The following is a 56,605-nucleotide window of genomic DNA, read 5'->3' on the forward strand; positions in this document are numbered from 1 at the left end:
GAGGCGCTGGCCGCCGAGATCGACCGCGGCCTGCGGTTCATGAACGCCTGCGGCGTCACCGACACCTCGCTGCAGTACACCGAGATCTTCGCCAGCCACGAGGCACTGCTGCTCGACTACGAGCGCGCGATGCTGCGGCTGGACCAGGCGGACGCGGCGAACCCGAAGCTGTACAACCTGTCCTCGCACTTCCTGTGGATCGGCGAGCGCACCCGGCAGCTGGACGGCGCGCACATCGCGTTCGCCGAGCTGCTGGCGAACCCGATCGGGCTCAAGATCGGCCCGACGACCACGCCCGAGCAGGCGCTGGAGTACGTCGAGCGGCTCGACCCGCGCAGCGAGCCGGGCCGGCTCACGCTGATCTCCCGGATGGGCAACGGCAAGGTCCGCGAGGTGCTGCCGGCGATCGTGGAGAAGGTCGAATCCTCCGGGCACAAGGTCATCTGGCAGTGCGACCCGATGCACGGGAACACGCACGAGTCGTCCACCGGCTACAAGACCCGGCACTTCGACCGCATCGTCGACGAGGTGCAGGGCTTCTTCGAGGTGCACCGCAAGCTCGGCACCTACCCCGGCGGCATCCACGTCGAACTGACCGGCGAGGACGTCACCGAATGCCTCGGCGGGGCGCAGGAAATCTCCGACGTCGACCTCTCCGGCCGCTACGAGACCGCGTGCGACCCCCGGCTCAACACCCAGCAGTCGCTGGAGCTGGCCTTCCTGGTCGCGGAGATGCTGCGCGGCTGACCTTCCGCCTCGTGAGCGCCGGTCCGGCACCGTCGCTCACGAGGCGTCCAGCAGTTCCGCCGCCGCTTTGGCCACCGCGTCGCGCAGCGACCCGAGGTCGGCGACCGCGTCCGCGTTCGCCTGCAGTCCGATGTGGACACTGTCGAGGCAAGGCACCACCGCGATGCCCACCGCCTGGTGCGGGGCCAGCGGCACGAACGGGTACACCTGCGCCAGCGGCGCACCGGCGAGCGCGTGCCGGGCGGACGGCACTGGAACGGTCGTCACCACCAGGTCGAACAGCAGCGGCGCGGCCAGCCCGGCGGTCCGCGTTCCCAGCCAGTGCAGCGCCGCGGGCATCCGTTCGGCCAGCAGCGGAATGGCCCCGGCTCCGCGCGAAGGGCCGGCGGCTTTGTTGCGCTCCATCGAGGCGCGCACCTCGGCCAGCCGCCGCACCGGATCGTCCATTCCGACCGGCAGATCGCACAAATAGCCGGAAAGCTTGTTCCCGCCCAGCTGCTCAGCAGCCCGCCCGCGCACGCTCACGGGAATCAGCGCGCGCACCGAGCGTCCTTCCGCGCGAATGCCGCGATTGACGAGCCATTCGCGCAACGCGCCGGACAGCACCGCGAGCACCACGTCGTTCGTGGTCCCGCCGTGCGTCCGCCGGATCCGGCGAAGATCGGCCGCGGCCAGCCGGGCGAAACCGAGGCGCCGTTCGGCGGTGGCGGGTGCGGCCAGCGGCAGGCACGGCGGACGGGCCGCCCGGACCACCGACGACGCGATTCCCGCTGCCTCCCACGTGTCCCGCACCGCGCTCATCGGCGAACGAGGCCGCGGGATCGCCGGCTCGGGCTCCGGGACCGGCGATCCGTCGAGCAGTCCGACCGTGACGGCGTACGCGCCCGCGCCGTCGGTGAGCGCGTGGTGCAGTTTTAGCAATACCGCGAAGGCTCCGTCCGGAAAACCTGTCACCACAGTGAGTTCCCACAACGGACGGTGCGGGTCAAGCGGTTCGGCGATCCACCTCGCCGCGAACTCCGGCAGCGGGTCCGGGTCGTACAGCGTGGTCAGCCGGTGGTGCCGAATGTGTTTTACTGCACGGAAATCGGGGTCGTCCACCCAGGCGGCGGAGCCCGGCGGGAACAGTCCGGCGCGGATTTTCCGGCGCAGCGGCGGAATATTCGCCGCCCGCCGCGCGAGCAGTGCGGTCAGCCGGTCCGGATCGACCGGCTCCTCCGGCGCGAAAAGCAGGGCCGCGCCGAAGTGCATCGGCGCGGTTTCCCTTGCGAGGCAAAGAAAAGCGACATCGAGCGAGCTGAGCGGGACAGGCGTCATGGTCCACCTTCCAACGTCCGTCGTCGAGTGCGAAGGCTGAGGGCGAATGTCACGACACTACTCGCGTGTGACCGGCGGACGGCCGTTATGTTTCGCTGGCGCTAATTTCCGGCTTTTTTCACTCGCCTGGGGCACGGCGCGGCTGCCGCCGCGGCAGACCGGGCGCGGCGGCTTCGTCCATCCCGGCGGTTTCGGTCACCTCGGCGGCGATCTGGCGCATCGCGACACCGTTGCCCGGCCGCTTCGGCAGTCCCGGCCACAGCTCCCCGGCGTCGAGCGCCGCGGCGCGCAGCCGTCCGCCGTCGAGTTTGGTGTGCGTTTCCGGGATCTCGCGGTCGAGCCACTGCACGATCACCTTCAGCGGACCGGCGCTGGGCAGCGGCCACACGAAAACCGGGTGCTCGTAGTGGAATTCCGACCCGCTGCCGTCCTCGACGCGCAGCACCGGCTCGTGCGGTTCGCCCGCGCTGGGCACCGAAACGGTTTCGGAGCTGGCCCGGCCGCCGTCCGGGAACAGCACGCCGACCAGCAGCGAGTTGTAGTCCGGGATGCGCCGGTGGCCGATCAGCGGCGCGCCGTCCATGCGGTCGCGCGAGTACACCGCGATCCGCAGCGTCATCGCCTCCGGCCACACCTCGACCGCGCGCAACGCCACGATGGTGCGCTCGGACCGGCCCAGCGGCGTCGCCCACGGCAGCAGCGCGGGCACGATGTGGTCGGCGGGCGGGCCGGTCCACGGACGGCCCTCGTAGCCGAACAGCTCCCGTTCCCGGACCGGGAACAGGGGGCGTTCGCGAGGGCCGTCCGTGAAGAAGCTCATCAGTCCTCGCGAGGGGCGAGACCGCCGTCGGATTCGGGCTTCTTGGCGCCCATGGCGTCCATCAGCTGGCGGGCGAGGCCGAGGCCCGTGCCGCCGAGGGAGAGCGCCTTGGTGAACATGTCCGACATCCCGTCCGCGCCGTTCAGGACCACCATGTGGTCGACATTGCTGAAGGCCTGAGCACCGGCTTCGACGATCTCCGGCCACCGCTCAGCCAGCTGTTGTGCTACCACAGCCTCCTGGTTCTCCGCCAGTGCGGCCGCGCGCGCCTTGATCGACTCGGCCTCGGCGAGCCCCTTCGCTTTCGCCGCTTCGGCTTCGGCCAGACCCTTGGCTTTCGCCGATTCGGCGTCCGCGAGGCCCTTTGCCCTGGCCGCCGCCGCTTCGGCTTCACCCGTGGCCTTCGTCGCACTCGCGCTGGCTTCCGCCCGGGCCTTCGTGGCTTGCGCCTCGGCGTCCGCCGCCGTTTTCACCCGGGTGGCGTCCGCGCCCGCCCGCAGTTCGGTTTCCTTCGCTTGGGCCTGCGCGCGGGCGATCTGCGCGTCGCGTTCCGCGTCGGCGGTGGTGCGCGTTTCGTACGCCTTCGCGTCAGCCGGCTTGCGGACCTGCGACTGCAGCCGCTGCTCGGACAGCGCCGCCTCCAGTTCGGCGGCCCTGGTCTCCTGGACCACGACCTCCTGGCGCGCGGTCGCCTCGGCCAGCGGGCCGGACTGGCTCGCCTTCGCCTTGGCCTGGTCCACCTCGGCCTGGTACCCGGCCTGCTGGATCTGGCTTTCCCGGATCGCGCCCGCCTTGCGCGCGGCGGCGACCTGCTCGGCCTCGGTGGCCTCCTGGTCGCGCTGCGCCTCGGCGATCCGCGCGGCGGCGGCGATCGCGGCCGCGTGCGGTTTGCCGAGGTTGACGATGTAGCCGGACTCGTCGTCGATCTCCTGGATCTGCAGCGAGTCCACGATCAGCCCGAGCTTGATCATCTCGGTCGCCGACGACTGGCGGACCTCGCCGGTCAGCGCGTCGCGGTTGTGGATCATCTCCTCGATGGTCAGCCCGCCCACGATCGAGCGCAGATGCCCGGAGAACAGCTCGTGGATGGTGTCGTTCATGCCCTTCTGCTGGTCGAGGAACCGGCGGGCGGCGTTGGCGATCGAGGCGAAGTCGTCGCCGACCTTGTAGATCACGACCGCGCGCACGGTGACCGGGAGGCCCTGTTTCGTCACGCAGGAGACCTGCAGGTTCACGCCCCGGGTGTCCAGCGACAGCCTGCGCGCGGTCTGGAAGCCGGGCAGCACGTTCACGCCCCGGCCGGTGACGATCTTGAACCCGAGGCTGTCGGCGGTTTCGGTGCGTTCGACGCGGACGCCCCAGCCGGAGATGATGAGCGCTTCGTTCGGCTCCGCGACCTTGTAGAGGATCCGCAGGAGCCCGAACAGCAGGATCACGGCCACGACCGCGATCACCGCGATGACCCAGATTTGCATAGCCCTCGCCGCACTTTCCGTAGTCAGCTGGACGGCGCTCGCCGCGTCGTCAGCACTGCGACGCGGTCAAGCTCGCAACGGTTGCCACCTTTCCACGTAGACCGTGCGCGGCGGCTCGAAATCGACCACCAGAACGGGTGTGCCCACGGCGAAACTGGCCTCCGGCTCGGCCGGATAGGCGTAGAAGGCCTCGGTGCCGCCGCGGACGCTGAGCAGCACCTCGCCGATCAGCCCCGGCCCGACGGTGCCGGTCACCCGGCCGCGGCTGCCGATCATCCGCCGAACCCGCGGATCTTGACCTTCGTCCCCTTGGGCACGAACGTCCCCGGGGCCGGGTCCTGCTGCAGGACGAAGTCGAAGCCGCCGTGCCCGTGCCCGTCGCCGCCCTTGCGGTCGACCTCGAGCCCGGCCTGTTTGAGGGCGTCCGCGGCCTGGTCGAACGGGCGGTACCGGACGTCCGGGACCTGCACCGCGTTGGAGACGTAGACCTTGACCTTCTTGCTGCCCGGCGAGCCCGCCGCCGGGTCGGTGCGGGTGACCGCGCCCGCCGGCACGCTCTGCGAGAACTCCTCGCCGCCGTCCTGCGGTTCGAACCCGGACTGCTTGAGGATCTGGAACGCCTCGTCCTTGGAGCGCCCGGAGACGTCCGGGACCGGCGGAAGCGGCTCCGGGCCCTTGGACAGCACCAGCGTGACCTGGCCGCCCACGTCCACCGGGGTGCCCGCGGCCGGGCTCACGCTCACGACGGTGCCCTGCGGCGCGGTGTCGCTGTACTCCGGCGTGCCCTGGACGACGGTGAGCTTCTGCTCCTGGATCGCCTTCGTGGCCGTGTCGAGCGCGGTGCCGACGCGGATGTCCGGCACCTTCGGCTTGCCCTTCGAGACCACCACGGACACGGTGGCGTCCTGGGCGAGCGTGGTGCCAGGGGCCGGGTCGACCTTGATCACCTTGTTGGCGTCGACGGTGTTGTCGAACTCCTGGCTGTAGCGCGGGTTCAGCTTCGCCGCGCGCAACTGGTCGCCCGCCTCGGCCTGGCTCAGCCCGGCGAGCTTCGGCACGGTGGTGGTCGTCGGCTTGGAGTCGCTGAGGATGAACGCGAACGCGCCGATCAGCCCGCCGAGCACCAGCACCCCGGCGACCGCCAGCGCGATCAGCTTGCGCTTGTCGCGCGGTTTCCGCGGTTCGTCCGGGGCGGGCGGGGGCACGGCCGCGGCGGGCGGCGGACCGGCCGGGGGAGGGGCGGCGGGCGCGGCGCGGGTCAGCGCGCGCGTGCCGCGAGGCCCGGAGACCGGCATGGTCTGCTGAACCGCCGGGATGTTCGGGAGCGTGCGTTCGACGTCGGACACCCGGTCGCCGTCCGGCGGCGGGGGCACCGGCACCGCGACCGGCTGCAGCCCCAGCTCCGCGCGCGCGGCCTGCAGCTGCGCCAGGAACTCCCCGGCGTCGGCCGGGCGCTGCTCCGGGTCGCGGCGGGTGGCGCGCAGGATCAGGTCGTCGAGCACCGGCGGCAGGTCCGGCCGCAGTTCGCCCGGGCGCGGCACGTCGTCGTTCACGTGCCGGTAGGCGACCGAGATCGCGGTGTCGCCGGTGTAGGGGAGGCGGCCGGTGAGCATCTCGTACAGCAGGATGCCCGCCGCGTAGACGTCGCTGCGGGCCGTGGTGTCCCCGGTGGCGACCTGTTCGGGGGCCAGGTAGCCGACGGTGCCCAGGATGACGCTCGAGCTGGTGGTGCCCGCGCTGGCCACCGCGCGGACCAGGCCGAAGTCGCCGACCTTGACCACGCCGCCGGCCAGCTGCCCGCTGCGGCCGATCAGCACGTTCTCGGGTTTGACGTCGCGGTGCACCAGCCCGGCGGCGTGCGCGGCGGCCAGCGCGGCCAGCACCGGCTCCGCCACGCTCAGCGCGAGCGAGACGTCCAGCTGGCCCTGCTCGTCCAGCAGGTCGCGCAGCGTGCCGCCGTTGACCAGCTCCATCACCAGGAAGGCGAGGCCGGTGTCCCCGCCAGCCGGGGCGTCGAAGCCCTGGTCGTGCACGGCCACCACGTTCGGGTGGTGCAGCTGGGCGGCCGAACGCGCTTCGCGCACGAACCGGTCGACGAACGACCGGTCGTCGGCGAACCGCGGATCCATGATCTTGATCGCCACCGCCCGGTCGAGGCGGGTGTCGAGGCCCCGGTAGACGGCCGACATCCCGCCCCTGGCCAGCAGCTGGTCAACGCGGTACCGGCGTTCGAGCAGGGTGCCGACGAGGCTGGGCTGGGTGCGCGTCACGGTGGGCAATCGTACGGAAGGGCGCGCGTGCCGGGGCGGGTCACCCGTGCGTAGCAGTGGGCCGGACGGGGCAATGTGGCAGAGTGTCACGTGTGAGTGGGATTCCTGTCGCCGACGACATCCTCGACGCCGCGGTCGCGGTCAAGCCGTTGCCGGAGGTCGCGGCCGCTTTGGGGGTGTCGGCCAACAAGGTGCGCCAGATGCTGCGGGACGGCGAGCTGATCGCTGTCCGGCGCAAGGGCGAACTCTGCGTGCCCGGCGATTTCTTCGTGAAGGACGGCGTCGTCAAGGGGCTGGCCGGCACCATCACCGTGCTCGCCGACTCCGGGTTCAGCCGCACCGAGATGCTGCGCTGGCTCTTCACCGCCGACGACACGCTCCCGGGCAGCACCCCGGTCAACGCGCTGCGCACCAGCCACGGCACCGAGGTCAAGCGGCGCGCGCAAGCGATGGCGTTCTAGCCGTTCCCGCACTGCTCCGGACGGGCTGACAACAATTGCCGTTCCGGACAGAAACCGCGTTTTTCGTTGACGCGGTCAATTGGTCCAGTCCATCGTCGGAAACCGTCCTGAAAATCCTGCTCGGCCGCATGCTGGAGAGGAGCATCGGGCATGGGAGGACGGGTTTCCGGAAGACGCTGTGCTGTCGGACGCTGGGCTGTCGCGCCGGTTCTGCTGGTACTGGGCGGTTCCGTTGTGCTGGCACCACCCGCGGTCGCCGCGAGCGCGCCTTTCGCGGCGACACCGCAAGCGCGGGAAGTGACGCTCCCGACGGGGGACCGGCTGACGGTTTTCCCGGGGCCGAACGGCGGTACGAATTACGCCTTTTCGTCGCCGCCGCGCACCGCATTCCAGTCGTATCAAGCCGACGGCGGCGACCGTTATGTCATTCCGGGCGATGCCGTTCCGTTTCTCGGGAAGCTGGACAAATCGCTGTTCGACGTCACGCTGCTGGCCCGGACGCAGTCCGGGAAAACGCCTTTGGAGCTGACTTTCCCGGCTGGCTCCGCTCCGTCGTCCCTGCCCGGCATCACGCTCACCTCCTCCGCCGGGAACACCGCGACCGGGTACCTCGCGTCGGCCGCCGATTTCACCGCTGACCTGCACCGGCGCCTCGCCGCCGACGCGGCCGCCGGACGTCCGGCCGGCAGCAGCGCGCTGCCCGCGACGATCCGGCTGGCCGGTGCGCCCCGCGAACAGCAGCCGCGCTATCCGATGAAGATCCTCGAACTCCGCCTCGCCGATCTGCAGGACCGGCCGGTCAGCGGCATCCTGTCCCTGATCAACACCGACTCGGCGGCCAAGCTGGTGCGGCACGTCGAGGTCGAGGGCGTCACCCGGATCGCGGTTCCCGAGGGGCATTACGCCGCGTCCGCGACCTTCTCCGACGTCGACAGCACCGGCAGCGTGACCGCCACGCGGACTTCGTGGGTCGAGGGGTTCGTCGTCGGGGACGCGCCGGGCGTGCAGACCTTGACCGTCGAAGAGAAGTACGCGACCGCCGAGGTCAAGGTGGCCGCGCCGAAGTCGACCACGCAGGACTCGATCACCACCAACTACTTCCGCGAGGACTCGACCGGCCGCGGCTTCGCGATCGGCATCGCGGGCAGCACGACCAGGCAGTACGTGCGGCCGGTGCCGAAACCGGCTCAGGGCGTGCTGCACTACGTCGTGCAATGGGGCGGCAAAGCGCCCAGGCCCGAGGACCGGTACCGCGTCGATCTTTCGTTCGCCAGCGAGGGCATCGCCGAGAACCAGTCGTTCGCCGCCAAGGACAACGAATTCGCGACGGTCCGGGACCGGATGCACGCCGATCCCTCGGACCGGATGCCGGTCGCGATCGACAGCGGTCCGGTGGACCCGGTGATCGCGCGGCACGGCCTCGGCGCGAACGGCTTCTTCATCCCGGCCCCGGGCGTCCTGACGGTCTACCTCGGCACCACGCACACCACGGAATGGGTGCAGTACGAGCAAAAAGGCTCGTCGTATCAGCTCATGACCGCCGACCCGCGCACTTACCGGCCGGGCAGCACCACGACCGTCGACTGGTCCCGGGGCCCGTTGACCGCCGGTCTCGGGCAGTGGCAGCGGGCACGGGCGTGCGAGGCCTGCTACTCCGGCGGCACGGTTTCGGTCGCCATCCCGGAATTGCGGGACAGCGTGCCGGACCACACCGCGGTCCCGCTTTTCTACGCGCCGAAGCTGCATTTCTCCTTGTACCGCAACGATCAGCAGGTGTTCGACCAGGACGGCGCCTACGGCGCGGCGGTTGAGGCTCCGAAGACGCCGGCGACTTTCCGCGGTGTGCTGGACGTCGACCGGACTGCGATACCCGGCGTCAGCCAGGCCGGAAAGCTGCGCACTGAGCTGACGCTGAAGTACGACCCGGCGGCGCACGATCCCGCGCTGCCGTCGCCGCATCAGTGCCAGGCCAGCGATCCCACGCAGCCCTGCCGGATCCTCGGTGCGCTGACCGTCGACTACCGGCTGGATTCCGATCTCACCACGACGTCGTCCTCGCCGGTTCAGGTGCTTGAGCTGCACGTCGGCCACGCGGCCTACAGCGGCGCCGGATCGCACGCGCCGATCACCTCGGCGACGGTTTCGGTGTCCGCCGACAACGGAGCCACCTGGCAGCCGGCTCAGGTTTTCGGGCTGTCCGGCGACTACGTGGCGATCTGGCGTAATCCGCTGCCCGGGACTTCGCCGTCGCTGAAGGTGACTGCCCGGGATTCGGCGGGCAACGCGATCACGCAGACGATCAGCAACGCCTACACCGTCGGGAAGGAGGGCGAGCGATGAGGCGCATCGGTTTCCTGACTGTGCTGATTGTCCTTGCCGCGCTCGTCCCATCGGTGGCGTCCGCCGCACCGCGGGACATCTGCGGACCCGCCGCACCGGGATTCGCCCGTTGCTACGCCAAAGTGGACAGTCGTGCTGCCTTGCGCGCCAACGGCTACAGCCCGGCTGACCTGCGCTCCGCTTACCGTCTGCCGGACACCGGCGGCGCGAGCGAGACGATCGCCATCGTCGACGCTGGCGACGCTCCGACCGCCGAAGCGGATCTTGCGGTATATCGACAAAACTACGGCCTCCCGCCGTGCACCACAGCGAACGGCTGTTTCCGCAAAGTCAACCAGCGCGGCGAATCCGCTCCGCTCCCACCGCGCCACGGCGACTGGCCGGTAGAGATCGCGCTGGACTTGGACATGGCTTCCGCCTCCTGCGCGCAGTGCAAAATTCTGCTGGTGGAGGGCGACGACGCGTCCTTCGAAGCGCTCGGCGCGTCAGTGGACACGGCAGTGAAACTCGGTGCGACGATCGTGTCGAACAGCTACGGCGCGCGGGAAAGCCATTGGTCTCCTGATTTCGCCGCGCACTACCAGCATCCCGGCGTGGCGATCGTCGCGTCGAGCGGTGACGAGGGGTTCGCTGTACCCAACGCGCCCGCGGTGTATTCGAGCGTAATCGCGGTCGGCGGCACGTCACTGTCCAAAGCGGACAACGCACGGGGCTGGACGGAATCGGTGTGGCAGGGCGCGACGAGCGGATGTTCGGCCTGGGTGGCGAAACCGGCGTGGCAGAAGGATCCGAACTGTCCCGGCCGGACTGTCGCCGACGTCTCCGCCGTCGCTGATCCCGCCACCGGACCCGCTGTCTACGAAACGACGGTCCTGTCCGGCTGGACGGTAGTCGGCGGCACCAGCGCGTCAGCTCCGTTCATCGCCGGAGTCATCGCCTTGGCCGGGCATCACGATCAGTATCCGGACGCTTCGCGACTGTACGGCGGGCAACTCAACGATGTCGTCGGCGGTAACAACGTCCAGTTCGAGGAATGCGGAGATTACCTGTGCACCGGCGTCCCGGGTTACGACGGCCCGACCGGCAACGGAACTCCTGACGGACTGGCTGCTTTCTGACCGTCCACAACGGATGTACGAGCGCCGCGACCACCTGCGTCCCCGCCGCCGCGGCCAATCCAGCGGCGGGGGACCAGGCGGCCACCGGCCCGGCCACCGCGTTCCCTAGCGCTATTCCAGCGATCTTGATGCTCGCTGCGGTGGTGAACACCTGCGCCCGCATTTCCGGCGGAGCTTCCCGATGCCGGACCGCGAACAACGACGCCAGCTGCGGCCCTTCGCCAATCCCGGTGAGCGCCACCGCGATCACCAGCAGGACCGCGTTCGGCGCGACCGCCGCTCCGGCGAACCCGATTCCGATGGCGACAGTGCTCAATTGCACGGCGCGATCCGGCGAATACGACCGTCGCGAGAGGACAGTGTTCGCCAGCAACGACGCGACGGACAACCCGACGAGCAGCAACGTCCCGTACCCCGCGCTGCCGAGCCGTTGCTCGCCGATCAGCGGGTAGCACACAAACGCCATCCCGATCCCGACGCACGACAATGTCGAGGTCGCGGTGGACTGGCGCAACGCGGGATTCCGGATAAGAACCGTTGCGGCCGCAGAGAATCGCGACCGTTTCCCCTTCCCCGGCAGCTGCCACGCGAACGGCGCTGCGATCAGCGCCAGCACCGCGGCGACAATCATCGCGACCGGTGCTCCCGCAGTCGTGGCAAGCACTCCCGCGAGCCCAGGCCCGACAAGCGCCGCCGCGGTGAACGTCATCGCGTCGAGCGTGCTCGCCCTGCCTAGCTTCTGCGCGGGCACCAACGCGGGGACTTGCGCCGTCCACCCGCCCCCGATCGCCGGTGCCAGCAAGCCGGTCACCACGGCAATCCCGAGAACCAGCGCGAACGGCACCGCCCCGAAGAGCGCAGTGATCGCGGTCAACCCCACCGCGTACCCGATCAGTCCCGCCGCGAGGATCCGGCCAGGCCTGCGCGACCGGTCCAGGACCGCGCCCAGCGCCGGCCCGCCGACCGCCGCCGCGACCGTGAGCCCGGCCAGCAGCGTCGACCCCGCGACCGCGCCCGAGACGCCCACGCCGAGCAGCAGCACTGCCGGACCGGACAGCTCGTCACCGGTGCGCGCGGCGGTCGCCCCGGCGAGGTAGGCCGCGAATCTGTAACGGCTTATCACTGTCGAGATGTTACGGTGGCGTATGCCTGGAACGCAGCCGGATTTCGCGGGCCGCTCCGCCCGTGCCGCCGTCCGTCGCGCGGTAGCGCTGCTCGATGTGTTGCTGGAAGCGGATCCCTCGCCGGATTCGGTAGCCGCGGTGTTGGTCGAGCACGGAGAACCACAGGTCCGGCTTTCCGGGCGAGAGGTGGCCGAGCTGCGCGCCGCCGCGCTGGAATTGCGAGAGGTCTTCGCCGCGCCCGACGCCGCTTCGGCCGCTGAAGTGTTGAACGCGCTGTTCGCCGCCTATGCCGGCCCGCCGCGCCTGACCGCGCACGACGACGACTTCGGCTGGCACCTGCACGTCGACTCGGCGGACGACGGTCCGTGGGGTGCCTGGCTGATCACGTCCTCCGCGCTGGCTTTGGCCACCCTGCTCGCCGACCGGCAGAGCGCTCCGGGCGGTCTGTGCGCGTCGCCGTCGTGCGGGAAACCGTTCGCGCATCTCGGCGGGGGCAGTCCGCGCCGATACTGCTCTTCTCGTTGCGCCACAAGGGAACGTGTCGCCGCCCACCGCGCCCGGTCAACCTGAGCATCGTCAGCGCTGAACCAGCCGCGTTATCGAGAGCGTCCCGGCCCGGAAGTAAGTGTGCACCGCACCAGCGCAGGCAACGCAACCGCGAGCCTCCGCCCCTTGCCGACGACCGCACGCCGGTTCAGCACGGCGTAGTCCATCGTCTCGATCTCGTCCAGAATGCCCTCGTACAACGTGATCGCCGTCCGCATACACGGCCGGGATTCCGGTCGCAGCAAGGAAATCCCCGCTTCCGCGCGCCGATACACCGCGCGCGTGCGCGAAACCGCCACCGCGAGCGCGGCCCGGATCCGCGGGTCCGATCGGCCCTGCCGACGCGCTTCGACCAGCATCTCGCGGTTCACCCCGAACGCCGCCAGTTCCTCCGTCGGCAGATACAACCGCCCACGGTCGAGATCCTCGCCGACGTCGCGCAAGAAATTGGTCAGCTGGAACGCTTCCCCCAACGCCGCCGCGCTCGGCGAAGCCTCTTCGACGGGCACGACAGTCCCGAGCACCGGCAGCATCTGCAGCCCGATCACGCACGCCGAACCGTAGATGTACTCGCCGAGTTCGGCGTACGTCGCGTACTCCGTAACCGTCAGATCCATCCGCATGGAATGCAGGAACGCGTCCACGAGATCGCGGCCGATGTCGTAGCGGCGCACCGTATCCGCGAGCGCCGCCAGCACCGGATCGGCCGGGACGCTCCCGTCGTAGACCTCGTCGACGAGCCCGGCGACCTTGTCCAGCGCGACCGCCGGATCGGTGCCGGGCTCGGGGTTGTCGACCAGGTCGTCGGCCATTCGCGCGAAGCCGTACAGCGCGTGCGCCGCTGGCCTCGCCCGAGCCGGAAGCAGCCGCGTGGCAAGGAAAAACGTGCGGCCGTGGCGGGCGTTGATACGACGGCACCGCAGGTACGCAGCGCGCAGCGCGGGCTCGGCGACACCGGCCGCGTCGAGCTCGCTCACCGGCCGGTGATCCTTTCCGCGGCGAGCCGTCCGGAAATCAGCACCGGCGGGATGCCGACGCCGGGCGTCGTCCCGCACCCGGCGAGCACCACGTTTTCCGCCGCTCGCACCAGGTTGGCCGGACGGAACGGGCCGGTCTGCGAGAAGGTGTGCGCGAGCGAGAACGGCGTTCCGGCGGCCAATCCGCGCGCCGCCCAGTCCGCCGGAGTCAGCTGTTCGTCCACAATGTACTCCTCGCGGAACCCGGTGAGGCCGCGCGATTCCAGCGTCCGCACCAGTTCTTCGCGATAAGCCGGGCCGACGCGCGCCCAGTCGATCGGCCCGGTGTTCAGGTTCGGGGCCGGAGCGAGCACGGAGACGATCTCGCCGCCGTCGCCGGCGAGCGCCGGTTCGGTCGCGGTCGGGCGGGTGACCAGCAGCGACGGGTCGCTCATCAGCTTGCCCTCGCGGACGATCTCGGCGAACGTGCGTTCCCACGCCTGGCCGAAGAAGATCGTGTGGTGGTCCAGCTCCGGCCACGAACGGTCCGCGTGCCCGTGCAGCACGAAGGCGGACGGCGAGTACTTCAACGGCAGCACACGCCGAGGCCGCGCACCGATCAGCCGGTACGCCGCCGAAAGCTCTGTCGCGAGCACCACGGCGTCACACTCAATACGCTCGCCCGAGCGCGTGCGTACGGCGCGTACGCGAGACGACACTCGTTCAAGCCACGCAGCTTCCGTACCGAACCGCAGCTCCGCACCCGCGCGCGTCGCAGCGTCGGACATCGCACGAGCGATAGCGCCCATGCCGCCGCGCGGGTAGTAGACGCCGCCGACAGTGTCCATGTACGCGATGACGCCGTACGCACCAAGCGCACGCGTGGGGTCGAGACCCGCGTACAGCGCCTGAAACGAGAAGAGCCGCCGTACACGCTCGTCGCGCAAGAAGCTGGAGACGCGCGGCCCTAAGCGGCCGAAGCCGCCCAACGCGGCGAGCTTCACCAGTTCCGGCCGGACAAGATCCAGCGGCGAATCGAAGTTCGCGCCGATGAAGTGGTCTTTCTGCGCCGCGTACAGGCCAGTGAGCCACCGCCGCAGCCGCCGGTAACCGTCCGCCTCGGCCGGACCGGCGAACGACCGGATCTCGGCTTCCATCGCGTCGCCGTCGGTGTGCACCGCCAGCGTGCTGCCATCGGCGAAACGAGCCCGGTACGCCGGATCGAGCCTGGTCAGCGGCACGGTTTCAGCCAGCGATTCGCCGACCGCGTGCAGTGCCTCGTCCACCAGCTCCGGCATGGTCAGCACGCTGGCCCCGGTGTCGACCGCGTTCGCGCCGAAATCCTGCTGACCGGCCCGTCCGCCAGGGATCTTCTGCTGCTCCAGCAGCGTCACCCGCCGTCCGGCACCGAGCAGGTGCAGCGTCGCCGACAGCCCGGCCAGGCCCGCGCCGACGACCACCACGTGGTCGGCGTGCCCGTTGACCGTGCGCATCAGAACTTCCGCTGGGTAGCCAGCCGGATCAGCCCGGCGAGCGCCGACGGGGCGGGCTCGGCCAGGTGCGCGCGCTCCAGCGCGGCGTTCGCGGAGGCGGTCAGCTCGTCGATCCGGCGTTCCACCGCGGCGACCGCGCCGACCGAGGTCAGCGCCTCGCGCACCTGGTCCACGGTGCCGCTGGTCAGATCGGCGGCCCCGATCGCGTCGGCGATCACCTTGGCGGCGGCGTGGTCGCCCTGCTCAGCGGCCAGCTGCAGGCCCAGCGCCACGAGCAGGGTGCGCTTGCCCTCGCGCAGGTCGTCCCCGGCGGGTTTGCCGGTCACCGACGGGTCGCCGAACACGCCGAGCAGGTCGTCGCGCAGCTGGAACGCCACGCCGACGTCGCCGCCGAATTCCAGCAGGGTCGCGATCAGCTGCTCGTCCGCCCCGGCGAGCGCGGCGCCGAGGTGCAGCGGCCGTTGGACGGTGTACGCGGCGGTCTTGAGCCGGTCGATCCGCAGCGCGGCCTCGGGCGAAGCGTCGCCCACCGCTTGCGTGCGGACGTCCAGGTACTGCCCGGCGAGCACCTCGGTGCGCATCGCGCGCCACGCCGGCCGGGCCGCCGCGATCGTGGCCGCGGGCAGCGGGGCCTCGGCGAACATGTCGTCGGCCCAGGCCAGCGCCAGATCGCCCACCAGCACCGCGCTGGCCAGCCCGAACACCGAAGGCGAACCGAGCCAGCCGCGGTCGGCGTGCAGTTTCTCGGCGGCCACGTGCACGGTCGGCTTGCCGCGGCGCGAATCGGAAGAGTCGATGAGGTCGTCGTGGATCAGCGCGCACGCCTGGATCAGCTCCAGGCTCGCCACCGCCTGCAGCGCGCCCTCGGCGAGCGGACCGGACGCCGCGCCGCCCGCGCCGCGCCAGCCCCACCAGGCGAACGTCGGCCGGATGCGCTTGCCGCCGCCCAGCACGAACTCGGACAGCGCCTCGATCCCGGCCGCGACGCTCGGCTCGGTGCGCAGGATCTCGCTCCCCGCCCGGCCGAGGAAATCGGCCAGCGCACGCTCCACGTGCACGGGGAGATCGGCGTCGAATCCGGGCGCGTCCATGCCCTCATCCTCCGGGACGCGGGCGGGGCGGGTCACGCCGGGCGCCCCCGGATGTGGCGCACCAGACGCGTTCAGCCGCTCCGGAACGCGTCAGGCCGCGCGCTCGCCGCGAAGTATTCCGCCGCCTCGGCCGGTCCGCGCGGCCGGTAACCGGGCTCGAGGCAGCCCGCGTACCAGTCCTTCGCGAGATGCCACAGCGCGTCGAGGCCCAGCAGCTCGCCCGGACTGTCCACACAGGACTCACTGCAGTACAACCGCTGTTTTCCGCGGTTGCCCGCCAGCTGGCCGGGGGAGGACGGGAAGTACGCGACCTGCGCGCCGTCCGGCGGCCGGTCCCGCCGCACCACCAGCGCGGACGGCTCGCCGCAGCCGGGGCAGCGCGTCGCGACCAGCACCTCGGGCTCGCCGGGAACGAGGTGCGGGATCGCGAACGAATCCCAGGCGCAGCCGCCCCACCACAGGGTGTGCTCGCCCATCACCGCGAACCCGAGCGGAACCGCCGCGAACGGCGCGGCCAGCGCCACGTGCTCGCATTCGTCGAGCCACAGCCATCTCGGGTCGGCCATCCGGTGCAGCGCCTGTTTCGCCACCGCGAGCGACCCGTGCGCGGCGTCGGCCAGTTCGGGCGCGGTGGGTGGGCGACCGCGGGCGGCGAACGCGCGGTAAACAGCCACGCGCACGTCTTCGTCCCAGGCCAGGTCGTCTTCGCTGCTCATGGGCTCGCCTCCCCGGAGGGTTCGCTCACTGAGGGTACGCGGGGTGGCCAAGTCCACCTCGCGGCTCTGCCGCGCGTCGAGGCGAGCCACTACCATTTCCCTCCATGACGTCGGTGATCGAAAGGCTGCGGGGGGACGGGCCCGCGTTCTCCGTCGAGTTCTTCCCGCCCCGCGACGAGGCCGACGAGGCCGTCCTGTGGAAGGCGATCCGCGAACTGGAGCCGCTGGACCCGGCGTACATGTCGATCACCTACGGCGCGGGCGGTTCGAGCCGCGACGGCACCATCCGCAGCATCGCCCGGGTCGCCACCGAAACGACGCTCTGCCCGATGGCCCACCTGACGGCGGTCGACCACTCGGTGTCCGAGCTGCGGAACGTGATCGGCTGGTACGCGGCGGTCGGCGTGCGCAACATCCTCGCGCTGCGCGGCGACCCGCCCGGCGACGTCTACGGCGACTGGGTGCCGCACCCTGAGGGCCTGACCTACGCCGAGGAACTGGTCGAACTGGTCCGCTCGCTCGGCGACTTCTGCGTCGGCGTCTCGGCGTTCCCGTACGGCCACCCGCGTTCGGCGGACCTGGAATCGGACACGAAGCACCTGGTCCGCAAGTTCCGCGCGGGAGCCGATTTCGCGATCGCGCAGCTGTTCTTCGAGGCCGAGGACTTCCTGCGGCTGCGCGACCGGGTCGCCGCCGCCGGCTGCGACGCGCTCGTGCTGCCCGGCATCATGCCGCTGACCACCCTGCGGACGCTGCACACCACGATCAAACTGTCCGGGGCCCCGGCGTCGCAGCGGCTGCTCGACCGGCTCGAACCGCTGTCGGACGACCCCAAGTCCTTCCGCGCGGCCGGGATCGACTGGGTCACCGAACTGTGCGAGAAACTGATCGCCGAAGGCGTGCCCGACCTGCACTTCTACACCTTCAACCGGTCCAAGGCGACCCGCGAGGTCGTCACCCGGCTCGGACTGGTGCCCGCCCGCGCGTAACTCTGTGGGCTCCGGCCAGGTCCGGCCGGTAGCGTGCCGGACATGGCTTCCACCGAACAGAGCGTTCCGGAGATCTGCGACCGGTACGTCGACGATTACGTGGCCGTGGACCCGGTCGCGGCCACCATGCTCGGCGTCGCGGGCTACGACGACCAGCTGACCGACTATTCGCCCGCGGGCCACGACGCCCGTGCGGACCTGGCGCGGCGCGCGCTGGCCGCGGTGACCGCCGCGGAACCGGCGGACGCGGGGGAGCGGGTCGCGAAGGCCGTGTTCGCCGAGCGGATCGGCCTCGAGCTGGAGATCCACGACGCGGGTCTCGACGCGGCTTCGCTCAACGTGATCGAGAGCCCGGTGCAGGGCCTGCGCATGGTCTTCGACCTGATGCCGACCGACACCCCGGACGACTGGGCGAACGTCGCGGCCCGGCTGCCGAAGGTGCCCGAGGCACTGGCCGGGCTCCGCGCGTCGCTGCTGGCCTCGGCCGGCAAGGGCCAGGTTTCGGCGCTGCGGCAGGTTTCGAAGGTCGCCGAGCAGTGCGACACGTGGGCCGGGCTCAAGGACGGCCCCGGGTTCTTCGCCAGCATGGTCGCCGACGCGGGTGTCGAGTCGTTGAAGTCCGACTTGGCCGCGGGCGCCCGAGCCGCGGACGAGGCGTTCGCGGAGTTCGCCGGATTCCTGCGCGCCGAACTGGCCCCGAAAGCCCCGGTCAAGGACGCCGTCGGCGAGGACGTGTACCGGCTGTGGTCGCGCTACTTCATCGGCGCGGAGCTGGACCTGCGCGAGGCCTACGAGTGGGGCTGGCACGAATTCTCCCGCCTGGAAACGGAAATGCGGGCGGTCGCCAACCGCATCAAGCCCGGGTCGACGCCCGCGGAAGCCGCCGCGGTGCTCGACGCCGACCCGCGCTACCGCGTGCAAGGCCGTCCGCAGTTCGAGGCGTGGATGCAGCAGCTGTCCGACGACGCGCTGAAGTCGTTGCGCGGCAAGCACTTCGACATCCCGGACCGGCTGATGGCGCTGGAGTGCAAGATCGCCCCGCCCGGCGGCGGCGTCGGCGCGTACTACACCGGACCGAGCGAGGACTTCAGCCGTCCCGGCCGGATGTGGTGGTCGCTTCCCGCGGACCGCAACGAGTTCACGACCTGGCGCGAGGTTTCGACGGTCTACCACGAGGGCGTCCCCGGCCATCACCTTCAGATCGCGACGGCGGTCAACCAGGCCGACACGCTCACGAAGTACCAGCGGCTGATGACGTTCATCTCGGCGCACGGCGAAGGCTGGGCGCTGTACGCGGAACGCCTCATGGAGGAACTGGGCTACCTCTCCGACGACGGCAACCTGCTCGGCATGCTGTCCGAGCAGCTGTTCCGCGCCGCCCGCGTCGTGGTCGACCTCGGCATGCACCTGGAGCTGGAAATCCCGGCGGGCACCGGATTCCACGAGGGCTCGCGCTGGACGCCGGACCTCGGCCTGGAGTTCATGCTGACCCGCACGATCACCGACCAGGCGCACATCCGCGACGAGATCGACCGCTACCTCGGCTGGCCCGGCCAGGCCCCGTCGTACAAACTGGGCGAACGCCTGTGGCTGGCGGCCCGCGACGACGCACGGGCGCGGCAGGGGTCGGCGTTCGACATCAAGCAGTTCCACACCAAGGCCCTGCAGATGGGCGGCATGGGACTGGACACGCTGCGCGAACAGCTGGCGCAGCTGGACTGAGACTGCTTCCCCGGGCCGGCGGTATTTCGCTGGCCCGGGAGTCTCGCTTCCTTATGGTTACCGCTCAGACCATCACAACGGCTCGGCTGGACCTGCTGCCGCTGTCCGTCTCGCACGCGGAGGAGATGGCCGTCGTGCTGTCCGATCCGGCGCTGCACACCTACATCGGCGGTGCTCCGGACTCTGTGGCGGCTCTCCGCGCGCGGTACCGGCGAATGACCGCGGGCTCGCCTGATCCGGCAGTTTCCTGGCTGAACTGGGTGATCCGGCTTCGCGATTCCGGCTTGGCGGGCACTGTCCAGGCGACGGTTCGCGACGCGGCAGCCGAAATCGCCTGGGTGGTGGGAACTCCGTGGCAGGGCCGCGGCATCGCCACCGAGGCCGCCCGGGGACTGGTCGGCTGGCTCGTCGGACAGCCGGTGGACACGATCATCGCCCACATCCACCCGGAAAACCGGGCTTCCGCCGCGGTCGCCGCCGCGGCCGGGCTCACCGCCACCGACGAGCGCCACGACGGCGAGATCCGCTGGCGCCGCACGCGATGAACGCAACAAACCCGTTGGCCGTCCCTTCGCCGGCTGGTTAAGCTCCCGCCCGTGCAGTGGCTCCTCGTCGTCATCCCACCACCAGCCTCCTGAGCGGGGCAGTTTTCGCCGCGTGCGCCCGAACTGGGCCCGCGGCAACCGGATGACGTCCTGAACCGGCCGAAGCACGCTGCCCCGCGTCGTCGATCTCCGATTCCTTCGACGCAGGAGCCTTCTTCCGAATGTCTGTTTACGTACCTTCGCGCGCCCGCTCGACGGCCGCCCTCGTCGCCGCTGGCGTGCTCTGGGGAACCGGCGGCCTCTCCGGTTCGCTTCTCGGCCAGCAAGCCGGCCTGCACCCCTTGGCTGTCGCCACCTACCGCCTGCTTATCGGCGGCACCGCGAGCGCGGCCTACGTCGCCCTCACCGGAGGACTTCGCCTCCCTGCCAAGCAAACCTGGCACCGTCTCCTCCTCGTCGGCGCTCTCTTCGCCCTCTTCCAAGCCAGCTACTTCGCCGCCGTCGCGCTCAGCTCAGTCAGCGTCGCGACGATGACCACCATCGGTGCCGCACCCGTTGTGCTCACTGCGTTTTCCGCGGTGCGGAACCGCCGCGCGCCCCGCTTGTGGACGCTGGTGTCCGTCGGCGGCTCCGTCGCGGGACTGGTGCTGTTGCGCTGGTCGCCAGAGACCGCCACGTCGCCCGCTCGCCTGGCCGGCGGCCTCGGCTTCGCCCTGCTCGCGGCGACCGGATTCGCCGTCCTGACGCTCGTCACGGCGAAGTCAGCCGACGGCCTCGAACCGTTGGCTACCACAGCATTCGGCTGCCTGATCGGCGGTTTGCTGCTGACGCCAGCCGCACTGTGGCTCGGCATGGGCCTGCCCGCAAGCGCCGACGTGCTATTGCTGGCCGTGTACTTCGGCGTTGTCCCGACAGCCGTCGCGTACGCCGCGTACTTCCGCGGCCTCGGCGGTGCCCACCCGGTGCTGGGCGCGCTGTCTGCGTTGCTGGAGCCGCTTACCGGAACCGTTCTTTCAGTCGCTTTCCTGCACGAACAGCTGAGCGCGTTCGCGTGGGCTGGCGCAGTGCTGCTCGTCGCGGCGCTCGCGGTCGGCTACTGGCGGCCGGAGCCTCGGTGACGACGCCCCGCGCCGGAGGGTCGTCGGCGACCAGTCCAGGTCCTACTGCGCGTCGAGCGGCAGCGACCGCCCCAAGATCGCGAACGGCCGCGGGTCGCCGGTGAATTGGTAGTCGCGCAGAACGTCGACGAACCCCATGCGCCGGTACAGTTTCCACGCTCGGCTCGTCCCCTCCGGCGTGGAGAGCAGGACGTTCGCGCTGGGGACGTCCTCGAGCAGCCGGCGCAGCAGGTCTTCGCCGATCTGCTTGCCCTGGTTCTCCGGGCGCACGTGGATCTCGGTGAGCTCGAAGTAGTCCGACAGCCAGCGCTCGGCTTCCTCCGCCCCGGCGCGGCGGATGAGGCCGTGCCGGACCTGCTCGTGCCACCACTGCCCGGCGCGGCCCTTGTAGCCGTACGCGACGCCGAGCAGGACGCCGTTGTCGTCGAGGGCGGCCATGCAGCGCCAGCCCTCGCGCAACGCGTGCGTGAGCCACATCGGCGCGCGCTGCTCGGCCGTGCCCTCGGGGTAGCGCATGGCGTTCACGTAGATCGCCAGCGCTTCCGGCAGCCGGGCCCGGAATTCGTCGGCGGAGAGCTGCACGTAGCGGGAACAGCCTGAGGAGGGCATCGCGGTCACAGTCGACCATCCTCCCCTTCTCCCGCGAGATCGCCAGGGGTGCCCCCGGTGAGCGTGACGAGCGCGTCAAACGTCGTCGGGAAGATCGATTTCGGATGCCCCGCCGCGGCCCACACTTCGGAGTACCCGCGCAACGCCGTGTCCACGAGCGTAACGAGCTTCGCCGGATGCCCGACCGGAGCGACGCCCCCGATCGGCTGCCCGGTGTGCTCCCGGACGAAGGCCGCGTCCGCCTTGCCGACCTCCGCGACCCCGGCGAGTTCCGCCAGCCGGGACTCCTTCGCCCGATGCGCCCCCGAAGTGAGCGCAAGCAGCGCGACCTCCGCCCCGTCAGCCGTGCGGGCCCGGAAGACCAGGCTGTTCGCGATAGCGCCGACCGGTACGCCGAGCGCCTCCGCGGCCTGCGCGGCAGTGCGCACTTCGGCGGGCAGCACCCGCACTCCGGCAGCGGCGGCGTGCTGCCCGGCCTCGCCCAGCGCGGCGGTGACCTTGGCGACAGCGGGATGGTCGTGGGTGCTCACCCGGTTATGAGACCACGTCGGTGCGGCCGTGTCCCGCACCACGTGCCCGGATTCCGCCGGCGGGGTTGAGCGGACCGGCCGGCGCGGCTACTCTGGAATTAGATCGAACAGACGTTCGATACCCGGTGGGAGCGCACCGGCCGGTCCCGGGGTGGGGGAAGCACCTCGGGCCCCGGCCGGGCCCACCCGAGCAGGAGGAGGGTCGCCATGTCCGTCTCGGTCGTGTCCCCCGCGGACCGTGCTGCCGAGGGACGCCCAGACCGGCCTGGCGCGGTTGGCGAGCAGCTGACGTTCGGTGCGGTGGCACAGCCCGGCCGAGCCGAGCGCGGTTCCGCCGCGCGGGCTGCTTCCGCGGAGGTCTCGGCACCGGTGGATCCTGAGGACGGTGCTGGTCAGCCGTCGGCTTCTTCTGCTGCTTCGGTTGCGTCGTCTGTTTCGGGCTCTGCGCAGTCCGCTGTTGCGGAGCCTGTCCTCGACCTGTGGCCTGCGTCGGAGAGCGGTGCTGTGCCGGATCCTGCTCGGTCTCCAGCGCCGTCGACCGACCCCGCGCTGCCGTTCGCGCCGGAGCACAGCCCCACCGCAGCGGCCAGCCCCGAACCCGAGCGCGCCCCAGCAGATTCCCCCAGGCCAACCGTGCACCACGTCCCCGACCACACCCCAGCCCTGCCCGGCTCCCCGCCTCCCCGGCAGGTCGTCCACCGCAGCCGGGCCGCCGTCCGGCCGTCGGCGGAACCGTCTGCCCGCCGCTCCGGCGCGCAGGGCCAGCCGCAACTCCCGCTGTCCCTGCGCCCGCCGACCCCGCCCGAGGCGGTCACCCTCCTAGCCCAGGCCAACCGCGGGCTCGAGCACGCGGAAAACGAACGAGACCCCGCCGAACGCTTCATCGGCGCCTACCTCGCCGCCCTGCGCGGCGCGGGAGCGGTGCTCGCCGTCCGAGGACGGCCGCGCCGGGGCCGGGGCCGTCCCGCCAGCGGCTGGGTGCTGCTCGACGCCGTCGCTCCCGAACTGCGCGAGTGGTCGGCCTTCTTCGCCGACCACTCCGAAACCCGGGCCGCCGCCGAAGCCGGCATCACCGGCCGCGTCACCGCCGAACTGGCCGCGGGCCTGCTGCAGGCCACCGCCCAGTTCCTCGAATTGGTCCGCCGGGTCGTGCACGGCCTGCCGATGTCCGGGGAAGCTCATGTCGCGTGAACTCGGCACGGCCGACCACGGCCGGTTGCTCGAGGCGTTCTCCGCGGAGGCGCAGCTGCTGGGGGAGGTGGCGCACTCGGCGTCGCCGGATTCGCCGGTGCCCACCGCCCCGGGCTGGACGTTGAACGAGCTGCTCAAGCACGTCGGCGGCGTGTACTGGCAGGCGCTCGGCTGGATCCGCGAAGGCCGCCGCCCCGAATCGTGGCACGAGCCCCCGCCGGGCCAGCCGATGGTCGATTTCTACTCCGCCGCCCGCGCCGAACTCGAGGTCGAACTGGCCGGCCACGATCCGGTCACCCGGGCCGCCACCTGGTGGTCCGCCGACCCGACCCACGGTTTCTGGCGCCGCCGCATGCTCCACGAAACCCTTGTGCACCGGGTGGACGCCGAAAACGCCGCCGGAACCGGCGATTCGACAATCCCGGACGACCTGGCCGCGGACGGCGTCGACGAGATCCTCACCCTCTACTTCGGACACAAGCTCACCACCATGGGCATCTCGGGAACGCGGAACGGCACCGTGGGTTTCCACGCCGGCGGCCACAGCTGGATCGCGAGAGCGGGCCCCGGCGAGACGGAAGCCTGGCGCTGCTCTCCCCGGGAAGCCGACGCCGCGGACGCGATCGTCACCGGCCCGTCCGCGAACGTGTACCTCTGGCTCTGGGGAAGAATCCCGGTGACCATGGTCCACACCGACGGGGACCACGAGATGTCCGCCCAAACCTGGGCTCTGCTGCGACTGGCCACCCGGTAACCGCCGAGAACCGAAAGCGGGGAAGCTTCCCGGTTCTTCCGGCCGTCTCCTTCCGGCCACCGCAGCGATCCGGCCGTGCCGGCAAGCGCGATACCCCCGCGCTTGCCGGCACAATTCTTTGCCCCGGAACCAGTCGGCGCGACTGCGCGATCCGCCGTTTTTGTCGGTCCTCCCGGCTACCGTGGCGGCATGGCAACACGTCTGGTCAACCTGGTGATCGCCGCCGAACAACCGGCACGCCTGGCCCGATTCTGGGCCGGCCTCCTCGGCTGGCCGATCGCCGCAGAGTCCCCCGGACGAGACCACCGTCCAACCCCCAGCCGGCGACGGCTGCGACCTCACCCTGGTCTTCGCCCCGGCCGCGCGCCCGAAAACCGGCAAAAACCGTCTCCACCTGGATCTCTCCAGCACCTCCGCCGAGAACCAGCGCGAAACAGTCGCCCGAGCCGTTTCCCTTGGCGCGCGCCCCATCGACATCGGCCAGCGCGACGTCCCGTGGATCGTTCTGGCCGACCCCGAAGACAACGAGTTCTGCGTACTCGAACCCCGCCAGGAATACGCCGGTTCCGGGGCCGTCGCGGCGATCGTCGTCGACGCGAAGGACCCCGCGCGGCTAGCCCGCTTCTGGTCCCCGCTCACGGCTTGGCCGATCACCGCCGAAGAACCCGCCATCACCACCCTGCGCAACCCCACCGGCCGCGGCCCCACCCTCGAGTTCCTGCGCGCGAAAACCCCGAAGCACGGCAAAAACCGCCTCCACCTGGACCTAGCCCCCGCCCGGCACGACGACCACGCCGCCGAAACCCGCCGCCTCCAAGCCGCCGGCGCCCACCTGGCCGATACCGACCAGCCCCACGTCCTCCGGACCGATTTCACCGACCCGGAAGACAACGAATTCCGCCTGCTCGCCCCGCGCTGACCCGCGCCACGTTTCCCGCAGATCACACACTTCCGGGCACCCTCTGACACATCCGAAACACCACAGGACGCCCCCGGTTACGTGCGTCGGCGACGGTAAGCCCCATGGACATCTCCCGCAGCATCCTCAAGAACTCCGTCGCCGACGAGCCAGCACGCCTCCCGCACTTCCGCTCCGAGCCAAACCCCCAGCACATCGACAAAAACCTCCCGCCGATCCGCGCCTGGCGAGTCCGCGTGCGCTCCGACGACCACCCCGGAACGCTGGCCCGCTTCGCGATCCGGCTAGCCGACCTCGAATGCCGCGTCCTCGGCCTCACCAGACACCCGGCCCCCGACGGCGTCTTAGACGAATTCGTGGTGCGCCCCGCCGCCGGCCTGCCCCAGCACCTCCTGATAGACGCCCTCCGCGACGAAGGCGGCGATTGCCTCGGGATGACCGAAATCGCCATCCCTCAACTCCGCACTCCCGCAGCCCTCGCCCCGACTGCCCTCGCCCCGACTGCCCTCGCCCCGACTGCCCTCACCCAGACCGCCACCGCGCCTACTGCCCTCGCCCCGACTGCCGCCGCGCCGACTGCCGCCGCGCCGACTGCCGCCGCGCCGACTGCCGCCGCGCCGACTGCCGCCGCGCCGACTGCCGCCGCGCCTACCGCCGCCGCGCCTACCGCCGCCGCTGAGTCGATCGCCGAAGCCGCCGCCCGGGAACTCCTCGCCCCGATCACGGACCCACCACCCGCCGACCCGACGACCGCCGTCGGGGCCGATGCCCAGAAACTCCCTGCCCCAGCACCCACCGCATTCCCCGCACCAACTTCGCTCCCCGGACCAACCGCGCACCCCGTACCACCTGAGCTCCCTGTCGCGGGCGAGTTCTGCATCGGGGCCGAAATTCGGGAGCTGCGCGCCTCAGCAGCAACAGCCTCCACCGCCGAGGACAAGACGGATGCTGAACGGACCACACGAGAACTGCACGTTCCGGAGCCAGCCGCAGGGAAGTTGGCTGGCGTTCGGGAATTCCGCAAACACAACCTTAGCTCGTTCACCTCTCCCAGCGAGACAATCGACGCCGCTCAAGAATCTTCTGTCCCAGCAACTGCGGCGGCTCAGGAGTCAGCAACAGTCACTGATGCTGCAGCGCGAGAGACGACTGCGGAAACCACCGTTCGCGGACTTCGCGACTCGGCCGTAACAGCACTCGTCGCCGCGAGGCGGGCGATCGCCGATCCTGGCTCTCGCGCTCCGATGCTGCGGATGGTCCTGTCTGCTGACCTCGTGACGCTCGTCCCGACCAGCGAGGCGAATCCAGGACGCACCGAAGGCGGGCACCGAGCGGTCTTTCCCTTCGGCGACGGGCAGGCGTTCGTCGCCCGGCGGCGGTGGGTGGCGTTCGCCGAAGCCGAACTCGCTCAGGCCGCCGCGTTCCTGGAGTTGCTCGCCGCAGCGGAGGAGAATCTGGCCGGTCCGGTAGTGCTCGACCGTCCGGACGGAGCCGCGGTCGTTCTCCGGCTCGGCACTCCCCGGGACATCGACGCGATCGGCGCGGTGCATCTTCGCTGTTCGGCGAAGACGTTGTTCAATCGCTACCACACCAGGCTGCGGACGGTTCCCCGGAAATGGCTGCACCGCTTGCTCATGCCGCCGCGCGGAACCAGCGTGCTCGCAGTGTGCGGCCGGGACGTCATCGGGTTCGGACAGCTGATTTCCCAGCTCGACGGCACAGCTGAGGTATCGCTGCTCGTCGAGGACGCCTGGCAGCGACAGGGAATCGGCACAGCGTTGCTTGCCCGGCTGGCCGCCCTAGCCGGAGCTGAGGGGAGGACGGAACTGATCGCGGTCCGTCTCCCGGGCAACGACGCCATGACCCGGACGGCTGTTCGCGCCGGGCTGCGAGTCGAAACCAGCCCGGACGACGCCACGGTCCTCCGGCTCGGCGTCGCTCGGACGCCGCGGAAGCTCAGCGGTTCCAGAACCAGTCTTTGCCCCGCGCCTCGCGCAGTGCCTGCTTCTTCCGTTCGGGAGTGAGCCGGTCGAGGTACAGCTTCCCGTCGAGGTGGTCGGTTTCGTGCTGGAGGCATTGCGCCAGCACGTCGACGCCCTCGACCTCGATCGGCTCGTTGCGCAGGTCGACGCCGCGCACGACGGCGTGCTTCGCGCGGACTGTCGGGAACCACAGTTCCGGCACGGACAGGCAGCCCTCGCCGATTTCGTGCGTCTCCTCGGAGAGATGGACGATCTCCGGGTTGATGACGTACCCGGTCAGTCCGCCGACGTCGTAGCTGAACACCCGCAGGCCGACCCCGATCTGCGGTGCCGCGAGCCCGGCCCGGCCCTCCGGCTTCACGCTGTCGAGGAGGTCCTTCACCAGCGCCTCGATCTTGCTGTCGAACGTGGTCACCGGGTCGCACACGGACTTGAGCACCGGGTCACCGAAGTAGCGCAGCTCGCGCATCGCCATGATCGAACGTCCTTATATCCACCGAGGGGCCACGCGAAGTCTAGTGACATCGCCTGCTTCCCCGACGCGGGTCCGCCGAGCACACCTGCTTGCCGAGCGAGGAAGCCGACCGGTTGGGCGGAACCGTCGGCCGCACGCGCTCGTGTTCGCGGGGTGACCGGGCAACAACCCGGGGAGTGTCAAGCTCTCAACCGGAGTCCCTTCGGCGTCGCGCGGAAGCCGGCTTCCTGCAGGATTTCGGCTAGTTCCGAGGTCAGCGCGTGTTCTCCGTCCGCGCGCTGGACGGCCAACTGACCCAGCCAGCCTTCTCGAACGGCGGTCGACAAAGCCGCCGCCGCGGCTTGCAGCGAGCCGCGTTCCTCGGTGAAGCTCAGCAATGAGCGGCCGCCGCGTTCGACGTACAGCGCTGGGATCCCGTCGACCAGCACCGCCAGCGCTCCGGCTTTACGCGCTGGCCGGTGTTTCGTGTCGCCTGTCGCGGCAGGCCAGGACAGAGCCGCACCGTACGGCTGTGCTGGATCCGCGGCGGCGAGAACCACGGCACGTGCGTTGTCGTTCCGGGCTGCTGAGGCGGGCGCAGTGCTGGAGAGGGCACGCAGCCGGTCGACCGCGCCCTTCGCCGCGAACTGTGCGGCACCCAGACCTTCGACGACGTAGCCCCGGATGACCTGTCCGGTGTCTTCCATGCCGCGCAACACCTTGTAGATCCCGGAGAAACCGCCGGTGACCCGTTCGGTGTCGAGCGCGCCTCGGGTGAGGACTCCGTGCCGTTCCAGGAACGCCTCGGTGCGGGCATGTGCACGACGCGTCGGGTCGGTTTCCCGAGGCGGCGTCAGCGCCCAACGACCGGCTACGGTCGGCGGGCCGGTGCGCGAAGGCATTGCCGGACGGCCGGCGCGCATGCGGGCGTAGCGGCCGCGTGGTGCTTGCCGCCGCGGTTTGTGCGCGCCGTGGCCCGCGACCTGTGCGCGCAGCGGCGCGAGCGTGTCGCCGGTGACCAGCCCGGCCCACACCAGATCCCAGAGCGCGGCCACTACGGCGCCGTCGTCCGGCGGTTGCTCCAGGCCCGGCGTGACCCGGTCGACGAGCTGCCGGAAGAACAACGCTCCGCCTTCCAGCGCCGTCACGATCGCTTCGTGCAGCGGGCTGGTCGGCGGATTCTCCTCGACCTCGGGCAGCAGCAGATCCGCGACGTCGGACGGAGCCAGCGCCAGCCAGCCGTCCCCGCCGGAGAGCGAACCGCAGCCCGCCCAGGTGACCTCGCCCGCGGCGGTGAGTTCGTCGAGCAGCGCGGGAAAATAGCCCGGCAACCGGCTCGGCAGGATCAGCGATTCCACCGCGCTCGCCGGCAACGGCGCACCGGCCAGCTGTTCGACCACCGACAGCACGTCGTCGGCCGTCGGCGCGGACCGCAGTCGCGCGCCGATCCCGTGCCACGCGGGCAGGAACCGGCCCAGCGCCGCCGGTTCCACGGGCTCGACCTCGGCCCGCAGCCGGGCGAGCGACGCGCGCCGCAACCGCCGCAGCACAGCCGCGTCGCAGTATTCGACGCCCACGCCATGGGTTTCCGGATGCCCGACCGGGCTCAGCTCGCCGCGGACCAGCCTGCCTTCGCCGGTGAGCCGGTCGAGCACGCCGGTGACGACGGCGGCGCCCAGCCCGAACCGATCCGCCGCAGCTGTCGCGGAGAACGGACCGCGGGTCCGCGCGTAGCGGCCGAGGAGGTCGCCCAGCGGATCCGCCACCGGCTCGGTGAACGCCTCGGGCACACCGACCGGAAGAGCGACGCCCAGCGCGTCCCGCACCCGCCCGGCGTCCTCGATGGCCAGATACCGTTCCTCGCCGCCGATGCGCACCTGGATGGCGCGCCGCGCCGAGGCGAGTTCTGCCAGCCACTCCGGCTGGATCCCGCGTTCGGCGGCTTCCGCGACGGACAGATCGCCGAGGAACCGCAGCAGGTCGGCCGCGTCCTCCGCCGACCGGGCGTGCCGGTCCGGATCGAGCCGCTGCAACGACCGTTCGACCTCGGCCACGGCCTCGGGATCGAGCAGTTCGCGAATCGCCTCCGTGCCCAGCAATTCCGCCAGCAGCGCGGAATCCAGCGACAGCGCGGCGGCTCGCCGCTCGGCCAGCGGAGCGTCCGTCTCGTACAGGAACATCCCGACGTAACCGAACAACAGGCTTCGAGCGAAGGGAGACGGGGCCGGCGTCTCCACCTCGACCAGCCGCACCTTCCGCGCCCGGACGTCCGACATCAGCTCCCGCAGCCCGCCGACGTCGTAGACGTCCTGCAGCACCTCGCGCATGGCCTCCAGCACGACCGGGAACCGCTCGTACTTCGCCGCCACCGACAGCAGTTGCGACGCACGTTGCCGTTGCTGCCACAGCGGTGTGCGCCGTCGCGGGTCCCGGCGCGGCAGCAGCAGCGAGCGTGCCGCGCATTCCCGGAACCGTGCCGCGAAGACCGCCGAGCCGCCGACCTCCGCGACGATCAGCTGCTCGACCTCCTCCGGGTCCAGCAGGACGTCGTCGGAGCCGATGGTGACTTCGCCGCCGTCGGCGTCGAGTGCGTCCGGCAGCCGCAGCACGATTCCGTCGTCGGAATGCGCCACCTGGGCGTCGACGCCGCGGTTTTCCCGCAGCCGCGCGGCGATCGCGAGCGCCCACGGAGCGTTCACCTGAGCGCCGAACGGAGAGTGCAGCACGATCCGCCAGTCGCCCAGTTCGTCGCGGTAGCGTTCGAGCAGGATGACGCGGTCGTTGGGCACGTGCCGGGTCGCCGACTTCTGTTCTTCCAGATATGCCAGCAGGTTGTCGCAGGCGCGCTGGTCGAGCCCGGCCGCGGCGGCCCGGTCCCGAGCCGTCGCGGTGTCCGAAGTGGACAGTTCGCGGACGAACGCGCCGAGCGCCCGCCCCAGTTCCAGCGGCCGTCCGGCGGCGTCGCCCTTCCAGAACGGCATCCGGGCGGGCTGGCCCGGAGCGGGCACGACGATCACCCGGTCATGGGTGATGTCGGTGATCCGCCACGACGAGGTGCCGAGCAGGATCGTGTCGCCGACCCGCGATTCGTACACCATCTCCTCGTCGAACTCGCCCACCCGCGAGCCGGGTTTGCCCTCGTCGCCCGGCGTCATCACGGTGAACAGCCCGCGGTCGGGAATGGTGCCGCCGGACGTGACCGCCAGCCGCTGCGAACCCGGCCGCCCGCGCAGTTCGCCGCCGACCCGGTCCCACGTGATCCGGGCCCGCAGCTCGCCGAACTCCTCGCTCGGATAGCGGCCGGCGAGCATGTCGAGCACCGCGTGCAGCGCGTCGTCCGGCAGCGAGCTGAACGGCGCCGCCCGCCGGACGAGCGCCGCCAGCTCCGGCACCGTCCACGGTTCGAGCGCCACCATCGCCACGACGTGCTGGGCGAGCACGTCGAGCGGGTTGCGCGGATACCGCACCGCCTCGATCGCCCCGGTCGCCATCCGTTCCGCGACCACCGCGCACGACACCAGATCGCCGCGGAACTTCGGGAACATCACGCCGGACGACACCGCGCCGACCTGGTGTCCGGCCCGGCCGACGCGCTGCAGCCCGGACGCCACGGTGGGCGGGGCCTCGATCTGCACCACCAGGTCCACCGCGCCCATGTCGATGCCGAGTTCGAGCGACGACGTGGCCACCACGCACGGCAGCCGCCCGGACTTCAGCTCCTCCTCGACGTGGGTGCGCTGTTCGCGGGACATCGACCCGTGGTGCGCCCGCGCGATGACCGGCTCCGCGCCGGTCGTGACCCCGGACTGCCCGACCGCCTCGGCCGGGAACGAATCGCTGTGAGACAGACCGGTCTGCTCGGACGCGAGTTCGTTGAGCCGCGCGGTGAGCCGTTCGGTGAGCCGCCGCGAGTTGCCGAACACGATGGTGGAGCGGTGCGCGCGGATCAGCTCCAGCACCCGTTCCTCGACCGCGGGCCAGATCGACGGCCGCTTCACCGCCGCGCCCGCGACCTCCTCCTGGGTGCCGATCCCGCCTTCCGACGGCAACTGCGACAGCGACGTGAGGTCGTCGAGCCGCTCCATCGGCGACGGCGCCGGGCCGTCGAGGTTCGCCATGTCCTCGACCGGCACCTCCACCCGCACCTGGATCGTCTTCGCGAGCTTCGGCTGCACGACGGTGACCGGACGACCGCCGGCGAGGAACGCGCTCACCTCGTCGATCGGGCGCACGGTCGCCGACAGCCCGATGCGCTGGGCCGGTTTGGGCAGCAGCGCGTCGAGCCGTTCCAGCGACAACGCCAGGTGCGCGCCGCGTTTGCCGCCCGCGACGGCGTGCACCTCGTCGACGATGACCGTCTCGACGCCTTTCAGCGACTCCCGTGCCGAGGACGTGAGGATGAGAAACAGCGACTCCGGCGTGGTGACCAGCACGTCCGGCGGGGTTTTCCCGAACGACCGGCGCTCCGCCGCGGTGGTGTCGCCGGTGCGCATGCCGACCTCGATCTCCGGCGCGGGCAGGCCGAGCCGGTGCGCGGCCTGGGAGATGCCCGCCAGCGGCGCGCGCAGGTTGCGCTGCACGTCGACCGCCAGCGCCTTCAGCGGCGAAACGTAGAGGATCCGGCACCGCTCGCGCGGGTTCGCCGGCGGTGGTTCAGCCGCCAGCCGGTCCAGTGCCCACAGGAACGCGGACAGCGTCTTGCCGGACCCGGTGGGCGCCACGACCAGGGCGTGCTGCCCGGCGTGTGCGGCCCGCCAGGCCCCTTCCTGCGCGGCCGTCGGGGCGGCGAAGGCTCCGGCGAACCAGGTGCTGGTCGCCGGGGAGAAGAGGTCGAGGACGTCGTTTGCCACGGGATCCATCATGCGCGGCACCCCCGACAATTTCCGGAGCCCAGCCAGGTCGGCTCGGGCCGGATCCCCTCGTGTGGGTGACCGATCGGCTCAGATCGCGTACTTCCACACGGTCAGCGAATAGGCCGAATACCACGTCCCGACCAGCACGAACGCGGTCGTCGCGGCGATCATCGTGGACCTCTTGCGACCTGCCAGCCCCATCGCGACGGGCAGCAGGAGCGCGAAGTCGGGAAGCAGGAACCTCGACTTCAGGGCGGGCAGCCCGGCACTGCACAGGACCAGCACGACCACGCCCGCCGCGTAGGCGGCCAGCGGCCACGGCATCCGGCGGCCGGTCACCGAAATCACCGCGAGCGCGATCGCCGCGACCGTCACGAGCACGACAAGCGTCTCCCACGCATTGCCCGAGGTGAAGAGCGTCTGCGTGATCCACTTCCAGGCTTCGGCACCACCGTCGAAACGCGTGTTCCAGCCGCGAAGCTCCACGTCCTGCCAGCCGGTCCAGCTGCCGGTCTGCACCGCGACGAACATCCAGTACCCGAGCAGGCCGAGCGGCGCGACGAGGACGCACACGAGCGCGTTCCCCCGTTGTCTGTTCCGCCACACGTCGATGGCCGCGGCGATCACCACGACAACGACCAGCACGCACGCGGTGGACCGGGTGAGCCCGGCGAACATCGTCGCGCAAGCAGCGAGGTACCACCTGCGTTCGAGCACGCCGACCAGCGCCCACGCGGCGAGCGCGGTGAAAAGCGCCTCGGTCATCACCATGCTCTCGGCGATCGCCATCGGCGCGGCACCCCACAACACGGCGAGCAGCAGTCCCGCTCGCTGGCTGTGGACGAGCCGGCCGATTCGGTACATCGCTGCCGCCGCCGCGATACCGGCGAGCGTCGACAGCAGAATGCCCGCTCCGAAGTACGTCACCCCGGGCAGCTTCGCGAGCATCCCGGTCAAGGCCGGATACAGCGGGAAGTAGCCGTACGACGCGTCGGGATACGGCAGCCCGGCGGCGTCGAGCGGGTTGCTCACACCGGCGTAGTTGTGCTCCGCGATTTGCAGGTACCACCAGCCGTCCCAGGCCTGCAGCCGGTCGCCGAGCGGCAGGTCCCGGGGCGCGGCCATGGCGGCGAGCGCAGCGAGGCCGGCCAGCCGCACCATGAGGTACAACGCGACCGCGCGCAGATAGCCGGAACGGCCCCATCTGCCCGCCGCGGCCCGCCACGAGCGCGCCGGACCGTCCGCCGCGGCCTGCTTGAACTGCTCTCGGCGAGTTTTGTCCACCAGCTCTGTCATTGCCTCCCCGTCCTCGGAAGACGAGACGTTCTCACGTTGGCCGGGGTTGCGCGAGCCGCGAGTTTCGCGGGTCCGCACGCACGGTGACCGGCCACGTGGCAGCATCTCCGCCAGCGCTGCTTGAGTCGAGGGGAAGTTACTGTGCGGATCCTGTCGGTGGACCTCGGGACGTCCAACACCGTTGCCGTCCTTTCCGCGCACGGCAGGCCGCCACGCGTCGTAGAGGTCGACGGGTCGGCCAACATGCCCTCCGCGGTGTTCGCCGGGGAAGACGGCACGCTCATGGTCGGCCGAGACGCCGAACGTCGTGCTCGGCTCGACCCGACACGGTTCGAGCCCAACCCTAAACGGCGCATCGACGAGCAGACGCTGCTGCTCGGCACGGACGTCGTTCCGGTCAACGAAGCGCTCGCCGCGATCCTGCGCCGGGTGCTCGACGAGACCACGCGCCAGCTCGGCGGCGAACAGCCGGACGAGGTCCGGCTCACACACCCCGCGCAGTGGGGTCCGGTGCGCCGCAACGTACTGCTGAGCGCGGCGCGGCTCGCCGGTGTTCGCGGAAACGTGGTCCTCGTGCCCGAGCCGGTCGCCGCCGCCGCGCACTTCGCGTCGTTCCCTGAGCGCGCGTTGGCTCCGGGACAGGCTCTCGCGGTGTACGACCTCGGCGCGGGCACGTTCGACGTCGCAGTCGTCGGCGCGAACCAGAACGGCTACACAGTGCTCGCGGAGGACGGTCTGCCCGACCTCGGTGGCCTCGATGTCGATCAGGCACTGATGGTCCACGTCGGACGTGAGGTGTCGCACTCGGACCCGCAGCGGTGGCAGCGGCTGCTTCGCCCCGAGTCCACTGCGGACCGACGTACGCGACGCGCGCTGCAAGAAGACGTGAAGGCCGCGAAGGAGGCACTGTCTCGGCATCCGCAGACAGAGGTGCCGATGCCGGAGCCGTTCAAGGACGTGCTCGTCACGCGCGGAGAGCTTGAAGGCCTGGTGCGTCCGGCAATGCTGCGCAGCGTGGAGCTGCTGTCGCGGACACTGCGTTCGGCCGGACTGACCTCGGATCGTCTCGTCGGCATCTACCTCGTCGGCGGCTCGAGCCGGTTGCCGCTGGTCGGGTCGATGATCGCGGAGAAGCTGGGCGTCGTCCCCACGAGCCTTGACCAGCCTGAGACGGCCGTTGCGCTGGGTGCGCAGCACGTCGCTAAAGACGGGCTGTCGATGCGTACGCAGAACGTCGAGGGACAGGTCGCCTCAGGCGCGCCGTACGCGCCGCCTGCTGCTCCGCAGGGCAATTACCCGGCGTACTCGCCGACGCAGCCACAGCAGATGCCGCCGTTCCAACCTTCGCCGGCACCGTCCAACTTCCCGACGTACACGCCCGCCGCGCCGGAGAAGAAGAGCCGCACCAAGCTGTTGATCGGCATCGCGGCGGCCGTGGTGGTCGTGCTCGCCGCGGGGTTGACCGTGTTCCTGACCACAAAGAGCTCGTCAGTGACGACGTACAGCGCTGACGAGTGCCGTACGCCGGGGCAAGCCGACTCGTCGGGACTGACCGGCTGCATGCGTCAGCTGGCCGGCAAGGTCGCTGACAACGGCGGCTGCGCTCCCGGCATGGGCAACGGTCCCGCCGCGCCGGCGAAGAGCCTCGGCACCGCGGCGACGTGCGCCGCGCCGGGGCGCGCGGGCACTCAGGTCACGTACGTGCAAGGGCAGTCGGCAGCGGAGCTGAAGCAGTACACCGACGGATTGCTCGCCTCCTCGGGCGGCGACCGCACCGAAGCGGACTGGAAGGGCAACGCCCTCGAAGGCCACTACGCGGCGGCGGCCGGACAGTCGTCCGCGGTCCTCGTGTTCACGGTGAAAGACCGGCCCCTCGCCGGATTCCTCTATCAGGTGAATTCCGGCGGGCAGGCGGCTACGCCGGGCGCTCTGGCCGACTACTTCGAACAGAACGTCCAGCCGGGGGAGTGATCCCCGTTCGCGCGGGAAAGCTAGCATTCGCCCGATGCGTATCACGGTGTTCCGACGGCTGATGGCCGAGGAGTTCGGGTCCGGACGCGCCGAGATGCTCGCCAAGGACCACGTGTTCAGCGGGCTCGGCGGGCATACGGTCGAAGAGGCGCTGAGCGCGGGAACGCCGGCCAAGGAGATCTGGCGAGCGGTCTGCACCGAGTTCGAGGTGCCGCCGGAACGGCGCTGACCTGGGGGTTCCCGGTTCCGGCCGACGCGAAGGGCGAAAACCGCGGCGCATGGGCGTGTCGCCGCGAGCCTCGAACACCTGTTCGTCTATGGTGTTGTGCACAACGGGGCCAGCGATCCACAGATCAGTCGCCGCGCCTGGAATTGTCGGTCCCTCCCCGTAGCGTCGGACCGGACAGAGCTTGAACCCCGGACAAGCTTGATCTGGACAACCGAACAGACACAGGCCCCAACCAGCGAGGTGGACTTCCATGCCAGCAGCACCCGACAAGGACAAGGCGCTCGAGCTCGCCCTTGCGCAGATCGACAAGCAGTACGGCAAGGGCTCGGTGATGCGCCTCGGCGAGGACAACCGCCCGCCCGTCTCCGTGATCCCCACCGGCGCGATCGCCCTCGACGTCGCGCTCGGCATCGGCGGCCTGCCCCGCGGCCGTGTCATCGAGGTCTACGGCCCGGAATCCTCCGGCAAGACCACGGTCGCCCTGCACGCGGTGGCCAACGCCCAGCGCAACGGAGGGATCGCGGCGTTCATCGACGCGGAGCACGCGCTGGACCCGGAGTACGCCAAGAAGCTCGGCGTGGACACCGACGCGCTGCTCGTCTCCCAGCCGGACACCGGCGAACAGGCGCTGGAGATCGCGGACATGCTGATCCGCTCCGGCGCGCTCGACATCCTGGTCATCGACTCCGTGGCCGCGCTCGTGCCGCGCGCCGAGATCGAGGGCGAGATGGGCGACTCGCACGTCGGCCTCCAAGCCCGCCTGATGAGCCAGGCGCTGCGCAAGATGACCGGTGCGATGAACAACTCCGGCACCACGGCGATCTTCATCAACCAGTTGCGCGAGAAGATCGGCGTCATGTTCGGCTCGCCGGAGACCACCACGGGCGGCAAGGCGCTGAAGTTCTACGCCTCGGTCCGCCTCGACGTCCGCCGCATCGAAACGCTCAAGGACGGCGGCGAGCCGGTCGGCAACCGCACCCGCGTCAAGGTCGTCAAGAACAAGATGGCCCCGCCCTTCAAGCAGGCCGAGTTCGACATCCTCTACGGCGTGGGCGTCTCCCGCGAGGGCTCGCTCATCGACATGGGCGTCGACCAGGGCATCCTGCGCAAGTCGGGTGCCTGGTACACGTACGAGGGCGACCAGCTCGGCCAGGGCAAGGAGAACGCGCGGAAGTTCCTGCGCGACAACCCGGACATCGCCAACGAGATCGAGAAGCGCATCAAGGAGAAGCTCAACATCGGTCCGCAGGTCGATGCCGAAGCCGAGGTAGCGCCCGCACCGGTCGACTTCTGATCCGGGGAGGGGAGGGGATCGGCAGGTTCCCTCCCCGGTGCTCGGGCCGCGCGCCGGCCCGCCGCTGAAACCGGGGACCAGCGCGGTTTCCCCGCGACGGGATCTTCGGGCGCGACGGTGTTCCGGATGCGCAGGTGTGCTCTGTGCCCGACGGTTCTCCGGCTGGGTGCGGGGCGGCTGGGCGCGGCCAGCGGGTCGGGCGAGGATTGCGGTCAGGGTCTCTGCCGGTGCGGTGGGGATCTCTCGGGTACGGGCGTGCTCGGCCGGTCAGAAGCGGTGCGCGCGGGCAGGCTCCGCGGGTGAGCGCTGGCCGGGGTGAGGAGCATCGGTGCGGGCTCTGGTCTGAGCCGGTGCGAGTTTCGGCGGCTGCGTTTCGGTCGGCGGGTGGTGGGCCGTGCCGAATCGCGGTGTTCCGGCGCCGGGGAATCGGCGTTGAGGCGGAGGTGCCGTCGTCCGAGGGCGGCACCGTGAACAGGGAGTGTGGTCGTGGCCAGGGCGCCGAAGGTCGATCCGATGGAGTTGCCTCCGGAGGAGCGGGCGAAGAAGGCCAAGGAGATCTGCTTCGACCTCCTCGCTGCCCGGCCGCGGGCAGTCGAGGAGCTGCGACAGACGTTGCAGCGCAAGGGTTTCGACAGCGATACCGTGGAAACCCTGCTCGGCAAGCTCGACCGTGCCGGTCTCGTCAACGACGCCGAATTCGCCGAAGCCTGGGTCCGCGACCGGCACGCCAACCAAGGGCTGTCGCGTACCGCGCTCGTCGCGGAGCTGCGGCGCAAGGGCGTCGACGACGAGATCGCTTCGCAAGCGGCGGAGGAAGTCGACCGGGAAGCCGAGGAACAACGTGCCCGCGAACTGGTGCGCAAACGGCTCAGGTCGCTCGGGAACGTCGACGAGCAGACCGCGATCCGCCGACTGCTCGGGTTCCTCGCGCGCAAGGGCTATCCGCAAGGACTGGCGTACACGGTGATCCGCGACGAACTTCGCGAGTTCGGGGCGGAATCCAGCCTGCTGGACGACGTGACAGTCGACTGACTGGCCTGCGCCATAAAGAAACCCGCCGCCTCCACTGCGAAGGCGACGGGTTCCGGAAAGGCTCAGCGCAGTGCGGCGGCTTCGGCAGCCAGCTTCTCGACGGCAGCGAAGTCCTTGGCCGCCAACAGCTTCGCGGGCGTCAGCCACGATCCGCCGATGCAGCCGACGTTCGGCAGCGCCAGATACGACGGGGCAGACGACACCGTGATCCCGCCGGTCGGGCAGAACTGCAGCTGCGGCAGCGGCCCGGCGATCGACTTCAAGAACGCCGCGCCCCCGCTCGCTTCCGCCGGGAAGAACTTCAGCGCGCTCAACCCGCGTTCGGCCAGCCGCATCGCCTCCGACACCGTGCTCGCGCCGGGAAGGAACGGCAGCCCGGTGGCGAACGCGGCGTCCAGCACCGCGTCCGTGCAGCCCGGCGTCACCAGAAACTTCGCGCCCGCGTCAGCAGCCTGCTTCGCCTGCTCCGGCGACGTCACCGTGCCAGCGCCCACGACGATGTCCGGCACCTCCGCGGCCACCCGCTCGATCGCGGTCAGCGCGACCGGCGTGCGCAGCGTCAGCTCGATCACCCCGATCCCGCCGGAGTGCAGGGCGCGGGCCGTCGGCACCGCGTCGTCGACGTCGTCGATCACCACGACGGGCATCACGGGGGACAGGGCGAGCAGGTCCGTGCCGGTGGTCACTGACCGACCTCCTGGGTCTGGAGAGCGTACGGGGACTCGCCCATTGTCCCGTTTCCGAATGGCGGAACGCCCCGGGCGAGGTCCAGCTCCGGCGTGAGCGCCCCGAACACGCTCGCGCCCTGGTCAGCCGGGCCGACCGCCCGGCGCAGCGCCCCGAACAGCTCCCGCCCGGTCCCGCTCCACGCGGCCTCCGACGGCGGGGCGTCCGAGAGGTCCCGCCGCGCCAGTTCGTCGTCCGCGACCAGCACGTCCAAGCTCCCGGACCGAGCGTCGAACCGGACCACGTCGCCGTCGGCGATCCGGGCGATCGGCCCGCCCACCGCGGCCTCTGGCGTCACCTGAATCGCGGCCGGCACCTTGCCCGACGCGCCCGACATCCGCCCGTCGGTGAGCAGTGCGACGCGGAAACCCCGGTCCATCAGCACGCCCAGCGCCGGTGTCAGGCCGTGCAGTTCCGGCATGCCGTTCGCCTGCGGGCCTTGCTGCCGCAGCACCACGACCACGTCCCGGTCCAGCTCCCCGGCCTCGAACGCGACCCGGAATGCCTCTTGTGACGTGAACACCCGCGCCGGTGCCTCCACTACGCGATGCTCCGGGGCGACTGCCGACACCTTCGTGACCGCCCGGCCCAAGTTGCCCTCGACCATCCGCAGCCCGCCGTCCGGCGCGAACGGCCGCCAAACCGGACGCAGCACCTCTTCGTCGAGGCTGCGCGTCGGCACGTCCCGCCACACGAGTTCGCCGTCCGACAAGATCGGCTCCTGGGTGTACCGGCGCAGACCGGGACCCGCGACGGTGAGCACGTCCTCGTGCAGCAGTCCCGCGTCGAGCAGCGTGCCGACGAGGAATTGGATCCCGCCGGCCGCGTGGAAGTGGTTGATGTCCGCGCTGCCGTTCGGGTACACCCGCGCCAGCAGCGGCACGACCGCCGACAGGTCCGAGAAATCGTCCCAGCTCAGCTGAATCCCGGCCGCCGCGGCGATCGCCACCAAGTGCATCGTGTGGTTCGTCGACCCGCCGGTGGCCAGCAGCGCGACGATGCCGTTCACGAACGCTTTTTCGTCCAGCACCTGCGAAATCGGCGTGTACGCCTCGCCTCGGGACAGCTCGACGACCCGGCGGCCGGCCTCCTCGGTGAGCGCCTGGCGCAACGGCGTGTTCGGCGGCACGAAGCTGGCACCCGGCAGGTGCAGGCCCATCACCTCGACCACCATCTGGTTCGAGTTGGCGGTGCCGTAAAAAGTGCAGGTGCCAGCGGAGTGATACGACGCGGCTTCCGCGTCGAGCAGGTCTTCCCGTGTCGCGAGCCCCTCGGCGTACAGCTGCCGCACTCGTGCCTTTTCCTTGTTGGGCAAGCCTGAATTCATCGGCCCGGCCGGCACGAGGATCGCGGGCAGATGCCCGAACGACAGCGCGCCGATCAGCAGTCCCGGCACGATCTTGTCGCACACCCCCAGCAGCAACGACGCGTCGAACATGTCGTGGGACAGCGCGATCGCCGTCGCCATCGCGATCACTTCGCGGCTGAACAGGGACAACTCCATGCCTGGACGGCCCTGCGTGATGCCGTCGCACATCGCGGGCACCCCTCCAGCGAACTGCGCGACACCGCCGGCTTCGCGGACCGATTTCTTCAGCCAGGCCGGGTATTCCTGCATCGGTTGGTGAGCGGAGAGCAGGTCGTTGTAGGACGACACGATCGCCACGCCGGGCGCGCGCAACTGCCGCAGCGCCTGCTTGTCGACGCCGTCCATGGCGGCGAAACCGTGTGCGAGGTTGCTGCAAGCGAGGCCGCGGCGGACCGGCCCCTCCTCGAAAGCGGCCGCGCTGCGGGCGAGGTACGCCGCCCGCGTGTCCGCACTGCGCTCGGCGATCCGGTCGGTGACGTCGGCAAGCACGCGGTGCACCGCGGCGGTCGGGTTCGGGCTGCTGCTCATCTCAAGCTCCCGGCTCGTGACGGGTTCGCGAGACGGCGGCGCTGGCGTCGCGGGAACGTGACGGTGCACACGGTAACCCGAGAACCCGCCAGAAACAAAATCGATTCAGAACCCCCTTACGGGGTGATGTGGACCAGCCGTTCGGTCGGCAGCTGGGTGTTCGCGGATGGTGACAGGCACCATCCGCGACCGGAGGTGGTGATGATGCAAGATTCGAAGGGGCCGACTCCGCAGGAACGCGGTTTGGGCGCAACGTTGCGAAATGTCCGGATCGAGGCGCGCTTCGGCTTGCGGCAGCTGTGCCGGTGGGTCGGAGTGGACCCGGAGCTGCTGTCGAGCTGGGAGCGAGGCGAGCAGGTTCCGACACCGGAGGACGTGGCGGGCGTGCTGGGTGCGCTCGGCGTGACCGGCGAGCGGAAGGCCCGGATCATGTCGCTGGCGCGCAGTGTGGCGGGCTCGAGCTGGTTCATGCCGAGTTCGCAGGCGTCCGCGAAGCTGGCCGGGTACGAGCAGGCCGCGACGTCGGTGACGGTGTGGGCGCCGCTGCTGATTCCGGACCTGCTGGAGATCCCCGACTACGCGCGGCTGGTGTTCGGCCCCAGCCTGCGAGACCAGGACACTCTGGAACAGATGGTGGGGAATCGCCTGGACCGCAACAGGATTCTGTTCGGCGCGGAGGCGATCGAGGCGCAGATTTTCGTCGGAACCGAGGCGCTGAGGAATCACTTCGGCGATGCCGAGGTGATGCTGCGGCAGCTGCGATATCTCAAGGAGTTGACGGAGGTCTCGCGGACGGTGAAGGTCCGTCTGGTCCCAAATCAGGCCATGACAGCGGACGCGTTCAGCTGGTACCGGCAGCGGGGCATGTCGGAAGTCGTGTACTGCCCGCACCATTGCGGCGGTGTCTTCCTGACCGGCCAGGAGGCCGCCCCGTATGCGGGAACCGTCGAGCGGCTGGCCGAGGTCGCGTTGTCCCGGGCCGATTCGCTGGACCGGTTGTCGGACACGGTTGCCGGGTTCGCGAATGAGGTGAAAACCCAGCGGCTGGCGAATGACGCCGGGCTGGCAAAGCTCCTGGCGGGGGAGGATCCGGCTGACTAGCGCCCTGACGCCGCAGGCCGTGCGGTTTGGTCCCCTAAAGTCCGAATTCGTCAGCAATTCACTGCGCAAGCTCCGATTAAATGACGTCTGACTCGCTCATTGGTGCTCTCTCGGTGTCCTCGAGCCATTTCCTGTCATATTGACAAAACCGGGATGTTTGACTCATCATCCCGGATGACGGAAATGGGGGTCATTGTGTTCTCCGCTGAGGAACTGCGGCGATGAACGGCAATGGGGACCGGGCTCGCCGATGAGCGGTCCGGATGTCGTCGCGGCCGCCGGGTGGAAGGCGAGGCTGGCGGGCTCGCTTCTCCCGCCGCCCGGGCCGGCGCGAGTGCTCGCGGTCGCCGCCCTTGTCACGAGCTTGGGTTTCGGCGGCTATACCGCCGGAAGCGTGCTGTTCTTCACCCGTGGCGCGGGCCTGTCGACCGGCCAGGTCGGCGTGGGACTGTCGCTTGCCGGTTTGCTCGCGGTCGGCGGGAACATCCTGTTCGGCCGGCTCGCCGACAGGTGGGGCCCGCGCGAGATCACCATGTTCGTGGGCGGTCTTCAGGTTGTGGCGCTGCTGCTCAGCACGGCTGTCGATTCGTTCGCGATGTTCCTTCCCGTCGTGTGCTTGCTCGGCGTCAGCGAGCAGGCGGGCAAGGTATGCCGGAACGCGCTGATCGGCGGCGCGGTCGAGGGCGAGGAGCTTGTCCGCACCTTGGCCTACCTGCGCAGCGTGCTCAACGGAGGAATCGCCGTCGGCGCGATGCTGGCCAGCATCGCGGTTCGCTACGACACGCGTTCGGCATATCAGATCCTTCTTTTCGCGATCGCCGGAGTGAGCCTGCTCGGCTATTCCTTGTACCTTTTTGTTCCCAGAACTCATCCGGCACCGCGTCGGCCGGGGAAGGAAAAAGACACTCCGAAGACCCCGCCCAGCATCGCGTATGTGTCCACGGGCCTGTTATGCGGAATCGTGAACCTCGGCGACACCGTATTGACCGTCGGCCTCCCGCTCTGGGTGATCGGGCAGACCGCCGCCCCGAAACCCATGGCCGCGTGGCTCCACGCCGTCAATACTCTGTTAGTGGTCCTTCTTCAAATCAGGGCGAGCCGAGGCGCGAAGACGATCACGGGCGCGACCCGATTGCTTCGGCTGGCGGGGCTGACGATGGCGGCGGCGTGCCCGGTGTTCTGGTTGGCGCACGATTTCACCGCGGTGTGGGCCAGCATTGTGCTGTTGATCGGCGTCCTGCTGCTGACGGCAAGCGAACTGTGGAACTCGGCGGCGATCTGGGGGCTGTCGTTCAGCTTGGCCCCGGTCGAGTCGCGAGGCGCGTACCTCGGGAAGTTTTCCATCGGCACGACGTTGCGCGAGGTGTTCGGACCGGTGCTGGTGATCGGCCTGATCACCGGGACGGGAGGTGCCGGGTGGTTCCTGTTGGCGGGGTTGATGGTGTTGGCGTCGGTAGGTGCCGGTCCGGTGGCGCGCAGGGCGCAGCGCGAGAGCGGGGTCTCCGGTCGGTAGTGGCTGCTTTGCCGATTCTGTCACGCAGGGTGCGGGTGAGGGAACTCTCTGCTTGCGTGGGCACTTCGGCGAGAAGTTCGTGATCCGTGCCTAGGCCCTCCGCGTGGAGACGAGTTGTGAGTCGGCGGCATGAGTTGTGCGGCTGACGTCCCGGTGTCGTCCTGGACCCCACTTTCGGCCCCTATCTGGGCAGAAATTCCCAGGTCAACAGGTACATCAGGCCATCCTCTGGTAAATGTGCTACTTGTCACAGTGCACCGCGCGAGGCAGAGTCGTACCTGGCGACGTTGATCGTCACCCGAACTGCCGGCCCCACCATCAGGGAGGCTTCCGATGTCCACCACAGAGATCGCCGAACTCCGGCGCACCATCGGCCAGTTGCGGCAGTGCGTGGGCGCATTGCGGTCGCGCTACGGCGACGCGTCCGCGGTGCGCCGGCTGGCCAACGACGTCGAGCGGCTCGACATCGACAGCGCGGACCTGGACGGGCATCCGCCCGCTGTGCCCGCGCAGGCGAAACCTCTCGAACGCGTGCCTGTCCCGGACACTCCCTACGACCCGGCGCTGTGGAGCGGCGCTGACGACGAAGGTGTCGGTGGCTACAAGCGCGACCAGCGGTGAGCGCGCCCGCTGACAACGACGTCAGCCGCGCCCCCACCGGCGTTCGAGCGCCGGGGCGGGCGCGGCTTGCCGCCCGGACGCTGCGTACCGACCGGTGGTGGCTGTCGCCTCTGCTCACTGTGCTGGGGCTGGCCACCTTCGTCGTTTACGCGACTGTCCGGGCATTCGTGCGCACCGCCTACTGGGTGCCCGAATACCACTATCTGACGCCGTTCTACTCGCCCTGCGTGTCCACCTCGTGCGTCCCGGGATCGAGCCACTTCGGGCACTGGTTCGGCGAGATGCCGTCCTGGCTGCCGCTCGGTGTCCTCGTGCTGCCGTTCCTGCTCGGGTTCCGGTTGACCTGCTACTACTACCGCAAGGCCTACTACCGTTCGGTCTGGTTCTCCCCGCCGGCCTGCGCGGTCGCCGAACCGCACGCGCGCTACACCGGAGAGACGCGGCTGCCGCTGATCGTGCAGAACGTGCACCGGTACTTCTTCTACGTCGCGTGCGTCGTTTCGCTCGTCAACACCTACGACGCCGTCGTCGCCTTCCAGAGTCCCACCGGGTTCGGCTTCGGGCTCGGCAACGTGATTCTCGTGCTGAACGTCGTGCTGCTGTGGGCGTACACGCTCTCCTGCCACTCCTGCCGGCACGTCACCGGCGGGCGGCTCAAGCATTTCTCGAAACATCCCGTCCGGTACTGGATCTGGACGCAGGTCACGAAGCTCAACACCCGGCACATGGCCCTCGCGTGGACGACGCTCGGCACGCTCGTGCTGACCGACTTCTACGTGATGCTCGTGTCGAGCGGCGCGATCTCGGACCTGCGCTTCGTGGGCTGAACCCCGGAAATCCAGCAGTGCAAGGCAGTTCTCCCCAGCTCGTGAGGTGGCTTATTCCATGACCGAGGTCGAGCGGCACAGCTACGACGTGGTGGTGATCGGTGCCGGCGGCGCCGGTCTGCGCGCGGTGATCGAAGCGCGCGAACGCGGATTCAGCGTCGCGGTGGTGTGCAAATCCCTTTTCGGCAAAGCGCACACGGTGATGGCCGAGGGCGGCTGTGCGGCGTCGATGGGCAACGCGAACTCGAACGACAACTGGCAGGTGCACTTCCGCGACACCATGCGCGGCGGGAAATTCCTCAACAACTGGCGGATGGCCGAGCTGCACGCTCGGGAGGCGCCGGACCGCGTCTGGGAGCTGGAGACGTACGGCGCGCTTTTCGACCGCACCGCGGACGGGCGGATCAGCCAGCGCAACTTCGGCGGGCACACCTATCCGCGGCTCGCGCACGTCGGCGACCGCACTGGGCTTGAGCTGATCCGCACTATGCAGCAGAAGATCGTTTCGCTGCAACAGGAGGACTTCAAGAAGTACGGCGACTACGAGGCGCGGATCAAGGTCTTCGCCGAATGCACGGTCACTGAGCTGCTGCTGGACAACGGCGCGATCGCGGGTGCGTTCGGTTACTGGCGCGAGAGCGGGCGGTTCGTGCTGTTCGAGGCGCCCGCCGTGGTGCTCGCGACGGGCGGCATCGGCAAGTCGTTCAAGGTGACGTCGAATTCGTGGGAGTACACCGGCGACGGGCACGCGCTGGCCCTTCGTGCCGGGGCGAAGCTGATCAACATGGAATTCGTGCAGTTCCACCCGACCGGGATGGTCTGGCCGCCGAGCGTCAAAGGCATCCTCGTCACCGAGGGCGTGCGCGGCGACGGCGGGGTGCTCAAGAACTCCGAGGACAAGCGGTTCATGTTCGAGTACGTGCCCGAGGTGTTCAAGGGCCAGTACGCGGACAGCGAGGGCGAGGCCGACCGCTGGTACACCGACCAGGAGAACAACCGCCGCACGCCGGACCTGTTGCCCCGCGACGAGGTGGCGCGGGCGATCAACTCCGAGGTCAAGGAGGGGCGCGGGTCCCCGCACGGCGGTGTGTTCCTCGACATCGCGAGCCGGTTGCCCGCCGAGGAGATCCAGCGGCGGCTTCCGTCGATGTACCACCAGTTCAAGGAACTCGCCGACGTCGACATCACCAAGGAGGCCATGGAGGTCGGTCCCACCTGCCATTACGTGATGGGCGGCGTGGAGGTCGACCCGGACACCGGCGCGGCGAGCGTGCCCGGGCTGTTCGCGGCGGGCGAGTGCTCCGGCGGCATGCACGGGTCGAACCGGCTCGGCGGCAACTCGCTGTCGGACCTGCTCGTGTTCGGCCGGCGCGCCGGACTCGGTGCGGCGTCCTATGTGGACGATCTCAAGGACCGGCCTGCGGTTTCGCAGTCCGATGTGGACGCTGCGGCGGCGATGGCGCTTGAGCCGTTCAATCCGCCTTCCGACGGCACCCCGGAGAATCCGTACACGCTGCACACTGAGCTTCAGCAGTCGATGAACGACCTGGTCGGCATCATCCGCAAGGCCGGGGAAATCCGGCAGGCGCTGGACAAACTCGCGAACATCCGGCAGCGGATCGGGCAGGTGGAGGTGGAGGGCCACCGGCAGTTCAACCCCGGCTGGCACCTCGCGCTCGACCTGCGGAACATGCTGCTGGTGAGCGAATGCGTCGCCCGCGCGGCGCTGACCCGCACGGAAAGCCGCGGCGGCCACACCCGCGACGACTATCCGTCGATGGACCCGGACTGGCGGCACCGGCTGCTCGTCTGCTCCGCGCGGCCGGGCGGCAACCCGCTGGTGCCGGACGTCGACGTCGAGGTGAAGGAACAGGTGCCGATGCGGCCGGACCTGCTCGAGCTGTTCGAACTCGACGAGCTGGGCAAGTACTTCACCGACGGCGAGCTGGAGACCCACCCCGGGAGGACCGCGTGAGCTACCAGGCGAAGTTCCGCGTGTGGCGAGGGGACGCGACCGGCGGCGACCTGCAGGACTTCACCGTGGAGGTGAACGAGGGCGAGGTCGTGCTCGACATCATCCATCGGCTGCAGGCCACCCAGGCCGCCGACCTCGCCGTCCGCTGGAACTGCAAGGCAGGCAAATGCGGCTCGTGCTCGGCGGAGATCAACGGCAGGCCGCGGCTGTTGTGCATGACGCGCATGTCGACGTTCACCGAGGCTGAAGTCGTGACGGTCACGCCGATGCGCACCTTCCCGGTGATCCGCGACCTCGTCACCGACGTGTCGTTCAACTACACGAAGGCACGCGAGATCCCGTCCTTCACCCCGCCGGAGGGGCTGAAACCCGGCGAGTACCGGATGCAGCAGGTGGACGTCGAGCGCTCGCAGGAATTCCGCAAGTGCATCGAGTGCTACCTGTGCCAGAACACCTGCCACGTCGTGCGCGACCACGAGGAGAACAAGGAGAGCTTCGCCGGTCCCCGTTACCTCATGCGGATCGCCGAGCTGGAGATGCATCCCCTGGACGTCGCCGACCGCCGCGACGCCGCGCAGGACGAGCACGGGCTGGGGCTCTGCAACATCACCAAATGCTGCACCGAGGTGTGCCCGGAAGGCATCCACATCACCGACAACGCGCTGATCCCGATGAAGGAACGCGTCGCCGACCGCAAGTACGACCCGATTGTCTGGCTGGGAGACAAGCTGTTCCGCCGTAACCGGTGAGCGGCTCCCGCCGTGGTGGCGGATTTCGCTTGCTGCGGGAGCGTTCACGCGGGCCGGTTCACGCTTGCTCCGGGCCGGTTCGCGTGGGCGGCGGGCCTTTTCTCGTGGGCGGCGGGCCAGTTCCCTCGGGTGCCGGGCCTGTCCTCGCGGGTGGCTGCCTAGCTCTCGCGGGTGCCGGGCCTGTCCTCGCGGGTGGCTGCCTAGCTCACGTGGGTGCCGGGCCTGACCGCGCGGACGACTGCCTAGCTCACGCGGATCGTGGGCTAGCCCACGCAGGCCCCGGACCCGTTCGTCCGCGGGCCGCGGGTGCGTTCACCCCTGAGCCGCGGTCCTGTTCCTCCGCGGGCTGCGGGCGTATTCAGTTGTGGTTGGCGATAGGCGATCCCTCCTTGCTCGAAAACAGCTGGCGTGGCGGCATGGACCGGACACGGCCAGGCCAGACGCCTGGCCGCAAGCGCGGTTCGCTGACGGTTCCTTGTTCCGGCGGCTCGATCTCACCGCACGCCGACGAGGTCGAAGACCAAGGCGCGGGCCAACGCACGGGAGCGGTCAAGGAACCTGCGCGGCCGCGGCGAGAATGCTCGCGGGCTCATGCCACAGGACTTGCTTTGATGACACCAACGTTAGCAGCCCCCTCGGCCAAACCGCATCACTCGATCGGCTCGAGCGAAGAGTCGAAGAGTTGAAGAATCGAAGAGCCGATTCTCGTTGCCACGGAAGAACTTCCCGAAAGGACAAGCCCCATGATCACCGGCGCCCACGTGATCCTCTACAGCAAGGACGCGGCAGCAGACCGGGAGTTCCTGCGAGACGTCCTGGACTTAGGACACGTAGACGCCGGCGAAGGCTGGCTCATTTTCCGTTTGCCCCCAACAGAACTCGCGGTCCATCCGACTGAAGGCGCGCCACAGCAGGAGTTCTTCCTGATGTGTGACGACCTGGCCGAAACCGTCCGGCAGCTGACCGGGAAAGGCGCCGAAATCGACGGCGAGATCACGAAAGCCTCCTGGGGAACGAGAGCGTCGATCCGGTTGCCCAGCGGAAGCGTTCTGCCGCTCTACCAGCCGAGGCACCCCGTCGCGCACAGCTAGGCCCACAAAAAACAAGAAACCCCCAGCGCCGCAACGAAAGCAGCGCCAGGGGCTTCAAGGGAAAGAACGAACCGTCAGAGAGGTCCTCCGCGCAAGCCGCCGGTCGCCGCGGCGGCGAGCTCCGTGGCATCCTTGGCATCCGTGTCGATGTGCTTCTTGCTGCGCCGGTTGCGCCGCTCCAGGTACGTCGCGAGCGCGGTCAGCAGCAGGCACATCGCGATGTAGATCACGGCGGCCACGAGGGTCGACGGGACGATCGGGCGGCCGAAGTCGCCCTGGCTGCCGATGTAGCGGGCGTAGTACAGCAGCTCCGGGTACGTCACCAGGAAGCCGAGCGCGGTGTCCTTCAGCAGGACCACCAGCTGGCTGATGATCGTCGGCAGCATCGCCCGCAGCGCCTGCGGCAGCAGAACCGTGAACATCACCTGGGTCTTGCGCATGCCCAGCGCGTACGCGGCTTCGCTCTGGCCCTTCGGCAGCGACTGGATGCCCGCGCGGAAGACCTCCGCCAGCACCGAGCCGTTGTACAGCGTCAGGCCGAGCACCACCGCGAACAGCGGCGAAGTGTCCACGCCGAGGGTCGGGAGGCCGTAGTAGAACAGGAACATCAGGATCAGCAGCGGGATCGCGCGGAAGAACTCCACGACGAAAGTGCAGATCCCGCGCACCCACGCGTGGTCGGACAGCCGTCCGGCGGCGAACACCGCGCCGAACACGATGGCCAGCACCGCGCCCAGCGCGAAGGCCTTCACGGTCGCCAGGACGGCGTTCGCGAGGTCGCTCTGCACCTGGGAGTACTGCAGCCATTCCCACTTGCGGCCGGAGAACTGGCCGCTGTCCACGAAGCGGTAGACGACGAACGCGATCAGCGCCGCCACCACGAGGATGCCCAGCACCGCGTAGATCCGGTGCCGCGCCCGCGCTTTCGGGCCCGGGGCGTCGAACAGAACCGAGCTCATCGGGCCACGCTCCAGCGCTTCTCCAGGCTGCGCTGCACGAGCGACAGCACCGACACGAGGATGATGAAGCCGAGTGCCACCCACAGCAGCGCGACCATCTGGTTGTCGCCGCGCTCGGACACGTACTGCCGGATCGCGCCGGCCTCGGCGACCGAGAACCCGCTGGCGATCGTCGTGTTCTTCAGCAGCGCGATGAGCATGCTGATCAGGGGCGGCACGACCGACCGCAGCGCCTGCGGGAGCACGATCCCGCCGAGGATCTGCCCGGAGGACAGGCCCAGCGCGCGGCCCGCCTCGGCCTGGCCGATCGGCACCGTGTTGATGCCCGAGCGCACGACCTCGCAGATGAACGCCGACGTGTAGATCGTCAGCGCCACCGCGGCGGTCGGGAAGTAGTCGATCTTGACGATGTCCAGCAGCGGGTAGGCGAACACGAGGAACGCGAACACCAGCGTCAGCGGCGTGTTGCGCAGGATGGTGACGTAGGTCGTGCCGATCGCGCGCAGCAGCGGGACCGGGCTCACCCGCAGCATCGCGAGGATCGTGCCCAGCACCAGGCTGCACGCCCCCGCGATCAGGAAGAGTTCGATCGTGGTGAGAAAGAACGGACCGAAGAGGTCCAGATTGTCGAGCAGGACGTCCATGGAGCCTTCCCCGCGTCCGTGTGCCGATAGTGGGTGTGCCGCGGCCGGTGGGCGAAAGCTTCGCCCACCGGCCGCAGGATCAGATCAGTACCGCTCGATGGCCGGCGGCGTCGCGGGCGCGCCGGACTTGCCGAGGGTGGCGTCGTAGATCTTCTTCCAGGTGCCGTTGTCGACCGCGGCCTGCAGCAGGTCGTCGATCTTGTCGCGCAGCACCTTGTCGTCCTTGTTCAGGCCGATGCCGTAGGGCTCCTTCGAGAACGGCTTGCCGACGACCTTGAAGCTGTCCTTGTCCTGCGCGGCGTAGCCCTTGAGGATCGCGTCGTCGGTGGTGACCGCGTCGACGTCCTTGGTGTTCAGCTTCTCCACGCACTGCGAGTACTTCTGGAACTCGACGATCTGGTCGGTCAGCTGCTTCTCGCGCACGCGCTGGATCGGGGTCGACCCGGTGACCGAGCAGACCTTCTTGCCCTTCAGCGTCTCCGGCCCGGTGATCGAGTTGTCGTCGGCGCGCACCAGCAGGTCCTGCCCGGCCTGGAAGTACGGGCCGGCGAACGAAACGAGCTTCTTGCGCTTGTCGCTGATGGTGTAGGTGCCGACGTAGAGGTCGACCTGGCCGTTGGAGATGGCCTGCTCGCGGGCGGCCGAGTCGACCGTCGTGAACTTGATCTTGTCCTCGCTGACGCCGAGGCCCGCCGCGACCATCCGGGCGATCTCGATGTCGAAGCCCTGGAACTTGCCGGTCTTCGGGTCCTTCTGGCCCAGCTCGGGCTGGTCGTCCTTGACGCCGATGGTGATGGCGCCCGCGGACTTGATCTTCGTGAACACCGGCGAGCCGTCGAGCTTGACGTCCTTGGCGACCTCGTAGGTCGGCAGCGGTGCGGCGCTGGCGTTGTTGTCCCCGCCGGGACCGGCCGGGGTGCCTTCCTTGCCGCAGGCCGTGAGCAGCAGCCCGCCGGCGAGCAGAGCGGCCGCGAGGGTGCGGATCCTCATGTCAGTCTCTCCAATATCTGTCCGGGAAACATCTGTCGGGGAACGTCGGAACCGGTCCGGGTACGGCCGATTACAGCCACCTCGGACGCGGGGCGCCGGGGGATTCCCCCGAACGGGTCAGTGGGTCAGGATCTTGCCGAGGAAGTCCTTCGCGCGGTCTGACTTCGGCTTGGTGAAGAACTCCTCCGGCGTCGTGTCCTCGACGATCTCGCCGTCGGCCATGAAGATGACGCGGTCGGCGGCGCGGCGCGCGAAGCCCATCTCGTGCGTGACCACGAGCATGGTCATGCCGTCCTTCGCCAGCCCGGTCATCACGTCCAGCACCTCCTGGACCATCTCCGGGTCCAGCGCCGAGGTCGGCTCGTCGAACAGCATCACCTTGGGCTTCATCGCGAGCGCGCGGGCGATCGCCACGCGCTGCTGCTGGCCGCCGGACAGCTGTGCCGGGTACTTGTCGGCCTGGTTCGCGATGCCGACGCGCTCGAGCAGTTCCATCGCGGTCTTGCGGGCCTCCGCCTGCGCGGTCTTGCGCACCTTCACCGGCGCGAGCATGACGTTCTCGAGGATCGTCTTGTGCGCGAACAGGTTGAACTGCTGGAAGACCATCCCGACGTCGGCGCGCAGCGCGGCGAGCGCCTTGCCCTCGTCGGGCAGCGGCACGCCGTCGACGGCGATCTCGCCGGAGTTGATCGGCTCGAGCCGGTTGATCGCGCGGCACAGCGTCGACTTGCCCGACCCGGACGGCCCGAGCACGACGACGACCTGGCCGCGCGGCACCTCGAGGGTGATCTCGCGCAGGACGTGCAGCTCGCCGAAGTACTTGTTCACGGCGGCCGCCTTGATCATCGGCGTCGCCACCTCGGTGGTCATCGTGGCCTCCAGAGCTCCGTTGGTCGTCCGGCGTCCGCGGAACCGGGGTTCCGCAACGCTTGCGGAAACCTACTACCGGGACATCTCTTGTAAAGACGGCTTGAGCAATACTTAGGGTTTCAACTACGTATCGGATTCGGCCGTCGTGGCGGCTTTCAGCCTAGTCCGGACTGTGTCCGCCGCCACGCACCGTGTCCGCGGGGCGCGGCGCCCTAAAGTCCGGCTACCGTGGTCGGGATCACCGGGGAGGCTGAAGCGTGCGCGTGCTGCTGGTGGAAGACGACGACCGGGTCGCCGGCGCGCTCGTGCCCGCGCTGGTCCGCCGCGGCCTCGCCATGCAGCGTCTCCCGTCCGGGGCCGGGGTGCTCGACCGCGTGCACGACGTCGACGTGATCCTTCTCGACCTCGGTCTTCCCGACGTCGACGGCGTGGTGCTCTGCCGCCAGATCCGGGCGGTCAGCGACGTCGCGGTGATCGTGGTGTCCGCGCGCGGCGAGGTGAACGACCGGGTGCACGGCCTGCGCGCCGGGGCCGACGACTACCTGGTCAAACCGTATGACGTGGAGGAACTGCTCGCGCGCGTCGAAGCGGTGCGGCGCCGCCGCGGCGAACGGACCGCGCCGGCGGTGCCGGTGGTCGAGGTCGGCGACGTCCGGATCGACCTCGCCCGGTACGAGGTGCTGGTGGCGGGCGAGCCGATCGCGTTGTCCCGCAAGGAGTTCCAGGTGCTCGCGCTGGTCGCGGCGGCGGGCGGCGCGGTGTGCTCGCGCGAGCAGGTGCTGAACGAGGTGTGGGGCCACCGCGGCGCGGCGGAGAGCCGTTCGCTGGACGTGCACGTCGCCACCCTGCGCACGAAGCTCGGCCGCCCGGCGCTGATCGAGACGGTCCGCGGCGTCGGCTACCGGCTGGGCAGCGGACGGAGCTGACCGGTGCGCGTCCGGCTGCAGGGCATCGTCGTCACGCTCGTCGCGCTGCTCGTGTTCGGGCTCGGCATCCCGCTCGCGCTCAGCATCGCGAGCAGTCTCCAGCAGAAGCTCTTCCTCGACCGGCTCACCGACACCTCGCGGTTCGCCTCGCTCGCCCAGCGTCCGCTGCTCGACAACCAGCTCGGCCTGCTGGAGCCCAAGCTGCGCCGGTACACCGAGGTGTACGGCGTGAAAGTGGTCGTGGTGAACCAGGACGGCGAACCGGTGCTGAGCTCGCTCGGCGGCACCGACTCCGGACGCGTCGACCGGGCCGAGATCCAGGTGCCGGTCAACGAGGCGCTCGCCGCCCGTCCGCCCGAGGCCGGGCCGTTGCTGATGCCCTGGGCGACCGGCCCGCTGGTGCTGGCCGAGCCGATCCTCATCGACGGCGAGGTGCGCGGCGCGGTGGTGACGGAGTCCGCGACCGACCACGTCCGCACCCAGCTGCTGTGGCAGTGGCTGCTGCTGGCCACGTGCGCGCTGGTCGCGTTCGGGCTCGCGCTGCTCGTCGCGCTGCCGGTGGTGCGCTGGACGCTGCGCCCGGTCCGGCGGCTGGACGAGGCGACGGGCGCGCTGGTCGCGGCTGTGGTCAGCGGCCGGGAAGCGGAGCCGGTGGGGGAGAGCGGCGGTCCGCCGGAGCTGCGGCAGCTGGGGCGGTCGTTCGACCGGATGGCGGCGAGTGTGTCGGAAGCGCTGGCCGCGCAGCGCGCGTTCGTCGCCGACGCCTCGCATCAGCTGCGCAATCCGTTGACGGCGCTGAAGATCCGGCTGGGCAATCTCGACGGCCAGGTGACCGACGAAACCGCGGCCGCCGACCTCGAAGCGGCGCAGGTGGACGCCAGGCGGCTGAACCAGATCCTCGACGAGCTGCTGTCGATGGCCCGCGCCGAAGCGGCGGGCGGCGAGCTGGTTTCCGAGGACCTCGCCGAGGTGATCGCCGATCGGGTCGCCGACTGGTCGGTGGTCGGCGCGGCTCGTGAGGTCGTGCTGGAAAGCGCGGTGGACGTCGACGGTGCGCGCGTGCTCGTGCCGCCGCGCGGGCTGGAGGTCGTTCTCGACGCTCTGCTGGACAACGCGCTCAAGTTCAGCCCGTCCGGCACTTCCGTCGAGGTCGCCGCGAGCGTCGCCGAGGACCGCGTGACGGTCTCGGTCCGCGACCACGGCCCTGGCCTGCGCGAGGACGAACTGGAGCGGGCGGTCGACCGGTTCTGGCGCAGCACGGCGCACCAGAACGTGCCCGGGTCTGGGCTGGGGCTGGCCATCGTGACCGAGATCGTCCGGCATTCCGGCGGCGAGATGCAGTTGTCCCTGCCCGAGGGCGGCGGGCTGCGGATCGCGATGGACTTCCCGGTCACGCGCTAGACCTTCTCCGCGCGGTAATACGCCAGCGCGCCGGGATGCAACGGCAACGGCCCGGTCTCGATCCCCGGATGCACGTCGATCGACAGCGCCGCCCGGTTGACCGCCGCGAGCGCCGGACGGGCGTCGTACAGGCCCTTCGTGAGCGCTTCGGCGACGTCGGCGGACATCGAGGTGGGCACGACCAGGAAGTTCGGCACCACCAGCGTCGTGACCGGGCCGCTCTGGTCGTACGTGCTGCCGGGGATGGTCGCGGTGCCGTACACCGGGCTGAACCGCTGCATGCCCGGCATCAGCGAGGACATGTCGAGCAGCCGCAGGCGGACCTTGCGGTTGTACTCGGTGATGAGCGGCGTCGGCAGGCCGCCGGACCAGAACATCGCGTCGATCCGGTGGTCGGCCAGCGCGGAAAGGGAATCCTCCAGGCTCAGCTGGTTCACCGTCGCCGAGCTTTTCAGCCCGGCGACCTGCAGCACCCGGTCGGCGATGTACTCGACGCCCGACTCCGGCGAGCCGATCGCGATGTGGCGGCCGCGCAGCATCGGCACCGAGGTGTAGGGCGAGTCCGCGCGCACGACGATGTGCAGGTAGTCGTCGTGGATGCGGGCCAGCGCGGCGAGCTTGCCGGGGTGCGCGGCCGCCGCGTCCGCGGCCAGGTCCGCGGCGACGAACGCGACGTCCGCGCCCCCGGAAAGCACTCGGTTGAGGTTGTCGCGAGAGCCCTGGGTGGCGAGCACCCGGGGCGTCTCGATGCCGAGTTCGTTCGCCCACGCGGACGCCAGCGGCGCGGCGAGGTCGTGGTACACGCCGCCGGTCGACCCGGCCGCGACGCGCAGGTGCAGGTTCGCGAAGCTCGGCCCGCACCCGCTCAGCAGCACCATGAGCACTGCCAGCGCCGCGGTCAGCCTCCATCGCATGGGGCGATGGTGCCAGAGGTCAGCCGGTGACGTCGGTCAGGCTGTCGCCCATCCGGATCTTGCTGAGCCATTGCGTCGCCGTCTTGTCGGCCTGGTGGTAGACGCCCCACTTCAGGTAGTTGCGCGTTCCGTCGATGGTGGTGCCGGTGTAAGTGGTCGACCCGTCGAAGAAGGTCTGCCGTTTGCCGTCGAACCAGAACTGGATCGTGCCCTTGGTGCGATCGGTCGAGATCCGGAAGGCGATGTCGTGCCATTGGTCGTTCGCGACCGGCGCGTCCCAGAGCTTGACGCTGGTGTGATCGGTCGTCCACTCCTCCAGCTGGAGTTTGCCGCCGGAGATCTTGAGGACGATCGGATGGTTCGCGGTGCCGGTGCTCGGGCTGCATTTCAGCTGGAACACGTAGCGGCTGGTGGAGTCGGCGATGCGGTACTTCGACGACCAGCCGAGGTAGAAGGTCTTGCCCGCGGCGAGGTCGGGCCCGACCGCCTCGCAGCGTTCCTCCTGCGCGAGCTGCTCGGCGACCCACACCTTGCCTTTCGCGGCGTCGGTCGCGGTCTTGAAGTGGCCGTCGGCGCACTGGATCGAGTTGAACGCGCCGACGCCGTCGGCGGGGTCGGCCGACCAGGTGACCGATTGAAGAGCCGGGGCTGCGGCGACCGGGCCCGCCGCCAGCGCGGCCGCGACGAGCGTGCTCGCGGCGACAGCCGCGGAGCAGGCGAAAACCTTGCGCACTTTTCCTCCTGAGCGGCGGCGGTCCGATTCGGAACAATGGCGGTGATCTTATCTTCGGGAGTGCGCGGAAAACAATAGAGAAATTGCTGCCGGATGGTCGGTCCAGGCTATTTCCGTTCCCGGTCAACGGCACATTTCCCGATTAGCGGAATGCCCGGCGGGCCAGCTCTCCGATACCGCCGCATAACGCCCGGCAGGCGGGTGCCGGGTCCGGCGCGGGCCGCGGGGTTTAGGCTGGAGTGCGATGAACGCGAAAACGTACCAGATCCGCACGTTCGGCTGCCAGATGAACGTGCACGACTCCGAACGGCTCGCCGGGCAGCTCGAGGAAGCCGGCTACGTCCCCGCTCCCGGGCAGGCGAAGCCGGATCTGGTCGTGTTCAACACCTGCGCCGTGCGGGAGAACGCGGACAACAAGCTCTACGGCACCCTCGGGCACCTCCGCCCGGACAAGGTCGCCAATCCGGACATGCAGATCGCCGTCGGCGGCTGTCTCGCGCAGAAGGACCGCGGCGACATCGTCAAGCGCGCGCCGTGGGTCGACGTCGTCTTCGGGACGCACAACATCGGCTCGCTGCCGGCGCTGCTGGAACGCGCGCGGCACAACGCCGAGGCCGAGGTCGAAATCCTCGAATCGCTCGAGACGTTCCCGTCCACGCTGCCCGCGCGCCGCGAATCGTCCTACGCGAGCTGGGTGTCGGTTTCG

The 56,605-nt window shown here is 69.9% G+C and carries 49 protein-coding genes and 2 pseudogenes (2 of these 51 cut by a window edge); 28 read left to right on the forward strand and 23 right to left on the reverse strand.

Annotated elements, in window-relative coordinates; genetic code table 11:
* Positions 1-747, forward strand: the 3' portion of a protein-coding gene (locus ACWGIC_RS04110) for a class II 3-deoxy-7-phosphoheptulonate synthase (RefSeq protein ID WP_452074424.1). Its footprint begins 645 nt before the window's first position; the window shows 747 of its 1,392 coding nt (coding positions 646-1,392); the start codon falls outside the window, past its left edge; its stop codon occupies positions 745-747.
* A 36-nt stretch (positions 748-783) separates the two neighbouring features.
* Here the strand turns inward: ACWGIC_RS04110 and ACWGIC_RS04115 are convergent, their stop codons facing one another.
* The 5 genes from ACWGIC_RS04115 to pknB form a co-directional block, all read right to left on the reverse strand.
* Positions 784-2,064 (reverse strand): wax ester/triacylglycerol synthase domain-containing protein, encoded by a 1,281-nt coding sequence (locus ACWGIC_RS04115; RefSeq protein ID WP_452074425.1) that lies wholly within the window; start codon positions 2,062-2,064, stop codon positions 784-786.
* A gap of 118 nt (positions 2,065-2,182) precedes the next feature.
* Positions 2,183-2,884 (reverse strand): hypothetical protein, encoded by a 702-nt coding sequence (locus tag ACWGIC_RS04120; protein WP_452074426.1) that lies wholly within the window; start codon positions 2,882-2,884, stop codon positions 2,183-2,185.
* Positions 2,884-4,359, reverse strand: a complete 1,476-nt coding sequence (locus ACWGIC_RS04125) for an SPFH domain-containing protein (RefSeq protein ID WP_452074427.1) — start codon at positions 4,357-4,359, stop codon at positions 2,884-2,886. The genes ACWGIC_RS04120 and ACWGIC_RS04125 overlap by 1 nt, the downstream gene beginning before the upstream one ends.
* A 66-nt stretch (positions 4,360-4,425) precedes the next feature.
* The gene (locus ACWGIC_RS04130; protein ID WP_452074428.1) at positions 4,426-4,635 is read right to left on the reverse strand and encodes a hypothetical protein; all 210 of its coding nucleotides are present in this window, start codon (positions 4,633-4,635) and stop codon (positions 4,426-4,428) included.
* Positions 4,632-6,629: a Stk1 family PASTA domain-containing Ser/Thr kinase gene (pknB, locus tag ACWGIC_RS04135; RefSeq protein WP_452074429.1), complete on the reverse strand. Its 1,998-nt coding sequence runs from the start codon at positions 6,627-6,629 to the stop codon at positions 4,632-4,634. The genes ACWGIC_RS04130 and pknB overlap by 4 nt, the downstream gene beginning before the upstream one ends.
* A gap of 92 nt (positions 6,630-6,721) precedes the next feature.
* Here pknB and ACWGIC_RS04140 point away from each other — a divergent pair, with 92 nt between their 5' ends.
* The 3 genes from ACWGIC_RS04140 (at position 6,722) to ACWGIC_RS04150 (ending at position 10,548) form a co-directional block, all read left to right on the forward strand.
* Positions 6,722-7,090 carry an Rv2175c family DNA-binding protein gene (locus tag ACWGIC_RS04140; RefSeq protein WP_452074430.1) on the forward strand — a complete coding sequence of 123 codons (369 nt, stop codon included), beginning with the start codon at positions 6,722-6,724 and terminating at the stop codon, positions 7,088-7,090.
* A gap of 297 nt (positions 7,091-7,387) precedes the next feature.
* Complete coding sequence (locus ACWGIC_RS04145; protein WP_452074431.1) at positions 7,388-9,430, forward strand: hypothetical protein; 2,043 nt, start codon at positions 7,388-7,390, stop codon at positions 9,428-9,430.
* The gene (locus ACWGIC_RS04150) at positions 9,427-10,548 is read left to right on the forward strand and encodes a S53 family peptidase (RefSeq protein ID WP_452074432.1); all 1,122 of its coding nucleotides are present in this window, start codon (positions 9,427-9,429) and stop codon (positions 10,546-10,548) included. The genes ACWGIC_RS04145 and ACWGIC_RS04150 overlap by 4 nt, the downstream gene beginning before the upstream one ends.
* 376 nt (positions 10,549-10,924) lie before the next feature.
* Here ACWGIC_RS04150 and ACWGIC_RS04155 read toward each other — a convergent pair.
* Positions 10,925-11,671, reverse strand: a pseudogene (locus ACWGIC_RS04155) (MFS transporter); the annotation flags it as partial.
* 22 nt (positions 11,672-11,693) lie between these two features.
* Here ACWGIC_RS04155 and ACWGIC_RS04160 point away from each other — a divergent pair.
* Entirely contained in the window at positions 11,694-12,242 is a 549-nt protein-coding gene (locus ACWGIC_RS04160; protein ID WP_452074433.1) for a CGNR zinc finger domain-containing protein, read from the forward strand.
* Between the two features lie 26 nt (positions 12,243-12,268).
* Here the strand turns inward: ACWGIC_RS04160 and ACWGIC_RS04165 are convergent, their stop codons facing one another.
* From ACWGIC_RS04165 to merB, 4 genes are all read right to left on the reverse strand, one after another.
* Complete coding sequence (locus tag ACWGIC_RS04165; RefSeq protein ID WP_452074434.1) at positions 12,269-13,195, reverse strand: phytoene/squalene synthase family protein; 927 nt, start codon at positions 13,193-13,195, stop codon at positions 12,269-12,271.
* Positions 13,192-14,667: a phytoene desaturase family protein gene (crtI, locus tag ACWGIC_RS04170; RefSeq protein ID WP_452074435.1), complete on the reverse strand. Its 1,476-nt coding sequence runs from the start codon at positions 14,665-14,667 to the stop codon at positions 13,192-13,194. The genes ACWGIC_RS04165 and crtI overlap by 4 nt, the downstream gene beginning before the upstream one ends.
* The gene (locus ACWGIC_RS04175) at positions 14,667-15,758 is read right to left on the reverse strand and encodes a polyprenyl synthetase family protein (RefSeq protein WP_452074436.1); all 1,092 of its coding nucleotides are present in this window, start codon (positions 15,756-15,758) and stop codon (positions 14,667-14,669) included. The genes crtI and ACWGIC_RS04175 overlap by 1 nt, the downstream gene beginning before the upstream one ends.
* Positions 15,759-15,829: 71 nt before the next feature.
* On the reverse strand, positions 15,830-16,474 hold the full coding sequence (gene merB / locus ACWGIC_RS04180; RefSeq protein WP_452074437.1) for an organomercurial lyase: 645 nt from the start codon (positions 16,472-16,474) through the stop codon (positions 15,830-15,832).
* Between the two features lie 104 nt (positions 16,475-16,578).
* Here merB and metF point away from each other — a divergent pair, with 104 nt between their 5' ends.
* The 4 genes from metF to ACWGIC_RS04200 all read left to right on the forward strand — a co-directional run bounded on the left by metF (position 16,579) and on the right by ACWGIC_RS04200 (position 20,848).
* On the forward strand, positions 16,579-17,463 hold the full coding sequence (gene metF / locus ACWGIC_RS04185; RefSeq protein WP_354747968.1) for a methylenetetrahydrofolate reductase [NAD(P)H]: 885 nt from the start codon (positions 16,579-16,581) through the stop codon (positions 17,461-17,463).
* Between the two features lie 42 nt (positions 17,464-17,505).
* Positions 17,506-19,185: a DUF885 domain-containing protein gene (locus tag ACWGIC_RS04190; protein WP_452074438.1), complete on the forward strand. Its 1,680-nt coding sequence runs from the start codon at positions 17,506-17,508 to the stop codon at positions 19,183-19,185.
* Between the two features lie 53 nt (positions 19,186-19,238).
* Positions 19,239-19,730 (forward strand): GNAT family N-acetyltransferase, encoded by a 492-nt coding sequence (locus ACWGIC_RS04195; RefSeq protein WP_452074439.1) that lies wholly within the window; start codon positions 19,239-19,241, stop codon positions 19,728-19,730.
* Between the two features lie 221 nt (positions 19,731-19,951).
* Positions 19,952-20,848, forward strand: a complete 897-nt coding sequence (locus ACWGIC_RS04200) for a DMT family transporter (RefSeq protein WP_452074440.1) — start codon at positions 19,952-19,954, stop codon at positions 20,846-20,848.
* 42 nt (positions 20,849-20,890) lie between these two features.
* On the opposite strand, the gene ACWGIC_RS04205 is transcribed toward ACWGIC_RS04200, so the two are convergent.
* Both ACWGIC_RS04205 and ACWGIC_RS04210 read right to left on the reverse strand, forming a co-directional pair.
* Positions 20,891-21,466: a GNAT family N-acetyltransferase gene (locus ACWGIC_RS04205; protein WP_452074441.1), complete on the reverse strand. Its 576-nt coding sequence runs from the start codon at positions 21,464-21,466 to the stop codon at positions 20,891-20,893.
* Positions 21,463-21,987 (reverse strand): YbaK/EbsC family protein, encoded by a 525-nt coding sequence (locus ACWGIC_RS04210; RefSeq protein WP_452074442.1) that lies wholly within the window; start codon positions 21,985-21,987, stop codon positions 21,463-21,465. The genes ACWGIC_RS04205 and ACWGIC_RS04210 overlap by 4 nt, the downstream gene beginning before the upstream one ends.
* Before the next feature lie 633 nt (positions 21,988-22,620).
* Here ACWGIC_RS04210 and ACWGIC_RS04215 point away from each other — a divergent pair.
* The 5 genes and pseudogenes from ACWGIC_RS04215 to ACWGIC_RS04235 all read left to right on the forward strand — a co-directional run bounded on the left by ACWGIC_RS04215 (position 22,621) and on the right by ACWGIC_RS04235 (position 26,875).
* Entirely contained in the window at positions 22,621-23,178 is a 558-nt protein-coding gene (locus tag ACWGIC_RS04215; protein WP_452074443.1) for an SAV_6107 family HEPN domain-containing protein, read from the forward strand.
* Entirely contained in the window at positions 23,168-23,932 is a 765-nt protein-coding gene (locus ACWGIC_RS04220) for a maleylpyruvate isomerase family mycothiol-dependent enzyme (protein WP_452074444.1), read from the forward strand. Before ACWGIC_RS04215 ends, ACWGIC_RS04220 begins: the two co-directional genes overlap by 11 nt.
* Positions 23,933-24,121: 189 nt before the next feature.
* Positions 24,122-24,184 (forward strand): annotated as a pseudogene (locus ACWGIC_RS04225) (hypothetical protein); the annotation flags it as partial.
* A 91-nt stretch (positions 24,185-24,275) separates the two neighbouring features.
* Entirely contained in the window at positions 24,276-24,851 is a 576-nt protein-coding gene (locus ACWGIC_RS04230) for a VOC family protein (RefSeq protein ID WP_452074541.1), read from the forward strand.
* Between the two features lie 1,253 nt (positions 24,852-26,104).
* Positions 26,105-26,875, forward strand: a complete 771-nt coding sequence (locus ACWGIC_RS04235) for an N-acetyltransferase family protein (RefSeq protein WP_452074445.1) — start codon at positions 26,105-26,107, stop codon at positions 26,873-26,875.
* On the opposite strand, the gene def is transcribed toward ACWGIC_RS04235, so the two are convergent.
* The 3 genes from def to ACWGIC_RS04250 all read right to left on the reverse strand — a co-directional run bounded on the left by def (position 26,808) and on the right by ACWGIC_RS04250 (position 33,436).
* Positions 26,808-27,308: a peptide deformylase gene (gene def / locus ACWGIC_RS04240; protein ID WP_452074446.1), complete on the reverse strand. Its 501-nt coding sequence runs from the start codon at positions 27,306-27,308 to the stop codon at positions 26,808-26,810. The two genes, ACWGIC_RS04235 and def, sit on opposite strands and share 68 nt — an antisense overlap.
* 179 nt (positions 27,309-27,487) lie before the next feature.
* Positions 27,488-32,149, reverse strand: coding sequence for an ATP-dependent helicase (locus tag ACWGIC_RS04245; protein WP_452074447.1), 4,662 nt, complete (start codon positions 32,147-32,149; stop codon positions 27,488-27,490).
* A 78-nt stretch (positions 32,150-32,227) separates the two neighbouring features.
* Positions 32,228-33,436: a hypothetical protein gene (locus tag ACWGIC_RS04250; RefSeq protein ID WP_452074448.1), complete on the reverse strand. Its 1,209-nt coding sequence runs from the start codon at positions 33,434-33,436 to the stop codon at positions 32,228-32,230.
* 141 nt (positions 33,437-33,577) lie between these two features.
* Between ACWGIC_RS04250 and ACWGIC_RS04255 the strand changes: the two genes are divergently transcribed.
* The 4 genes from ACWGIC_RS04255 to ACWGIC_RS04270 all read left to right on the forward strand — a co-directional run bounded on the left by ACWGIC_RS04255 (position 33,578) and on the right by ACWGIC_RS04270 (position 37,962).
* Positions 33,578-35,407, forward strand: a complete 1,830-nt coding sequence (locus tag ACWGIC_RS04255; protein ID WP_452074449.1) for an Hsp70 family protein — start codon at positions 33,578-33,580, stop codon at positions 35,405-35,407.
* A gap of 34 nt (positions 35,408-35,441) precedes the next feature.
* Complete coding sequence (locus ACWGIC_RS04260; RefSeq protein WP_452074450.1) at positions 35,442-35,636, forward strand: DUF3046 domain-containing protein; 195 nt, start codon at positions 35,442-35,444, stop codon at positions 35,634-35,636.
* Positions 35,637-35,886: 250 nt separating this feature from the next.
* Positions 35,887-36,930, forward strand: a complete 1,044-nt coding sequence (gene recA, locus ACWGIC_RS04265; protein ID WP_452074451.1) for a recombinase RecA — start codon at positions 35,887-35,889, stop codon at positions 36,928-36,930.
* 513 nt (positions 36,931-37,443) lie between these two features.
* Positions 37,444-37,962, forward strand: a complete 519-nt coding sequence (locus ACWGIC_RS04270) for a regulatory protein RecX (RefSeq protein WP_452074542.1) — start codon at positions 37,444-37,446, stop codon at positions 37,960-37,962.
* A 62-nt stretch (positions 37,963-38,024) separates the two neighbouring features.
* On the opposite strand, the gene eda is transcribed toward ACWGIC_RS04270, so the two are convergent.
* The gene (gene eda, locus ACWGIC_RS04275) at positions 38,025-38,648 is read right to left on the reverse strand and encodes a bifunctional 4-hydroxy-2-oxoglutarate aldolase/2-dehydro-3-deoxy-phosphogluconate aldolase (RefSeq protein ID WP_452074452.1); all 624 of its coding nucleotides are present in this window, start codon (positions 38,646-38,648) and stop codon (positions 38,025-38,027) included.
* Positions 38,645-40,585 carry a phosphogluconate dehydratase gene (gene edd, locus ACWGIC_RS04280; RefSeq protein WP_452074453.1) on the reverse strand — a complete coding sequence of 647 codons (1,941 nt, stop codon included), beginning with the start codon at positions 40,583-40,585 and terminating at the stop codon, positions 38,645-38,647. Before edd ends, eda begins: the two co-directional genes overlap by 4 nt.
* Positions 40,586-40,789: 204 nt before the next feature.
* Here edd and ACWGIC_RS04285 point away from each other — a divergent pair, with 204 nt between their 5' ends.
* The 7 genes from ACWGIC_RS04285 to ACWGIC_RS04315 all read left to right on the forward strand — a co-directional run bounded on the left by ACWGIC_RS04285 (position 40,790) and on the right by ACWGIC_RS04315 (position 48,462).
* A complete protein-coding gene (locus ACWGIC_RS04285; RefSeq protein WP_452074454.1) occupies positions 40,790-41,686 on the forward strand; it encodes a helix-turn-helix domain-containing protein in 897 nt (298 codons plus the stop codon).
* 250 nt (positions 41,687-41,936) lie between these two features.
* Positions 41,937-43,199, forward strand: coding sequence for an MFS transporter (locus tag ACWGIC_RS04290; protein ID WP_452074455.1), 1,263 nt, complete (start codon positions 41,937-41,939; stop codon positions 43,197-43,199).
* A 333-nt stretch (positions 43,200-43,532) separates the two neighbouring features.
* The gene (locus ACWGIC_RS04295) at positions 43,533-43,820 is read left to right on the forward strand and encodes a hypothetical protein (protein ID WP_452074456.1); all 288 of its coding nucleotides are present in this window, start codon (positions 43,533-43,535) and stop codon (positions 43,818-43,820) included.
* Positions 43,817-44,647 (forward strand): hypothetical protein, encoded by an 831-nt coding sequence (locus ACWGIC_RS04300; RefSeq protein ID WP_452074457.1) that lies wholly within the window; start codon positions 43,817-43,819, stop codon positions 44,645-44,647. The genes ACWGIC_RS04295 and ACWGIC_RS04300 overlap by 4 nt, the downstream gene beginning before the upstream one ends.
* Before the next feature lie 58 nt (positions 44,648-44,705).
* A complete protein-coding gene (locus ACWGIC_RS04305) occupies positions 44,706-46,622 on the forward strand; it encodes a fumarate reductase/succinate dehydrogenase flavoprotein subunit (protein WP_452074458.1) in 1,917 nt (638 codons plus the stop codon).
* The gene (locus ACWGIC_RS04310) at positions 46,619-47,371 is read left to right on the forward strand and encodes a succinate dehydrogenase/fumarate reductase iron-sulfur subunit (RefSeq protein ID WP_344267985.1); all 753 of its coding nucleotides are present in this window, start codon (positions 46,619-46,621) and stop codon (positions 47,369-47,371) included. The genes ACWGIC_RS04305 and ACWGIC_RS04310 overlap by 4 nt, the downstream gene beginning before the upstream one ends.
* Before the next feature lie 743 nt (positions 47,372-48,114).
* Positions 48,115-48,462 (forward strand): VOC family protein, encoded by a 348-nt coding sequence (locus tag ACWGIC_RS04315; protein WP_452074459.1) that lies wholly within the window; start codon positions 48,115-48,117, stop codon positions 48,460-48,462.
* Positions 48,463-48,536: 74 nt separating this feature from the next.
* Here the strand turns inward: ACWGIC_RS04315 and ACWGIC_RS04320 are convergent, their stop codons facing one another.
* The 4 genes from ACWGIC_RS04320 to ACWGIC_RS04335 form a co-directional block, all read right to left on the reverse strand.
* Entirely contained in the window at positions 48,537-49,421 is an 885-nt protein-coding gene (locus ACWGIC_RS04320) for an amino acid ABC transporter permease (RefSeq protein ID WP_452074460.1), read from the reverse strand.
* Positions 49,418-50,065, reverse strand: a complete 648-nt coding sequence (locus ACWGIC_RS04325) for an amino acid ABC transporter permease (RefSeq protein WP_452074461.1) — start codon at positions 50,063-50,065, stop codon at positions 49,418-49,420. Before ACWGIC_RS04325 ends, ACWGIC_RS04320 begins: the two co-directional genes overlap by 4 nt.
* An 84-nt stretch (positions 50,066-50,149) precedes the next feature.
* Entirely contained in the window at positions 50,150-51,055 is a 906-nt protein-coding gene (locus ACWGIC_RS04330; RefSeq protein ID WP_452074462.1) for a glutamate ABC transporter substrate-binding protein, read from the reverse strand.
* A gap of 117 nt (positions 51,056-51,172) precedes the next feature.
* Positions 51,173-51,901 carry an amino acid ABC transporter ATP-binding protein gene (locus ACWGIC_RS04335; RefSeq protein WP_452074543.1) on the reverse strand — a complete coding sequence of 243 codons (729 nt, stop codon included), beginning with the start codon at positions 51,899-51,901 and terminating at the stop codon, positions 51,173-51,175.
* 281 nt (positions 51,902-52,182) lie between these two features.
* Between ACWGIC_RS04335 and ACWGIC_RS04340 the strand changes: the two genes are divergently transcribed.
* Together ACWGIC_RS04340 and ACWGIC_RS04345 are read left to right on the forward strand one after the other, a co-directional pair.
* Entirely contained in the window at positions 52,183-52,851 is a 669-nt protein-coding gene (locus ACWGIC_RS04340) for a response regulator transcription factor (RefSeq protein WP_452074463.1), read from the forward strand.
* A gap of 3 nt (positions 52,852-52,854) precedes the next feature.
* The gene (locus ACWGIC_RS04345) at positions 52,855-54,252 is read left to right on the forward strand and encodes a HAMP domain-containing sensor histidine kinase (RefSeq protein WP_452074464.1); all 1,398 of its coding nucleotides are present in this window, start codon (positions 52,855-52,857) and stop codon (positions 54,250-54,252) included.
* Here ACWGIC_RS04345 and ACWGIC_RS04350 read toward each other — a convergent pair.
* On the reverse strand, positions 54,249-55,166 hold the full coding sequence (locus ACWGIC_RS04350; protein WP_452074465.1) for a TAXI family TRAP transporter solute-binding subunit: 918 nt from the start codon (positions 55,164-55,166) through the stop codon (positions 54,249-54,251). The two genes, ACWGIC_RS04345 and ACWGIC_RS04350, sit on opposite strands and share 4 nt — an antisense overlap.
* Before the next feature lie 19 nt (positions 55,167-55,185).
* On the reverse strand, positions 55,186-55,899 hold the full coding sequence (locus ACWGIC_RS04355; protein WP_452074466.1) for a heparin lyase I family protein: 714 nt from the start codon (positions 55,897-55,899) through the stop codon (positions 55,186-55,188).
* Positions 55,900-56,143: 244 nt separating this feature from the next.
* On the opposite strand from ACWGIC_RS04355, the gene miaB reads away from it, so the two are divergent.
* Positions 56,144-56,605, forward strand: partial view of a tRNA (N6-isopentenyl adenosine(37)-C2)-methylthiotransferase MiaB gene (gene miaB / locus ACWGIC_RS04360; protein WP_452074467.1) — the start only. The gene runs 1,020 nt beyond the window's last position; only the first 462 of its 1,482 coding nucleotides appear in the window; its start codon is at positions 56,144-56,146; the stop codon falls past the right edge of the window.

It is taken from the genome of Amycolatopsis sp. NPDC054798 (assembly GCF_053611505.1).

What these genes read in the sequence shown, in the direction of transcription:
- ACWGIC_RS04160 (WP_452074433.1), top strand. Translation starts at nt 11,694, where the DNA reads ATGCCTGGAACGCAGCCGGATTTCGCGGGCCGCTCCGCCCGTGCCGCC.
- ACWGIC_RS04115 (WP_452074425.1), bottom strand. Translation starts at nt 2,064, where the DNA reads ATGACGCCTGTCCCGCTCAGCTCGCTCGATGTCGCTTTTCTTTGCCTC.
- ACWGIC_RS04335 (WP_452074543.1), bottom strand. Translation starts at nt 51,901, where the DNA reads ATGATCAAGGCGGCCGCCGTGAACAAGTACTTCGGCGAGCTGCACGTC.
- ACWGIC_RS04220 (WP_452074444.1), top strand. Translation starts at nt 23,168, where the DNA reads ATGTCGCGTGAACTCGGCACGGCCGACCACGGCCGGTTGCTCGAGGCG.
- ACWGIC_RS04305 (WP_452074458.1), top strand. Translation starts at nt 44,706, where the DNA reads ATGACCGAGGTCGAGCGGCACAGCTACGACGTGGTGGTGATCGGTGCC.
- ACWGIC_RS04320 (WP_452074460.1), bottom strand. Translation starts at nt 49,421, where the DNA reads ATGAGCTCGGTTCTGTTCGACGCCCCGGGCCCGAAAGCGCGGGCGCGG.
- ACWGIC_RS04195 (WP_452074439.1), top strand. Translation starts at nt 19,239, where the DNA reads ATGGTTACCGCTCAGACCATCACAACGGCTCGGCTGGACCTGCTGCCG.
- ACWGIC_RS04285 (WP_452074454.1), top strand. Translation starts at nt 40,790, where the DNA reads ATGCAAGATTCGAAGGGGCCGACTCCGCAGGAACGCGGTTTGGGCGCA.
- ACWGIC_RS04315 (WP_452074459.1), top strand. Translation starts at nt 48,115, where the DNA reads ATGATCACCGGCGCCCACGTGATCCTCTACAGCAAGGACGCGGCAGCA.
- ACWGIC_RS04130 (WP_452074428.1), bottom strand. Translation starts at nt 4,635, where the DNA reads ATGATCGGCAGCCGCGGCCGGGTGACCGGCACCGTCGGGCCGGGGCTG.
- ACWGIC_RS04125 (WP_452074427.1), bottom strand. Translation starts at nt 4,359, where the DNA reads ATGCAAATCTGGGTCATCGCGGTGATCGCGGTCGTGGCCGTGATCCTG.
- def (WP_452074446.1), bottom strand. Translation starts at nt 27,308, where the DNA reads ATGGCGATGCGCGAGCTGCGCTACTTCGGTGACCCGGTGCTCAAGTCC.
- ACWGIC_RS04190 (WP_452074438.1), top strand. Translation starts at nt 17,506, where the DNA reads ATGGCTTCCACCGAACAGAGCGTTCCGGAGATCTGCGACCGGTACGTC.
- ACWGIC_RS04325 (WP_452074461.1), bottom strand. Translation starts at nt 50,065, where the DNA reads ATGGACGTCCTGCTCGACAATCTGGACCTCTTCGGTCCGTTCTTTCTC.
- ACWGIC_RS04250 (WP_452074448.1), bottom strand. Translation starts at nt 33,436, where the DNA reads ATGACAGAGCTGGTGGACAAAACTCGCCGAGAGCAGTTCAAGCAGGCC.
- ACWGIC_RS04235 (WP_452074445.1), top strand. Translation starts at nt 26,105, where the DNA reads ATGGTCCTGTCTGCTGACCTCGTGACGCTCGTCCCGACCAGCGAGGCG.
- ACWGIC_RS04330 (WP_452074462.1), bottom strand. Translation starts at nt 51,055, where the DNA reads ATGAGGATCCGCACCCTCGCGGCCGCTCTGCTCGCCGGCGGGCTGCTG.
- ACWGIC_RS04120 (WP_452074426.1), bottom strand. Translation starts at nt 2,884, where the DNA reads ATGAGCTTCTTCACGGACGGCCCTCGCGAACGCCCCCTGTTCCCGGTC.
- merB (WP_452074437.1), bottom strand. Translation starts at nt 16,474, where the DNA reads ATGAGCAGCGAAGACGACCTGGCCTGGGACGAAGACGTGCGCGTGGCT.
- ACWGIC_RS04260 (WP_452074450.1), top strand. Translation starts at nt 35,442, where the DNA reads ATGCGTATCACGGTGTTCCGACGGCTGATGGCCGAGGAGTTCGGGTCC.
- ACWGIC_RS04350 (WP_452074465.1), bottom strand. Translation starts at nt 55,166, where the DNA reads ATGCGATGGAGGCTGACCGCGGCGCTGGCAGTGCTCATGGTGCTGCTG.
- ACWGIC_RS04295 (WP_452074456.1), top strand. Translation starts at nt 43,533, where the DNA reads ATGTCCACCACAGAGATCGCCGAACTCCGGCGCACCATCGGCCAGTTG.
- ACWGIC_RS04270 (WP_452074542.1), top strand. Translation starts at nt 37,444, where the DNA reads ATGGAGTTGCCTCCGGAGGAGCGGGCGAAGAAGGCCAAGGAGATCTGC.
- ACWGIC_RS04200 (WP_452074440.1), top strand. Translation starts at nt 19,952, where the DNA reads ATGTCTGTTTACGTACCTTCGCGCGCCCGCTCGACGGCCGCCCTCGTC.
- ACWGIC_RS04150 (WP_452074432.1), top strand. Translation starts at nt 9,427, where the DNA reads ATGAGGCGCATCGGTTTCCTGACTGTGCTGATTGTCCTTGCCGCGCTC.
- metF (WP_354747968.1), top strand. Translation starts at nt 16,579, where the DNA reads ATGACGTCGGTGATCGAAAGGCTGCGGGGGGACGGGCCCGCGTTCTCC.
- ACWGIC_RS04175 (WP_452074436.1), bottom strand. Translation starts at nt 15,758, where the DNA reads ATGGACGCGCCCGGATTCGACGCCGATCTCCCCGTGCACGTGGAGCGT.
- edd (WP_452074453.1), bottom strand. Translation starts at nt 40,585, where the DNA reads ATGAGCAGCAGCCCGAACCCGACCGCCGCGGTGCACCGCGTGCTTGCC.
- ACWGIC_RS04245 (WP_452074447.1), bottom strand. Translation starts at nt 32,149, where the DNA reads ATGATGGATCCCGTGGCAAACGACGTCCTCGACCTCTTCTCCCCGGCG.
- recA (WP_452074451.1), top strand. Translation starts at nt 35,887, where the DNA reads ATGCCAGCAGCACCCGACAAGGACAAGGCGCTCGAGCTCGCCCTTGCG.
- ACWGIC_RS04290 (WP_452074455.1), top strand. Translation starts at nt 41,937, where the DNA reads ATGAGCGGTCCGGATGTCGTCGCGGCCGCCGGGTGGAAGGCGAGGCTG.
- crtI (WP_452074435.1), bottom strand. Translation starts at nt 14,667, where the DNA reads ATGCGCACGGTCAACGGGCACGCCGACCACGTGGTGGTCGTCGGCGCG.